The 57,550-nt window shown below is 63.6% G+C and carries 50 protein-coding genes and 2 pseudogenes (2 of these 52 only partly in view); 21 read left to right on the plus strand and 31 right to left on the minus strand.

All coding sequences use genetic code 11. The annotated features are described in order from the left end of the window. Together P6U23_RS29260 and P6U23_RS29265 are read left to right on the plus strand one after the other, a co-directional pair. Positions 1-9, plus strand: partial view of a c-type cytochrome gene (locus P6U23_RS29260; protein WP_407181623.1) — the end only. The gene continues 492 nt to the left of window position 1, outside the view; only the last 9 of its 501 coding nucleotides appear in the window; the start codon falls outside the window, past its left edge; it ends in the stop codon at positions 7-9. Positions 10-29: 20 nt separating this feature from the next. Continuing rightward, a complete protein-coding gene (locus P6U23_RS29265; protein ID WP_407175863.1) occupies positions 30-635 on the plus strand; it encodes a hypothetical protein in 606 nt (201 codons plus the stop codon). Between the two features lie 202 nt (positions 636-837). Here P6U23_RS29265 and P6U23_RS29270 read toward each other — a convergent pair whose 3' ends face one another. After that, positions 838-2,010 (minus strand): M20 aminoacylase family protein, encoded by a 1,173-nt coding sequence (locus P6U23_RS29270; RefSeq protein WP_407175864.1) that lies wholly within the window; start codon positions 2,008-2,010, stop codon positions 838-840. Positions 2,011-2,150: 140 nt separating this feature from the next. Between P6U23_RS29270 and P6U23_RS29275 the strand changes: the two genes are divergently transcribed. Next, on the plus strand, positions 2,151-3,767 hold the full coding sequence (locus tag P6U23_RS29275) for a GMC family oxidoreductase (protein ID WP_407175865.1): 1,617 nt from the start codon (positions 2,151-2,153) through the stop codon (positions 3,765-3,767). Between the two features lie 26 nt (positions 3,768-3,793). Further along, positions 3,794-4,834 carry an MBL fold metallo-hydrolase gene (locus tag P6U23_RS29280; protein WP_407175866.1) on the plus strand — a complete coding sequence of 347 codons (1,041 nt, stop codon included), beginning with the start codon at positions 3,794-3,796 and terminating at the stop codon, positions 4,832-4,834. Between the two features lie 21 nt (positions 4,835-4,855). Here P6U23_RS29280 and P6U23_RS29285 read toward each other — a convergent pair whose 3' ends face one another. The 6 genes and pseudogenes from P6U23_RS29285 to P6U23_RS29310 all read right to left on the minus strand — a co-directional run bounded on the left by P6U23_RS29285 (position 4,856) and on the right by P6U23_RS29310 (position 9,896). Next, complete coding sequence (locus tag P6U23_RS29285; protein ID WP_407175867.1) at positions 4,856-5,668, minus strand: c-type cytochrome; 813 nt, start codon at positions 5,666-5,668, stop codon at positions 4,856-4,858. Further along, the gene (locus P6U23_RS29290) at positions 5,665-7,290 is read right to left on the minus strand and encodes a b(o/a)3-type cytochrome-c oxidase subunit 1 (protein WP_407175868.1); all 1,626 of its coding nucleotides are present in this window, start codon (positions 7,288-7,290) and stop codon (positions 5,665-5,667) included. The genes P6U23_RS29285 and P6U23_RS29290 overlap by 4 nt, the downstream gene beginning before the upstream one ends. Next, positions 7,277-7,840 (minus strand): annotated as a pseudogene (locus P6U23_RS29295) (cytochrome C oxidase subunit II). The gene P6U23_RS29290 and the pseudogene P6U23_RS29295 overlap by 14 nt, the downstream one beginning before the upstream one ends. Continuing rightward, on the minus strand, positions 7,837-8,013 hold the full coding sequence (locus P6U23_RS29300) for a hypothetical protein (RefSeq protein ID WP_407175869.1): 177 nt from the start codon (positions 8,011-8,013) through the stop codon (positions 7,837-7,839). Before P6U23_RS29300 ends, P6U23_RS29295 begins: the two are co-directional and overlap by 4 nt. Positions 8,014-8,021: 8 nt before the next feature. Beyond that, on the minus strand, positions 8,022-9,272 hold the full coding sequence (locus P6U23_RS29305; RefSeq protein ID WP_407175870.1) for a c-type cytochrome: 1,251 nt from the start codon (positions 9,270-9,272) through the stop codon (positions 8,022-8,024). A gap of 12 nt (positions 9,273-9,284) precedes the next feature. Beyond that, positions 9,285-9,896: a c-type cytochrome gene (locus P6U23_RS29310; RefSeq protein ID WP_407181624.1), complete on the minus strand. Its 612-nt coding sequence runs from the start codon at positions 9,894-9,896 to the stop codon at positions 9,285-9,287. A gap of 234 nt (positions 9,897-10,130) precedes the next feature. Between P6U23_RS29310 and P6U23_RS29315 the strand changes: the two genes are divergently transcribed. From P6U23_RS29315 to P6U23_RS29345, 7 genes are all read left to right on the plus strand, one after another. Next, positions 10,131-10,439 carry an alcohol dehydrogenase catalytic domain-containing protein gene (locus tag P6U23_RS29315; RefSeq protein ID WP_407181625.1) on the plus strand — a complete coding sequence of 103 codons (309 nt, stop codon included), beginning with the start codon at positions 10,131-10,133 and terminating at the stop codon, positions 10,437-10,439. A gap of 90 nt (positions 10,440-10,529) precedes the next feature. Beyond that, positions 10,530-10,763, plus strand: coding sequence for a DUF6894 family protein (locus P6U23_RS29320; protein WP_407175871.1), 234 nt, complete (start codon positions 10,530-10,532; stop codon positions 10,761-10,763). 9 nt (positions 10,764-10,772) lie between these two features. Beyond that, complete coding sequence (locus tag P6U23_RS29325) at positions 10,773-10,955, plus strand: hypothetical protein (RefSeq protein WP_407175872.1); 183 nt, start codon at positions 10,773-10,775, stop codon at positions 10,953-10,955. A 146-nt stretch (positions 10,956-11,101) separates the two neighbouring features. Beyond that, a complete protein-coding gene (locus P6U23_RS29330; RefSeq protein WP_407175873.1) occupies positions 11,102-12,043 on the plus strand; it encodes a metallophosphoesterase family protein in 942 nt (313 codons plus the stop codon). 12 nt (positions 12,044-12,055) lie between these two features. After that, positions 12,056-12,403, plus strand: coding sequence for a cupredoxin family copper-binding protein (locus P6U23_RS29335; RefSeq protein ID WP_407175874.1), 348 nt, complete (start codon positions 12,056-12,058; stop codon positions 12,401-12,403). A 91-nt stretch (positions 12,404-12,494) separates the two neighbouring features. Beyond that, the gene (locus tag P6U23_RS29340; RefSeq protein WP_407175875.1) at positions 12,495-13,055 is read left to right on the plus strand and encodes a sigma-70 family RNA polymerase sigma factor; all 561 of its coding nucleotides are present in this window, start codon (positions 12,495-12,497) and stop codon (positions 13,053-13,055) included. After that, positions 13,052-13,819: an anti-sigma factor family protein gene (locus P6U23_RS29345; protein ID WP_407175876.1), complete on the plus strand. Its 768-nt coding sequence runs from the start codon at positions 13,052-13,054 to the stop codon at positions 13,817-13,819. The genes P6U23_RS29340 and P6U23_RS29345 overlap by 4 nt, the downstream gene beginning before the upstream one ends. A gap of 86 nt (positions 13,820-13,905) precedes the next feature. Here the strand turns inward: P6U23_RS29345 and hpnO are convergent, their stop codons facing one another. Beyond that, on the minus strand, positions 13,906-15,297 hold the full coding sequence (gene hpnO, locus P6U23_RS29350) for an aminobacteriohopanetriol synthase HpnO (RefSeq protein ID WP_407175877.1): 1,392 nt from the start codon (positions 15,295-15,297) through the stop codon (positions 13,906-13,908). A gap of 124 nt (positions 15,298-15,421) precedes the next feature. On the opposite strand from hpnO, the gene P6U23_RS29355 reads away from it, so the two are divergent. Beyond that, positions 15,422-16,027 carry a DUF2147 domain-containing protein gene (locus P6U23_RS29355; RefSeq protein ID WP_407175878.1) on the plus strand — a complete coding sequence of 202 codons (606 nt, stop codon included), beginning with the start codon at positions 15,422-15,424 and terminating at the stop codon, positions 16,025-16,027. Here the strand turns inward: P6U23_RS29355 and P6U23_RS29360 are convergent. Then, positions 15,995-18,583: an MMPL family transporter gene (locus P6U23_RS29360; protein WP_407175879.1), complete on the minus strand. Its 2,589-nt coding sequence runs from the start codon at positions 18,581-18,583 to the stop codon at positions 15,995-15,997. The two genes, P6U23_RS29355 and P6U23_RS29360, sit on opposite strands and share 33 nt — an antisense overlap. A 404-nt stretch (positions 18,584-18,987) precedes the next feature. Between P6U23_RS29360 and ispH the strand changes: the two genes are divergently transcribed. Together ispH and hpnH are read left to right on the plus strand one after the other, a co-directional pair. Then, on the plus strand, positions 18,988-19,944 hold the full coding sequence (ispH, locus tag P6U23_RS29365; RefSeq protein WP_407175880.1) for a 4-hydroxy-3-methylbut-2-enyl diphosphate reductase: 957 nt from the start codon (positions 18,988-18,990) through the stop codon (positions 19,942-19,944). Positions 19,945-19,980: 36 nt separating this feature from the next. Further along, positions 19,981-21,129 (plus strand): adenosyl-hopene transferase HpnH, encoded by a 1,149-nt coding sequence (gene hpnH, locus P6U23_RS29370; protein WP_407175881.1) that lies wholly within the window; start codon positions 19,981-19,983, stop codon positions 21,127-21,129. On the opposite strand, the gene P6U23_RS29375 is transcribed toward hpnH, so the two are convergent. The 5 genes from P6U23_RS29375 to P6U23_RS29395 form a co-directional block, all read right to left on the minus strand. Beyond that, positions 21,070-21,804 carry a phosphorylase gene (locus P6U23_RS29375; RefSeq protein WP_024508770.1) on the minus strand — a complete coding sequence of 245 codons (735 nt, stop codon included), beginning with the start codon at positions 21,802-21,804 and terminating at the stop codon, positions 21,070-21,072. The two genes, hpnH and P6U23_RS29375, sit on opposite strands and share 60 nt — an antisense overlap. 256 nt (positions 21,805-22,060) lie before the next feature. After that, positions 22,061-23,314 carry a hydroxysqualene dehydroxylase HpnE gene (gene hpnE / locus P6U23_RS29380; RefSeq protein ID WP_407175882.1) on the minus strand — a complete coding sequence of 418 codons (1,254 nt, stop codon included), beginning with the start codon at positions 23,312-23,314 and terminating at the stop codon, positions 22,061-22,063. Then, a complete protein-coding gene (gene hpnD, locus P6U23_RS29385) occupies positions 23,314-24,153 on the minus strand; it encodes a presqualene diphosphate synthase HpnD (RefSeq protein WP_407175883.1) in 840 nt (279 codons plus the stop codon). The genes hpnE and hpnD overlap by 1 nt, the downstream gene beginning before the upstream one ends. Further along, positions 24,150-25,028, minus strand: a complete 879-nt coding sequence (hpnC, locus tag P6U23_RS29390; protein WP_407175884.1) for a squalene synthase HpnC — start codon at positions 25,026-25,028, stop codon at positions 24,150-24,152. Before hpnC ends, hpnD begins: the two co-directional genes overlap by 4 nt. A gap of 211 nt (positions 25,029-25,239) precedes the next feature. After that, entirely contained in the window at positions 25,240-25,473 is a 234-nt protein-coding gene (locus P6U23_RS29395; RefSeq protein WP_407181626.1) for a cysteine rich repeat-containing protein, read from the minus strand. A gap of 452 nt (positions 25,474-25,925) precedes the next feature. On the opposite strand from P6U23_RS29395, the gene P6U23_RS29400 reads away from it, so the two are divergent. Further along, on the plus strand, positions 25,926-26,429 hold the full coding sequence (locus P6U23_RS29400; protein ID WP_024508765.1) for a hypothetical protein: 504 nt from the start codon (positions 25,926-25,928) through the stop codon (positions 26,427-26,429). A gap of 211 nt (positions 26,430-26,640) precedes the next feature. On the opposite strand, the gene P6U23_RS29405 is transcribed toward P6U23_RS29400, so the two are convergent. The 4 genes from P6U23_RS29405 to P6U23_RS29420 all read right to left on the minus strand — a co-directional run bounded on the left by P6U23_RS29405 (position 26,641) and on the right by P6U23_RS29420 (position 33,163). Next, complete coding sequence (locus P6U23_RS29405) at positions 26,641-29,007, minus strand: efflux RND transporter permease subunit (protein ID WP_407175885.1); 2,367 nt, start codon at positions 29,005-29,007, stop codon at positions 26,641-26,643. A 246-nt stretch (positions 29,008-29,253) separates the two neighbouring features. Continuing rightward, positions 29,254-30,033, minus strand: a complete 780-nt coding sequence (gene eutC, locus P6U23_RS29410) for an ethanolamine ammonia-lyase subunit EutC (RefSeq protein WP_407175886.1) — start codon at positions 30,031-30,033, stop codon at positions 29,254-29,256. Positions 30,034-30,037: 4 nt separating this feature from the next. Next, on the minus strand, positions 30,038-31,621 hold the full coding sequence (locus P6U23_RS29415) for a B12-binding domain-containing radical SAM protein (RefSeq protein ID WP_407175887.1): 1,584 nt from the start codon (positions 31,619-31,621) through the stop codon (positions 30,038-30,040). 141 nt (positions 31,622-31,762) lie between these two features. Next, positions 31,763-33,163: an ethanolamine ammonia-lyase subunit EutB gene (locus P6U23_RS29420; protein WP_407175888.1), complete on the minus strand. Its 1,401-nt coding sequence runs from the start codon at positions 33,161-33,163 to the stop codon at positions 31,763-31,765. A gap of 283 nt (positions 33,164-33,446) precedes the next feature. Here P6U23_RS29420 and P6U23_RS29425 point away from each other — a divergent pair, with 283 nt between their 5' ends. After that, on the plus strand, positions 33,447-35,153 hold the full coding sequence (locus P6U23_RS29425) for a methyl-accepting chemotaxis protein (protein WP_407175889.1): 1,707 nt from the start codon (positions 33,447-33,449) through the stop codon (positions 35,151-35,153). A gap of 78 nt (positions 35,154-35,231) precedes the next feature. Here P6U23_RS29425 and P6U23_RS29430 read toward each other — a convergent pair whose 3' ends face one another. From P6U23_RS29430 to P6U23_RS29445, 4 genes are all read right to left on the minus strand, one after another. Then, the gene (locus P6U23_RS29430; protein ID WP_407175890.1) at positions 35,232-35,618 is read right to left on the minus strand and encodes a hypothetical protein; all 387 of its coding nucleotides are present in this window, start codon (positions 35,616-35,618) and stop codon (positions 35,232-35,234) included. Positions 35,619-35,772: 154 nt separating this feature from the next. After that, positions 35,773-36,651: a transglutaminase N-terminal domain-containing protein gene (locus P6U23_RS29435; RefSeq protein WP_407175891.1), complete on the minus strand. Its 879-nt coding sequence runs from the start codon at positions 36,649-36,651 to the stop codon at positions 35,773-35,775. Next, the gene (locus P6U23_RS29440) at positions 36,648-39,194 is read right to left on the minus strand and encodes a circularly permuted type 2 ATP-grasp protein (RefSeq protein WP_407175892.1); all 2,547 of its coding nucleotides are present in this window, start codon (positions 39,192-39,194) and stop codon (positions 36,648-36,650) included. The genes P6U23_RS29435 and P6U23_RS29440 overlap by 4 nt, the downstream gene beginning before the upstream one ends. A 28-nt stretch (positions 39,195-39,222) precedes the next feature. After that, the gene (locus tag P6U23_RS29445; RefSeq protein WP_407175893.1) at positions 39,223-42,498 is read right to left on the minus strand and encodes a DUF2126 domain-containing protein; all 3,276 of its coding nucleotides are present in this window, start codon (positions 42,496-42,498) and stop codon (positions 39,223-39,225) included. 489 nt (positions 42,499-42,987) lie between these two features. Between P6U23_RS29445 and P6U23_RS29450 the strand changes: the two genes are divergently transcribed. After that, positions 42,988-43,428 (plus strand): hypothetical protein, encoded by a 441-nt coding sequence (locus P6U23_RS29450; protein WP_407175894.1) that lies wholly within the window; start codon positions 42,988-42,990, stop codon positions 43,426-43,428. On the opposite strand, the gene P6U23_RS29455 is transcribed toward P6U23_RS29450, so the two are convergent. The 9 genes from P6U23_RS29455 to hpaR form a co-directional block, all read right to left on the minus strand. Then, positions 43,391-44,173, minus strand: a complete 783-nt coding sequence (locus P6U23_RS29455; protein WP_407175895.1) for a CBS domain-containing protein — start codon at positions 44,171-44,173, stop codon at positions 43,391-43,393. The genes P6U23_RS29450 and P6U23_RS29455 overlap by 38 nt on opposite strands. 483 nt (positions 44,174-44,656) lie before the next feature. Continuing rightward, positions 44,657-46,180: a UxaA family hydrolase gene (locus tag P6U23_RS29460; RefSeq protein WP_407175896.1), complete on the minus strand. Its 1,524-nt coding sequence runs from the start codon at positions 46,178-46,180 to the stop codon at positions 44,657-44,659. 183 nt (positions 46,181-46,363) lie between these two features. Next, positions 46,364-47,143: an HpcH/HpaI aldolase family protein gene (locus tag P6U23_RS29465; RefSeq protein ID WP_407175897.1), complete on the minus strand. Its 780-nt coding sequence runs from the start codon at positions 47,141-47,143 to the stop codon at positions 46,364-46,366. Between the two features lie 156 nt (positions 47,144-47,299). Continuing rightward, positions 47,300-48,385, minus strand: coding sequence for a malate/lactate/ureidoglycolate dehydrogenase (locus P6U23_RS29470; RefSeq protein WP_407175898.1), 1,086 nt, complete (start codon positions 48,383-48,385; stop codon positions 47,300-47,302). Positions 48,386-48,460: 75 nt separating this feature from the next. Then, entirely contained in the window at positions 48,461-49,192 is a 732-nt protein-coding gene (locus tag P6U23_RS29475) for an ABC transporter ATP-binding protein (protein ID WP_407175899.1), read from the minus strand. Next, complete coding sequence (locus P6U23_RS29480) at positions 49,193-50,974, minus strand: ABC transporter permease subunit (RefSeq protein WP_407175900.1); 1,782 nt, start codon at positions 50,972-50,974, stop codon at positions 49,193-49,195. Further along, a complete protein-coding gene (locus P6U23_RS29485) occupies positions 50,971-51,846 on the minus strand; it encodes a branched-chain amino acid ABC transporter permease (protein ID WP_407175901.1) in 876 nt (291 codons plus the stop codon). Before P6U23_RS29485 ends, P6U23_RS29480 begins: the two co-directional genes overlap by 4 nt. A gap of 88 nt (positions 51,847-51,934) precedes the next feature. Continuing rightward, complete coding sequence (locus tag P6U23_RS29490; protein WP_407175902.1) at positions 51,935-53,083, minus strand: ABC transporter substrate-binding protein; 1,149 nt, start codon at positions 53,081-53,083, stop codon at positions 51,935-51,937. Positions 53,084-53,315: 232 nt separating this feature from the next. Beyond that, a complete protein-coding gene (gene hpaR, locus P6U23_RS29495; protein WP_407175903.1) occupies positions 53,316-53,852 on the minus strand; it encodes a homoprotocatechuate degradation operon regulator HpaR in 537 nt (178 codons plus the stop codon). 112 nt (positions 53,853-53,964) lie between these two features. Here hpaR and hpaH point away from each other — a divergent pair. The 4 genes and pseudogenes from hpaH to hpaD all read left to right on the plus strand — a co-directional run. Then, positions 53,965-54,767: pseudogene (gene hpaH, locus P6U23_RS29500) on the plus strand (2-oxo-hept-4-ene-1,7-dioate hydratase). A gap of 20 nt (positions 54,768-54,787) precedes the next feature. Further along, positions 54,788-55,186 (plus strand): 5-carboxymethyl-2-hydroxymuconate Delta-isomerase, encoded by a 399-nt coding sequence (locus P6U23_RS29505; RefSeq protein WP_407175904.1) that lies wholly within the window; start codon positions 54,788-54,790, stop codon positions 55,184-55,186. Next, on the plus strand, positions 55,179-56,717 hold the full coding sequence (gene hpaE / locus P6U23_RS29510) for a 5-carboxymethyl-2-hydroxymuconate semialdehyde dehydrogenase (protein ID WP_407175905.1): 1,539 nt from the start codon (positions 55,179-55,181) through the stop codon (positions 56,715-56,717). The genes P6U23_RS29505 and hpaE overlap by 8 nt, the downstream gene beginning before the upstream one ends. 106 nt (positions 56,718-56,823) lie before the next feature. Next, a protein-coding gene (gene hpaD / locus P6U23_RS29515) for a 3,4-dihydroxyphenylacetate 2,3-dioxygenase (protein WP_407175906.1) crosses the window boundary here: on the plus strand, positions 56,824-57,550 show its 5' portion. The gene runs 257 nt beyond the window's last position; 727 of the gene's 984 nt are visible here — the first part of the coding sequence; it begins with the start codon at positions 56,824-56,826; its stop codon lies off the right edge, out of view.

The following is a 57,550-nucleotide window of genomic DNA, read 5'->3' on the forward strand; positions in this document are numbered from 1 at the left end:
TCGAAATGAAGCCGTGGACCCCATTGGCGATGGCTGCCCTCGCTGTCGTGCTGACGTTGCGGCCAGCAACGGCCGAGGACTTCTCCGGCAACGATCTGCGCGACATCAGGATTGGAATGGCCGTCACCGATCTTCCGGATACTGGCTATACGGATTTTGCCTGCGCGACCGATGCCAGCCGCAAGCTTTCCGCCTGGTCCGACTGGCGTAGTTGTCCGGTCGGCACGGATCAATTGCGGGCGCTGCGCTTTGGCTACGACCCCGCGACCAGCAAGGACGGCACCGTCGTCGCCGGCCATCCGGCCATCCTGACGGCGCTGATCGACGAGGCCGGCACCGTTGCCGGCCTGAAGATCGAGACCGATCCAAAGGCACGGTTCTATCTGCGCAAGAAGGCCTTCCTGTTCGGTCCCCAGGTGAAGGCGCGCTATGGATCCGAGGGCTGGACCTGCACGCAGGCCCAGCCGGATCCCGGCGAACAACCGGTCGGCGGGGTCTACATCAAGGAGAAATGCACCAAAACGACTGATGAACGCGCGCTCGTGGTGGAGCGCAGTCTGTTCCGGCAAGCCGGTCAGGACGAGCGGAGCTTCGTCGACGAAACCCGGGTCACCATTCTCCGCGCGCACTCTTAGCGCGGGATGAATCCGAACGAGAATCCCAGGCGGCAACCTTATCGTGGCCCATCCTTCGAGACGCGGCCTTGTGGCCGCTCCTCAGGATGAAGTCGTCATGGTTGGCGCACTCTCGATCCTCATGGTGAGGAGCGCGGCAAAGCCGCGCGTCTCGAACCATGAGGCCCCGGATGAACGGGAATCACCTTTTCACGAGTGTCGCTCACGCTGCCAGCGAGTTCTCCACCAGCTTGATCCAATAGGAGGTGCCGTAGAGGATCGCCTCGTCGTTGAAATTATAGGCGGGATGGTGCAGGCCTGCGCTGTCGCCGTTGCCGCAGAAAATGAAGGCGCCCGGCCGTGCCTCCAGCATGTAAGCGAAATCCTCCGCGCCCATCAGCGGCGGCGTCTCGTGCACATTGCCCTCGCCTGCCACCTGCTTGGCGATGCTGATCGCCTGCTCGGTCTGCGCGGCGTGGTTGACGGTCACGGGATAGCCGCGCTCGTAAGTGAGGTCGATCCTGGCGCCGGTGATCTGGGCGACGCCCGCCACCACCTCGCGCACCCGCCGCTCCACGAGATCACGCACCTCCGGCGTCAGCGTACGCACGGTGCCGTGCAGCTCCGCGGTCTGCGGGATCACGTTGCGGGCATTGCCGGCGTGGAATTCGCACATCGAAATGACAGCCGATTCGAGCGGGTCGACATTGCGCGACACGATCTGCTGCAGGGCAGTCACGAGTTGTGCGCCGACCATCACGGAGTCGATGCATTTGTGCGGCCGTGCCGCATGCCCGCCATGGCCCTCGATCCTGATGTCGATGGCATCTGTGGCCGCCATGATCGGGCCGCTACGGATCGCAAAGGACCCGATCGGAATGCCCGGGCCGTTATGCATGCCGTAGACCTGCTCGATGCCGAAGCGCTCCATCAGGCCATCCTTGATCATCGCGGCCGCGCCGGCGCCGCCCTCCTCCGCCGGCTGGAAGATCACGACGGCGCTGCCGGCGAAATTCCGCGTCTCCGCGAGATAGCGCGCCGCGCCGAGCAGCATGGCGGTGTGGCCGTCATGGCCGCAGGCATGCATCATGCCCTTGGCCTTGGAGGCGTAGGGAAGATTGGTCTGCTCCTCGATCGGCAAGGCATCCATGTCGGCGCGCAGGCCGATCACCTTGAGCTGGCCATTCGTCGCCGCCTTCCTCCCCTTGATGACGCCGACGACTCCGGTCTTGCCAAGGCCGGTTGCGACCTCGTCGCAACCGAATTCGCGCAACCTGTCCGCCACGAAGGCCGCGGTGCGGTGGACGTCATAGAGCAGTTCCGGATGTTCATGGAGGTCGCGGCGCCAGGCCTGGATTTCGGGGTGCAGATCGGCGACGCGATTGACGATGGGCATGGAAAGTCTCGGTTGTTTGGTTCGGATGGCGGGTAGTCCTCTCTAGCATGCAAGCCGTGTTCCGCCCAGCGCCGCGGCGGTCTATACAGGTGTCACAAAGATGCGCGAGCGCTTAAAAATCCGAGGAAAGTGAGGGAGTTATGAGACGGCTTGAGGGCGAGTTCGACTATATCGTGGTCGGCGCGGGCACGGCCGGCTGCATCGTTGCCAACCGCCTGTCGGCCAATCCGAAGCACCGCGTGTTGATCCTGGAAGCCGGCGGCGACGACAACTGGATCTGGTTCCACATTCCGGTCGGCTATCTGTTCGCCATCGGCAACCCCCGCTCCGACTGGATGTTTCGCACCGACCCCGAGCCCGGCCTGAACGGACGCTCGCTGGCCTATCCTCGCGGCAAGGTGATCGGCGGCTGTTCCGCCATCAACGCCATGATCTCGATGCGCGGCCAAGGCGCCGACTATGACCATTGGCGCCAGCTCGGGCTCACCGGTTGGGGCCGCGACGACGTCTGGCCGCTGTTCAAGAAGCTCGAAGATCATTTCCTCGGCGAAAGCGAGCACCACGGCGCAGGTGGCGGCTGGCGCATCGAGGCGCCGCGGCTGTCCTGGGCCATTCTGGATGCAGTGGGCGAGGCAGCGGAGGAAATGGGGATCAAGAAAATCCCCGATTTCAACACCGGCGACAACGAAGGCGTCAGCTATTTCCACGTCAACCAGAAGCGCGGGCGGCGCTGGTCCAGCGCGCGCGGCTTTCTCAAGCCCGCACTAGGCCGCCCCAATTTGCGGCTGGAAAAGCACGTGCTGGTCGATCGCCTCGTCATCGAGGACGGCCGTGCGGTGGGCGTACGCTTCGCTCGGGATGGCGAGACGTTCGAGGCGCGTGCCAAAGGCGAGGTGATCCTGTGTGCCGGCGCGATCGGATCGGTGCAGGTGCTGCAGCGCAGCGGCATCGGGCCTGCGCATTGGCTCTCCCCGCTGGGCATCGAGGTCCTGCGCGACAAGCCTGGCGTCGGGCGCAATCTGCAGGATCATTTGCAGCAGCGCGCGATCTACAAGGTCAGCGGCGTGCGAACGCTGAACGAGACCTATTGGTCGCTGCCGCGGCGCGGCCTGATGGGGCTCGATTATGTCTTCCGTCGCCGCGGGCCGCTCACCATGGCGCCCTCGCAACTCGGCATCTTCACCCGCTCGGACGCGACGCGCGAGCGCGCCAACATCCAGTTCCATGTGCAACCTTTGTCGCTGGATAAGTTCGGCGACCCCCTGCACCGCTTCCCCGCCATCACCGTGAGCGCCTGCAATCTGCAGCCGACCTCACGCGGCGAGATACGCATCCGCTCAGCCGATCCGAATGAAAAGCCCTCGATCGCGCCGCACTATCTGTCGACCGACGACGACCGCCAGGTCGCCGCCGACGCCATCCGCACCACGCGCCGGCTGATGCGCCAGAAGGCCCTGGCGCGATTTTCCCCGTCCGAACTCCTGCCCGGCCCCAGCGTCGGGGATGACGACGCCGCACTCGCGAAGGCCGCGGGCGATATCGGCACCACCATCTTCCATCCCGTGGGCACTGCGAAGATGGGCACCGCGACCGATCCACTCGCCGTCGTCGACGAGCGGCTGCGGTTTTTCGGCATCGGCCAGCTTCGCGTGGTCGACGCCTCGATCATGCCGACGATCACTTCAGGCAACACCAATACACCGACCGCGATGATCGCCGAAAAAGGTGCCACAATGATCCTGGAAGATGCGCGCTAGCGCGCTCCAACAATGGGGAGGATAAAATGACGCTATTCCAGCGCCCGACGCCACCATCATTTCGTGCCGAAGATACGTCCTCCGAAGTCGGCACCAGCCGGCGTGGCTTCCTGAGGCTGGGATGCGCCTGCTGTGCCGTCCTGGCTGCACCTTTTGCCCATGCACAGACGCCTTCGCCCGACGTGGCGCGGCATCTCGCGGCGGCCAAGGAAGCCGCCGGCTCCGATCTCGGAGCCTATCTCACGCTTGGACAATCAGCCGATCCGAACTTCAAAGCGGAGGCACCTGACCTTGCGGCGCTCATGAGGATGCCGGCTCCGCCCCCCGGCAAAGCGTTCGACAATCTCTATTTCGTCGGCAGCAAATGGGTAAGTAGCTGGGCGATCACCACGTCCGGCGGCATCATCCTGATCGACGCCATGGACAATGAGGAAGAGGCGGCGCGGATCGTCGAGGGCGGGCTCAAGACGCTGGGGCTCGATCCTGCCGAGGTGAAAACGATCGTCGTCACACATGGCCATGGCGATCACTACGGCGGCGCCAACTATTTCGTGCGGAAATACGATTCGCGCGTCGTCGCAAGCGAAGCCGACTGGACGATGATGGAGACCAAGCTCGAGTTCGACAGCCCGCTCTGGGGCCGGCCGCCAAAGCGCGATGTCTCTGTCGGCGACGGCGCCAAGGTGACGCTCGGCGATACCACCATCGATATCCTGATCACGCCCGGTCACACCATGGGCACGATTTCTCCGCTGTTCGACGTCTGGTCGGGCTCGCAGAAGCATCGCGCGCTCTTGTGGGGCGGCACCGCCTTCAATTTCGGCAAAAAGCCCGAGCGGCTGCAGGCCTATATCGACGCCACCGCGCGCACGTTCAAGATCGCCAAGCTGCAGGGCGTGGATGTCTTCCTCTCCAACCACAATCTTTACGACGGCGCGGTGGAGAAGCTGGCCGCGAAGTCGGCGGAGGGACCCAATCCGTTCGTGCTCGGCGAAGCAACCGTGCAACGCGCGCTGACCGTGATGAACGAATGCGCGCAGGCGACGCTGGCGTTGTGGAATTCGTGATCGGGCACGTCGCGGGCCGCGTTACTCCACGACCTTGATGAATTCCGGCGGTTGCGAGGCGTAGTAGGATGCCGCTTCCTCGATCTCCTGCGGTGTCATCGCGCGCGCGATGTTGCGCATCTGCTGATTGATGTCGTTGCGGCGCTCGCCGGAGGCAAAAGCCTGCAGTTGCGTTTTCATATAGAGCGCGGACTGGCCCTCGAGCCAGGGGCTGCCCGTCTTATTGTCGAGGCTGCCATGGCAGGAGCCGCACGGCGCGATCCCGCGGAGCGGCGCCCCATAGACGACAATTCGGGTCGGTGCCAATTGTGGTTCAGGGTGAAAGGCCGGCAACCGCGGCAGATAAGCATAGTAGGCGGCGAGATCGGCAATGTCCTGATCGGAAAGATTCTGCGCAAATGGCGACATCACCGCGTTTGTGCGCGCGCCGGAGCGGAAGTCGAGCAGCTCCTTGTAGATCACACTGGCATATTGGCCGGCGAGATTTGGCGAATCCGCCTGGCTGATGCCGGTGGGTCCATGACAAATGGCACAGCGCTGCGCGAGCGTCGCGCCGCGGCCGATCGATTCCTGGCTGGCACGCGCGAGCGTTGTCGAGGTGAGCACGACCCGAGAGGTGTGTGCCGCAGGCTGCCCACCTTCAGCCGTCGACGCGCGCGGCAGACCAGCCGCGCCGCAGATCGTGTCCCAAAGGCCCGCAAACTTCAGTTGCGGCTGGGCATAGGGCAGCACAATGAAGCCGCCGAGCGCCGTCAACAGGAACAGTGCAACCGTAATGCCGACGCTCGCCGAGAAATAAGGATTGCGAAACGAGAATATCTCGCGCGCGCTCATCGCTGCGCTCCCACGTAGACTGCGGGCACCGACGTATCCTGGCGCGAGGCTAGGTTCGCAATCGGGAAGCCATAATTCGTGATGGTCAGGCCGATCATCAGCGCCACCCACAACGCGTAACTGTTGAGAGCGATCGGCACCCGTACCGGCGGATGCACCGCCAGGCTGAAGCGGTAAGGACCGGCCTCGGCGTGCGGCGCCATCTGACCGCGGGCGAGAATGAACAGGAACAGCAGACCTGAAGCGAGCAGGATGACGGCGCCGATCACCGACAACGTCACATACACCGCCTCCGGCGCCAGTGCCGGGCTGGTGAAATCGAAATAGGCCATCCGGCGCGGCATGCCGAGAATACCCACCCAGTGCCAAGGGAAGGTGGTGACGATCATGCCGATGAACCACAGCCAAAGCTGGGTGCGGATCAGCCTGACATCGCTGAAGGCGCGGCCTGTCAGATGAGGCCAGAGATCATAGGCGATTGCGAAATACATGATGACGATGGCGCCGCCGAAGATCAGATGAAAATGGCCGGTGATCCACTGCGTGTTGTGCACGGTGGCATCGAGCTGATAGCTCATGTTGATCAACCCGCCGGCACCGCCGAAACCGAGCATGACGAATGAAAACGCGACCGCAAGCATGATAGGGTTGTCCCAGGGCAGCGCGGCGATCCAGCCGAACAATCCCCGCCCGCCGCGCAGCCGGCCCGCGATTTCGACCGAGGCGCAGATCGTGAACACGGTGAGCAAGGTCGGCAGCGCCACCAGCGCGGTGAAGGCGGAGTGGATGAACTTGAATCCGGCGCCCACTTGCGGGTCCGCAAAGGTGTGGTGAATGCCGATCGGCATCGCCACCACCAGGAAGAGGATAAAGGCCATCCGCGCCATGGTATCGCTGTAGACCCGGCCGCCGATCGCGCGCGGCACGATGGCGTAATAGGCGATGTAGGTCGGGATCAGCCAGAAATAGACGATGGCATGCAATGTCCAGGAGAAGAACACGCGGGCGAGCCCGGCGTCGATCGTGCTCCTCAGTCCGAGCGCAACCGGAATGATCTGCAGCAGCAGCTCAAGCGCGGCGCCGACCGCCGTCCATGCCCAAAGATAGGAGCCCGCGACGTTGGCAAACATCGCAAGCGGCACCGGCGCATCCGGATGCGCGCGCCTCCAGACGTGCAGATTGATCGACATCAGCGCAACCCAGACCCAGGAGCCGACCACCACCAACACCACGCCGATGTAATAGAACGGACTGCCGATCAGCGGCGGATAGAAGGTGTAGAGCACCGAGGCGCGGCCGAGCGCCACCGGCACCATCGCGATGACCGCGCCGACCGCAATCAGCCAGAATCCGGTCCAGGCCCAGCGGACGCCAATCAGACGCTGCTCGAGCGCGGATTCGCTGATCGCATAGCCAAAGCCCATCGCCACCAGTGTCGGAAACACATAGCCCATCGCCGTGCCATGCGCGGTGAGCGAGCGGTAATACCATTCGGGATCGCTGAGCCAGGTGTGCAGCGGGCTGCGGACGAACATCTGCCAGGCGCCGAGCACCAGCGCGAGACCGAATACGGCAAAAGCCAGCCAGAAATGCGCGAGGATGAGCCTCTTATTCACCAACACAGCTCAGCCTCCCGCCATTTTTTGCCCGCGCGGCGAATTCCGCCTTGTCGATCACCCTCACCTTGCCCCACATGCCCTCGTGGCCAAAGCTGCAGAACTCCTGGCACGGCATCAGATAGTCGCCGGTCTTCTCGAAGCGCATGAATTGCTCCGAGATATAGCCGGGCACGAGCATGGTGTTGATGTTGGTCCCCTAGATCAGGATGCCATGGACCACGTCGGCGCTGGTGGCGCGTAACGCGATCGGCGTCTGTGCCGGCACCAGGATGCAGGCGGGCGTGAACGAATATTGCTGGCCGCTTGCGCGCACCGTCACCGAGCCATCCGGTTCGAGCACGCTGCCGAGATTGGACTCGACGAACTCGCCGGACAGATGCAGGCGCGACGGATCGACGGTCTCGACGCGCGCCTGCGGCATGGTCGCCCGGTGGATGCCGGCGATTGCAGCAAGCAGCGTCACCGTCACGACGATGATGATAGAGACGACCGCCCAGCGCCGCTCGACGCGTGCGGCGACCTCGGCGCCGTGAGGATTATCCTGCACGCTCATTGCAGCGCCCCGCGCGGCATGAACACGAAGAGATAGAAGACAAGCCACATCAAGACCACGATCACCGTCGCTATCCCTGCCAGCATCAGCGCGCCACGCGGTCCGGCGGCGACCACGCGGTCGACGGCCTGTTGATCGGCCGGGGCAAACTGGGGCGAATCCGAATTGAACATGGGCAGCCTCAGTTCAATGGCGCGGAGCGCAGCTCATTGGCTTCGCGGGCGCTGACCGCCGCGCCGCGATTGCCCCAGGAGGCGCGGATATAGGTGACGACGGCAGCGACCTCGTTGTCCGAGAGCAGTCCAGCGAATGGTGGCATGCCGTAGGGCCTGGGATTGCCCGCCGTGCCCGGCGGATAGCCGCCGTTCAGCACCATGCGGATCGGATTGACCGCGGATTCCATTCCTATCGACTGGTTGCCCGCAAGTGGCGGCCAGTGCGGCGGCTTGCCCTCGCCTTGCGCGCCGTGACAGCTCGCGCAGCGCGCGTCATAGACGGTCTTGCCGAGGCTCATCAGCAGGCTGCTCTCTGATCGCGGCAGCGCCGAGGCCGCCGCCGGAGGCGGTGGCGACGGTTCGGCGATGCTCTTCAGATACACCGCCATGGCACGCGTATCGTCGTCTGTGAGATATTGCAGGCTGTTGTGCACCACTTCGGCCATCGGCCCGTAGACCACGCCGCGCATCGAAACGCCTGTCTTCAGGAGATCGGTGATGTCCTTGATGCTCCAATCCCCAAGCCCCGCCTCGCGGTTCGACGTCAACGACGGCGCGTACCAGTTCTGCATCGGGATCAGGCCGCCCTTGAAGGCCTCCGATTGCGAGGTGCCGCCGAGCGCGTTGATTGGCGAATGGCACATGCCGCAATGGCCAAGTCCCTCGACCAGGTAAGCGCCGCGATTCCATTCCGCCGACTTGCCGGGGTCCGGCTTGTATTCGCCTTCGGTGAAGAACAGCGTCCGCCAGCCGAGGATCAACTGCCTGTTGTCGTAGGGAAAGCGCAAATCGTGCTCCCGATTCTTCTGGTTCACCGGCGGGACACTCTTCAGGTAAGCGAAGATCGCATCGCTGTCGGCACGTGTGACCTTGGTGTAGGACGCGAACGGCATCGCCGGATAGATCAGGCCGCCGTCGGGAAATCGGCCCCTGTGCATGGTCTGGTAGAAATCGTCGGCGGTCCATTTGCCGATCCCGGTGTCGCGGTCCGGCGTGATGTTGGAGCTGTAGAGCGTGCCGAACGGCGTCGGCATCGCGCGCCCGCCGGCGAAAATGCGCCCCTCCGGCGCGGTGTGACAGGCGATGCAATCGCCGGCGCGTGCAAGATACTCGCCTCGCGCGATGATGGCGTTGCTGTTGGCTCCATCCTTGTCCTGGGCCAGTGCGGCGCAGGCGAAGAGCGAGGCGAGAATAACGGGAAGGAATCGCGACCTCATCACCCGCGCTCCTCAATTCGGTTCGCTGCCGCAAGCGAAGGGCAGCACGTACGTCCCCTTCGGGGCAGGTGCCAGGCTCACGGGTGCTGTCCGCGACGCAAGCCAGGCTGCAACGGCCGTAACATCCGCTTCGGTCAACTTGGCGGCGACGGTCTGCATGCAATCGGGCGCCTTTGCCGTGCGGGTGCCATAGCGCCAGGCGCCGAGCTGCGCGCTGATGTAGTTTGCACGCAACCCAAGCAATCCCGGAATGCCGGGCTCCATGCCGGTGAGCGCCGGCCCATGGCAGCTCGCGCAGGCCGGAATCTGTCGCGACGCGTCTCCATGCGTCACCAGCGATTCCCCGCGCTGCAAAACCTCCTGGCTCACGTCACTGGCCGCAGGCGGCGGCAATGGTGGATGCAGGCTTGCGAAATAATCCGCCATGTCTTGCAGGTAGGGATCGGGCAGAAATTCAAGCAAATAGTTCATCGGCGGGTATTTGCGCCGGACGTTTCGGAACGCGAGGAGCTGATTGTAGAGATAGCCGGCAGGCTTTCCAGCAAGGCGCGGGAAATAAACATCATTCGTCCCCTGCCCCTGGTCGCCATGGCAGGGCGCGCAAGCCTCGACGCGCGCTGCCATCGTATCGGGCGGCTGATTAGGTGTTTCGGCGTTGGCGGGAAAGGCCTGGATGGAAAGTGCAAATCCAAGGCCGGCAATGAAAACGCGCAGCAACACGCGGCCTCCCCAAAGCAGCGTAACCAGCAAGTCTAAACGCTCGCCGGCATCGATTGTTCCTCGTTGCGGACAGCGTAGAGTCGCAGCGGATTCTTCCTGATGCGACTCTACTTGGCAAGCCTCGTCCGCGTTGTTGCGATGATCCAAATTAGGGCGAATTGTCGCTCGTTCGACATTATCTCAAATGGTGATGACCGCTCGCCAACCAGCGCTCTACTGACGAGGCGCATCCTTGGACAGGAAGGAAGCGGGGCGGTTGACGAGATCGGCGCCGCGGTGAGCGCATCCAAGCCCGGCGATCACGTCCTGACTTCCAGCATCTCGTCCTGCGGAAAATACGACTATTGCCGGCACGGCACGTACTCCCATGGCGCGAACGGCGGATGGATTCTCGGCAACAGGATCGACGGGACCCAGGCGGAGCGGCATAGGTCGCCGCATCCGTAGTTTTCCTGACCGGAATGCTCCGAATTTTCCGCCGGCGGCCCCGCTGGTATCTCTATGACGTGAACGTCGCCCTAATGCGGGATGCGAAAGATGACCCAGGTCTTTTTCCATTGTTCCAACAGACGAGGAGCGGTGCTTAAGGGATGCCCCGCCGAGGTGACTGACCTCGCTGAGGCGCGGGAATACGCGAACTGCGTCATCCGTTCCCTCATCATGGAGCCGACCGCGGAAGACTGGCGGGGCTGGGTCCTGCACGTCACCGACGACGATGGCGAGGAGCTCTTCACCCTGCCCTTCACCTCCATGCTCGGCAAGCCGCATTGAGAGGACGCCATGCCGATCCCGCAGCCGTCCTTGTCTCCGCTTCGACGCAGCCTGCATGTGATCGCCGCGGGGTGGCAATGGCTGATCAAAGCCGCCTGGGATCCCTATCGGCCCGAGCTGCACTACATGCGTGGGCCCGGCCCGAAATGGCGTGCGGCTCATCAGCAACGCGTCGAGCGTAACCTGCTGTAGTCAAGGCGAATCCCGCACCAGCTCACGGAAACGTCATTAACCCCTGCCGCAATGCCAGCGGCTCGCCGCGGATGCGGTGGGAATAAACTCCGAGCGCGCTCGATCAAAGCCGTGGAGCCCAATCATGGGTCCAAGGAGAGAGCGCGATGAGCCACAACCACAAACACGACGAGGAATCCGGCATCAGCCGCCGCAGAGTGCTTGAATGCATGACCTGGGCGGGCACCGGCGTGCTCTGGACCATTTCCGGCGGTGTGCCGCGCTCGCTCGGGCTGGTCGATGCCGCGAGCGCCGCCGAGCGAGGGCTGACATTCCTGCAAATCAGCGACAGCCATGTCGGTTTCGACAAGCCGGCCAACCCGAACGCCCTCGGCACGCTCGAAGAGGCGATCAACAAGGTAAAGGCGCTGCAGACCAAGCCCGCTTTCATGATTCATACCGGCGACATCTCGCACCTGTCGAAGGCCTCCGAGTTCGACGATGCGGACCGCATCATCTCCCAGGCCAAACTGGATGTGCATTACGTGCCGGGCGAGCACGACTTCCTCGATGAAGAGGTCAAGTTCTACAAGGAACGCTACGGCAAGGGCACCAAGGGCCCGGGCTATTATTCGTTCGACGCCAATGGCGTACACTTCGTCGGCCTCGTCAACGTCGTGGACCTGAAGGCCGGCGGCCTCGGCAATCTCGGCGCCGAGCAGCTCGAATGGCTCGAGGACGACCTCAAGGGAAAATCGAAATCCACCCCGATCGTGGTGTTCGCGCACATCCCGCTGTGGACCGTTTATCAGCAATGGGGCTGGGGCACCGAGGACGGCGCGCGTGCGCTCGAATATCTCAAGGGCTTCGGCTCGGTCACCGTACTCAACGGCCATATCCACCAGGTGATGCAGAAGGTCGAAGGCAATGTCACCTTCCACACCGCACGCTCCACGGCCTTCCCGCAGCCCGCACCCGGTACCGCTCCCTCGCCCGGACCAATGAAGGTCGAAGACAGCAGGCTGCGCAGCGTGCTCGGGATTGCCAGCGTAAACTTCAAGCAAGGCGATCAGCGCCTCGCCATCATCGACACGCCGCTGCAGGGCTAAGGGAATTCGCAAATGACGCTGACCTATTTCCGCGGCTTGGGTCGCCACCTCCTGCTTCGCCTCGCGCTCGCCGCGACCATTTCCCTCACGCTCGGCGCCCACAGCGCGCAGGCCCAGGAGTTGCAGGTGACGATCGACAACTTCACCTTCACACCGCCCGACCTGACGGTGAAGGTCGGTGACACCGTCACCTGGACCAATCACGATGACATCCCGCACACGGTGGTATCGGCAGGCAAATTCAGGTCGAAGACCATGGATACCGACAACAGCTTCTCCTTCACCTTCACCGCGGCCGGCGACTACAAATATTTTTGTTCGCTGCACCCGCATATGACGGGAATGATCAAGGTTGAGTAGTGCCGCAAACCAAGGCATCACAATGGTGCCCGGCCGGTGGCCTAAAGCCGGCCGGGCACCCGCGTCTTCTGCAACCGCCGGGCAAAAGGCGATGCCGGTCTTCAGTTTCGATCATGATCCCGACAGGGCGCGGCGCTTTCGCGAATTGACGCTGCCGCATCTGAACGACGCCTACACGCTCGCGCGCTATTTGCTGCGCGATGCAGCGGATGCCGAGGACGCGGTGCAGGAATGCTACCTGCGCGCGCTGAAGCATTTCGACACCTATCGCGGGCCGGCGATCAGGCCCTGGCTCTTCGCGATCCTGCGCAACATCTGCCGCGCCGAATATGCGCGCCGCGCCGCCGCGCCCGCCGCGACCATCGAGGACACGCCGGAAGCGGCGGAGCAAACCCCACTGTGGCATGAGAGCCAGGAGACGCCGGAGGCGCAGATCCTGCGCGAGCGCGATGCCGATGCCATCCGCCGGCTGATCGATACGCTCGCCGAACCATTCCGCGAGACCTTCGTGCTGCGCGAAATCAACAACCTGTCCTACCGCGAAATCGCCGAGACGGTCGGGGCGCCGGTTGGCACCGTGATGTCCCGTCTCGCCCGCGCCCGCGCCATGCTGCGCGCGGCATGGATCGCGGAACAGGAGGCAGCGAGATGACATGTGAGGAAGCCGAAATCCTGATCCACGCGCTGATCGACGGCGAGCTCGATGCGAGCCACGCGCGCGAGGTCGAGGCTCATGTCGCAGCGTGCACGCATTGCGCCGCCGCCCTCGCCGCCTATCGCCAGATGAGCCAGGCGATCGCGGGCGCCGCTCTGCGCTATACCGCGCCGGAGAGCCTGCGGCGCCGCGTCGATGCCGCGCTGCCAAAGGCGACAGCCGCAGCGCCGAGCCGCCGCCTGGTGCTGCGCGGTTTTGCGATGGGATCAGCGGTGTCGGCGCTTGCCGCAACCGGACTCGTCGCCATCGTACTGCGCGAGGACGACGAGCAGCGCATCATGTCCGAGATCGTCTCCGCGCATCTGCGCTCACTGCAGGCCGGCCATCTCACCGACGTGCTCTCGACCGACCAGCACACGGTCAAGCCATGGTTCAACGGCAGGATCGACGTCGCCCCGCCCGTGATCGATCTCACCGCGCAGGGCTTTACCCTGATCGGCGGCCGCCTTGACTATGTCGACGCCCGCCCGATCGGAGCCGTCGTCTACAAGCGGCGGGCGCATGTGATCAATCTGTTCGTCGCGCAGACCGCGAACACCGAGCATCGTGCGGCCCGAACCGAGACGCTGCAGGGCTACAACATCCGCACCTGGAGCGACCGCGGCCTGAATTTCTGGGCGATCAGCGATATCGGCGCGGATGAGCTCGCCGAGTTCAGCGAGAAATTCGAGGCGGCAACGCGCGCCAATAAGGAGGGATAGAGCGTAGCCCGGATGAGCGCAGCGATATCCGGGCGGCTAATCCCGCATGTCGCTGCGCTCACGCGGGCTACGGCTGACGCCCAGTCTTACGCCGACTTCCGCACCGCGTTGTCGACCAGCGTCTTGCCGAGCGACCAGATCGCGCCTGGGACCTTGTGGCTGGCGGCGATCACGCTGTCGAACGCGGTCGCGATCCAGTTGCAGTCCTCTTCGGTGATGTTGAGTGACGGCAGCAGCTTGATAGTGTGGCTGCCATGGCCGGCGACCTGGGTGAGAATCTTGTGATCCTTGAACAGCGGCACGGTGATGAGCTGACAGAATAGCCCCTTGCTCGCGGTCTCCAGCACGTTCCACGACGCCTTCAGCCGCAGCGATTTGGGCGGACCGAACTCGACGCCGATCATCAGGCCCTTGCCGCGAACCTCTTTCATCAGCTCGTAGCCCGGGACCATGCGGGTCAGCGCCAGCCGGAGCTCCGCCCCGCGCTTGGCGGCGGCCTCGATCAGCTTTTCCGACTCCAGCACTTCGAGCGTGGCGATCCCCGCCGCCATCGCAAGGTCGTTTTTCGCAAAGGTCGAGCCGTGTACGACCGCACGATCCATCTGGTTGAAGATCTTGTCGAAGATGCTCTTGCGCGTGAGCAGCGCGCCGACCGGGACATGGCCGCCGGACAGTGCCTTGGAGAGCAGCACCATGTCAGGCTCGACATTCCAATGCTCCACCGCGGTGAAGCGGCCGGTACGGCCCATGCCGGTCTGGATTTCATCGGCGATGAACAGCGTGCCATATTTTTTGCACAACGCCGCCGCCCCCGGCAGAAACTCGTCGGTCGGCATGTTGACGCCCTTGCCCTGGATCGGCTCGACGATGAAGCCGGCGATCTCGCGCGACGACAGGGCCTGCTCCAGCGCGGCCAGATCGTTGAACGGAATCGACGTGCAGCCGGGCAGCAGGGGCTCGAAACCCTTGCGGAAGTTCGGGTCGTCCGTCAGCGACAGCGCGCCGTAGGAAAGCCCGTGATAAGCGTGGCCGCAATAGACGATGCCGGGGCGGCCCGTCGCGCCACGCGCGAACTTGATCGCCGCTTCCACCGTCTCGGCGCCTGAATTGGCGAAAAATACTTTATCGAGATAAGGGACAAACTTGAGCAGGCGCTCGGCCAGGACGCCTGCGAGGGTCGAGACATCGAGTTGCACCAGATTGGGCAGGTCGCTGTCGAGCACGCTCTTCAAGGCCGCGCGCAAGGTGGGATGATTACGCCCGATGGCGAAGACGCCGAAACCGCTCAACAGATCGAGATAGCGCACGCCATCGCGATCGTAGAGATATTGGCCCTGCCCCTTCTGGAACCCGACATCGTACCCGATCGTTTTGAGTACCCGGACGAGCTGTTCATTGAGGTGGCGCGCATGCATGGCGCTGCGCTGCGCCTGACGCTCAACAAACATCTCGGAAACGTCTAGATTCGGACTTAGCATCAGCTACATACTTCGGTTGATGGCCATCTCGTCAACTGAAAACGCTCAATGCGGCGTTTTGCCCTCATTCACACCCTCAAAGCAAGCACAGGTTTGAGCCATGTTGCACTGCCCACGAAAGTTCATGCGTAAAGCCAGTATTTTTTCGGGGGCCTTTCTTCTCAGTAGCATCGTGCCTGCTTTGGCGCTTGACCCGACAGGAGACTGGCGGGTGGCCGATGGTGTCGCAAATGTCCGGGTAGCGCAATGCAATGGCGACATGTGGGGCGTGATCGCCTGGGAGAAAGAGCCGGGCGGTCGCGACACCAATAACCCCGATCCGTCAAAGCGGAATAGACCGACTTTGGGCATGCCAATTCTGCTCGATATGAAGAAAAAGCCCGGCACCGATCAGTGGGAGGGACAAGTCTACAACGCCAAGGACGGGCAGACCTATAGTTCTACCATCAAGCCCACCGACTCCAACCATCTCGAAATTCAGGGCTGCGTACTCGGCTTTCTCTGCGGCGGCGAGACCTGGACGCGCGTCGCGCCGCCGATTCCCTCGAACCCCGCCAACAGCATGGCCAAGGGCGGTCCTCCGAGGAGCAGCGCGCCTCAGACAGCGCCTAACCCGCCGCGGACCACCGGTGCCGCCACCTCCCCTGCTCAGAAGCATGCGTCCGGCCATCCGAACGATCCGGTCGGCGACATCTGCCTACTCCCTGATGTCGCGGGGCTTGCCCATTAGTGCAGGCTGAAACAGCAGCACGGCCGCCAGCGTGGTCAACAGCGAAAGCGCGAGCAGCTTGCCCATGCTGGATGTGCCGGGATGGCTCGACAGCCAGAGGCTGCCGAAAGCGGTTGCCGTGGTCATGGCGCTGAAAAAGATCGCCCGCGTCAGACTGGTCTGCAACAGATTCGTCCTCCCCGAACGCCACGCCGTGACATAATAAATCTTGAACGCAACGCCGACGCCGAGCAAGAGCGGCAGCGCGACGATATTGGCGAAATTGAGCGGCAGCCCGATCAGCACGCAGATTTCCAGCGTCACGGCACCCGCGACCAACAGCGGCACGAGCGTCATCAGCACGTCGGTGATCCGCCGCAGCGTGATCCAGAGCAACAGGCTTATCACCACAAGCGCGTAGATACCCGCATGGACAAAGGCGCTGACCACGGTGTCGCCCGATTTCAAGATCGAGACCGGCCCACCGATCGCGGTCGGCTCGGCGGCGAGCACGGCGCTGGCGAATTTGCGCAAATTATCGTTATCGTTGGGATCGCCGCGCGGTAGCGCCTCGACTCGCATCAGGCCGTCCTTGCTCTTCCATTCGCGCACCAGTCCCTGCGGCAGCGTCTCCAGGCTGACCGGTTGCGCCTGCAGCGCGCTCCTTAGCTGGTTGAATACGACATTCATCGGGGTGACGAAAATCGCCTGTGCCTTGTTGCGCGTGGCCTCAGTGGCGGCGGCGAGTTTTTCCAGGGCATCGGCCAGCCGTCGGCAGGCCATGGCACCCGGCCCCTTGTCATCGCCGGCCGTGCGCCGCAGGGCGGCGACCGAGCTCTTCAACGAATCGATGTTCTCCTGATCGGAGGGCGCGGGATCGACGGAATCAGGATTGAGCGCGGGGCCAAGCGTCTTCGCGGCCTGCGCGATCAGCTTCAGCTTCGGTCCCTGGTCCTCCGGCACGAAGCCATCCAGCGACATCACGCGCAGCACTTCCGGCAGCTTCTCGAGCTTCGCCTTGATCTGCTGGGCCTCGGCATCGGAGCGCGTCAGCACGTTGATGGCGCTGGCGCCGGTGTTTGGATCCTTGCGCAGGTCGAGATAGGTCGCGATCGACTCGGCATTCGGATTGCGCAGATGCATCGGGTTGAAGTCGAACCGCATCTGGTAGAGCAGCGGCAGACCGGCCACCGACACGGCCAGCGTGCCGACCACGATCGGGATACGGTGCTTCTCCAGAAAATGATCGACCGGCGCCAGGAAGGCATAGCCGACCGGCTCCTTCTCGCCGGGCGGGTTGAGCAGGGTCAACAATGCCGGCAGCACGGTGATGCTGGAGAGAAACGCAAACAGCATGCCGACGCCGGCAATCTCGCCGAGCTCGGAAATGCCCCTGTAGTCGGTCGGCATGAAGCAGAGAAAGCCTGCCGCCGTCGCCATCGCCGCCAGCGACAAGGGCACCGCGACGCGACGCGCCGCCTGGGCCAGTGCCTGCTTCAGATCGTTGTTCTTGAAGCGCTCCGAGCGGTAGCGGACGCTGAACTGAATGCCGAAATCCACGCCCAGGCCCACGAACAGCACCGCAAAGGCGACGGACAGGATGTTCAGCGACCCCACCAGCGCCAATCCCGCGGCCGTGGTGATCGCAAGCCCGATGAACAGGTTGACGAACACGGCCAGGATGATCTTCGCCGAGTGCAGCGCGAGCCACAGGATGACCAGCACCACGATCACGGTGCCGATCCCGTTGATGATGGCGCCCTCCTGCACGGTCGAATATTCTTCGTTGGCGATCGGCACCGGCCCGGTCAGGCGGACCCGCGCCTGATATTTGCCGGCAAAGTCGAGGTCGGCGGCCGCGGTCCGGATCGCATCGGTGGCCGCTCTGCCAGGCTCGAGCGCGTTGTAATCCAGGATCGGCTTGAACTCGATGAAGGCGCGCTTGTCGGAATCGGTGAGCGGTTGATCGCTGGTGAGCGCACGCCAGGAGAAGTTGGCGTTGCCCCTGTTGAGGACGTCCTCCACGGTCTGCGCGATCATGTTGAAAGGCCGCGCGGTGCTGTCGAGCTTGACCTCACCGCGCTTGACGCCGGAAAGCCCGGTCTCCAGCGCACCGGTGAGCCCGCGGATCGACGGATCGCCGGCCATGATCTCGACCAGGGGTGCGGCGGATTCGAATTGGCCCGTGATCTCGCGAACTTCCTCCGTCGGCAGGAATAGCAGGCCTTCCCTGTCAAAGAACTCGCCCCAGCCGAGCGGCTGCATCGACATGAAATGCGTCGTATCGCTCTTCAGCTTACCCAGGAGCGCGCTCGCTGCGGCGACGGTTTGTTCGGGCGTTGGCGCTTCCACCACGGCCAGAATCGTGCTGTCGCGATCGAAGGCCCGGTCGAACTGCTGGTCGCGCTGGCGCCAATCCAGCTTCTCCGAAATCAGCGTATTGATGTCGGTGTTGATGGAAAAATGCCGCGCCGTGTAATAGCCGGCCGCAACCGCCAGAGCGAATCCGACAAGTAAAGTCAGAACAGCAAATCGGGTACAGGCTCTGACGATCGAAACAACGATACTTGTCAGCACTTCTTTTCTTTCTAATGGTTCAGGGGTCGACGGAAACGTCCGGCTGTCTGGCGGCGTTTCCTAAGCCGGATTAACCTGGATTTGAACTTTCTTCCTCGTAAGGACTGCCTGAGCGTGGCAGGAAAACGACAGCGCTCCCGCGATGCGGCTGATATAACCGGGATTGCTGGGCGGTAAAGTGGCGAACACGTGAGGTAGTAAAGACTTCAGCTTCCGTAACTTAGCGCTGACTACTATAGTACCGCATCGGCTCGCGGCCCATTTCTGAGCCGATCTGCCTTTTCGCGCTGCTGAATTTTTGACACAAACCCCTGGTTCCCGCGCGTCTCGCGTGGACCGGGAACAGGAAACATCGTGGTGGTGCGGAGATTGCAGATATTCGCGGCACCCGGAGGTGACGAGGAATGAGTTTGGGTACGGATAACGAACATCCGAGACAGATCTATCTGGCGCAGCCGCGCGGATTTTGCGCCGGCGTGGTCCGCGCGATCGAGATCGTCGAGCGTGCGCTGGAGAAGTACGGACCGCCGGTCTATGTGCGCCACGAGATCGTGCACAACAAATACGTCGTCGAAAGCCTGAAAAACAAGGGCGCCATCTTCGTCGAGGATCTCTCGGAGGTGCCGCCGATGGCGGTGACCGTGTTCAGCGCCCATGGCGTGGCGCGCTCCGTCGAGGAGGAGGCCGCCGAGCGCGGCCTGCCGGTGCTCAATGCGACCTGCCCGCTCGTGACCAAGGTCCACAATCAGGGCAAGCGCTACATGTCGAAGGGCCGGACCGTGATCCTGATCGGACATGCCGGCCATCCCGAGGTCGAGGGCACCATGGGCCAGGTCCCCGGCCCCGTGCTCCTGGTGCAGAATGTCGAGGATGTGAAGGCCCTGACGCTGCCAGCGGATACGCCGGTGGCCTACATCACGCAGACCACCCTTTCGGTCGACGACACCAAGGACATCATCGCGGCGCTGCAGGCCAAATTTACAGATATTCAAGGACCGGATATCCGGGATATCTGCTATGCGACACAGAACCGGCAAACTGCGGTAAGGGATCTTAGCAAGCTGGTGGATGTCATCCTGGTGGTGGGGGCCGCCAATAGCTCCAATTCGAACAGATTGCGCGAAATCGGCACCGAGGCCGGCGTCGCGAGTTATCTGATTGCGGACGGGAGCGAGTTAAACCCCGACTGGCTGAAGGGCGCCAAGACCGTCGGCATCACCGCCGGTGCGTCGGCGCCGGAAGTGCTGGTCGACGACGTTATTGAGGCGCTCCGGCGCATCGGCCCGGTGAGGGTATCGGTGCTGCCGGGTCGGGAAGAAAATATTGAATTTCGCCTGCCCGCCGAATTGGCGGCAGGCTGAACGGCAACCGTTGAGACTCGAGAAAGAAAACCCGTAATGGCAATACCGTTCCTGAAGGAGCTGCGTATCGGCAGCTATCTGATCAAGCAGAAGTTGCTCGGCCGGAAACGCTATCCGCTGGTGCTGATGCTGGAGCCACTGTTTCGCTGCAACCTCGCTTGCGCCGGCTGCGGCAAGATCGATTATCCCGACGCCATCCTCAACCGCCGCATGAGCGTGCAGGACTGCCTGGACGCCGCCGACGAATGTGGCGCGCCGATGGTGGCAATTCCCGGCGGCGAGCCGCTGATCCACAAGGACATCGGCGAGATCGTCAAGGGTCTCGTTGCCCGCAAGAAGTTCGTCTCCTTGTGCACCAACGCGCTGCTGTTGGAGAAGAAGCTCGACCTGTTCGAGCCCTCGCCGTACCTGTTCTTCTCCGTGCATCTGGACGGCCTGCGCGATCACCACGACAAGTCGGTGTCGCAGAAGGGCGTGTTCGATCGCGCCGTCTCCGCGATCAAGGCGGCGAAGGCGCGCGGCTTTACCGTCAACGTCAACGCCACGATCTTCGACGGCCATCCGGCGGAAGAGATCGCCAAATTCCTCGACTTCTGCACCGAGCTCGGGGTCGGCGTATCGATGTCGCCGGGCTATGCCTATGAGCGCGCGCCCGACCAGGAGCACTTCCTCAACCGTACCAAGACCAAGCGGCTCTTCCGCGACGTCTTTGCGCTGGGCAAGGGCAAGAAGTGGAATTTCATGCATTCGGGCCTGTTCCTGGACTTCCTGGCCGGTAACCAGAACTTCGAATGCACGCCGTGGGGCATGCCCGCGCGCAACATCTTCGGCTGGCAAAAGCCCTGCTATCTGCTTGGCGAAGGTTACGCCAAGACCTTCAAGGAGCTGATGGAGACCACCGACTGGGATTCCTACGGCACGGGCAAGTACGAGAAGTGCGCCAACTGCATGGCGCATTGCGGTTACGAGCCGACCGCGGCGACGGCGGCGATCAACAACCCGCTCAAGGCGATGTGGGTGGCACTGCGCGGCATCCGCACCACCGGTCCAATGGCGCCGGAGATCGACCTCTCCAAGCAGCGCCCGGCGCAGTACATCTTCTCAGAGCAGGTCCAGAAGAAGCTCTCAGAGATCCGCCGCGAGGAGGCCCTCGCTGCCAAGCAGAAAGCCTCGACAGCCGCGTAAGGAGCGCAGCGCGCGGTTGAAATCGATCCCGGTCGAGACCAGCGCGCTGAGCGTCCGCGGATTGCGGACCACGCCGGAGAAGATCTTGCGCAGATCGACCTTGCCATCCGGCCTGATCGCCGATTTGGCAAGGGCCGGCAGCGAGCGGTGAGCCGAATCACTGATCACGCGCAGCGCCGCGAACGGCAGGCCGGCATCGGCTGCATAGGCCGCGGCGATGTGGCTTTCCATGTCGACCGCTTTGGCGCCCGTCTGCAGCCACAGGGCCGCCTTACGGGCCTGGGCGGCAACCACCTCCTCCGCCCCGGCAAGGCCGCCACGGATGATGCGCCGGCGCCTCAGCGCCACGCTCGCCACCACCTCTTCGTTCAAGGACAGCTCGGCGAGCCATCGGCCGTCGCCGGCGACGACCTCGGTCGCCAGCACGATATCGCCCGGTTTCAACGAGGGGTCGAGGCCGCCCGCCACGCCAAAGCTGATGACGCCGCGGATCGTCGTCGGATCAAACACGGTCAGCAGCGCACGCAACTGCTTCGGATCACTACTTGAGCAAATGACGACCATGCCGGGGCCGGCCGCAATGCGGGCCTCCTGCACCAGACCGGTCACAATCAGAACTGGCCGCGGATCGATCCCCTTATCCGCGGTCGCCTCGTCCTCCGCCCCCAAACTCACTTCTCGACCCCTGCCACCCTGCTGTTGGTGTTTTCAATTCCGATCCCGCGCCGGCACCCTCGGCGGGACGAATTCACAATACCCATGTAGCGCAGATAAAATACCCGTGGAAATCCGGTTGGTATCAAACGCCGCCGTTCCACAAGCCTTTTTCGGAATGTGTTGCAAGTGGGTACCGCCCCTGCGCGCCACGGCCAGATGGTCTATCCGGCCCGCAACCCTAACAAGCAAAGCCCGTGCCGTTCGTTCGCGGGCGCTACGAGCCGGCGGCCAGCACATGATCCGCGGCGCGGTCCCCTGACTGGACCGAGCCCTCGATCGTCGCCGGCAGTCCCGTAGCCGTCCAGTCCCCCGCGAGAAACAGGTTCCTGAAAGCCGTGACCGGCCCCGGACGCAGAGCATTTTGTGCAGGTGTCGCCTCGAAAGTCGCACGGCGCTCGCGCACGATCTGCCAGGGCGGCAACTCGCCGGCAACGCCTCCGGCCTTGCAGATGTCCTGCCAAATGGCCTGCGCGAGCTCCTCGCGCGGCTGATCGACAAGCCGGTCGCCATTGCTGATGGTGACCGAGAGCCGCTGTGGGAAGGCGAACAGCCATTCCACGAGCCCGCCGACGACGCCCAGGATCGGCGGCGCATCGCGGGGCGGGTCAAAGCGGAAATGCGCGTTCACGATGGCGCGGAATTTCGTCGGCGTCTTCAGGCCCGGCAGCAGCGAGGCCGCCGCCCGCGGCGGCACGGCCAGCACCACGGCATCCTCCGCGCCAAGCGCGATCGTGTCGTCGCCGCCGAATTTCAGCGCGCTGACGCGGTCCCCCGCCATCACGAGCTCGCGCAGCTCATGACCGATGCGGATGCTCGCCCCCCTTGCCTGGAGATGCTTGATCGCAGGCTCGATCAACACCGCGCTCAAGCCGTCGCGCGCGATCAGGGGCCGACAAGCCTGTCCACCGGCGAGCAGGGTTTCGCGCACGATCGCCCCGGCGAGGCCCGCCGAGCCTTCGGGCGGATCAAGATTGAGCGCTGCAAGCAGGAGTGGTTGCACCAGCCGATGATACAGCGTGCCCTCGCAGCGAATGGCCTCGTCGATCCGCTTGCTCTCCTTGGCCCAGATCAAGGGCGCCAGCGCAAGATAGTCGGCCAAGCTGGTATCGGGCACGCGGCGGCTTGGATCGAGCACCCAAAGCGGCAGCCGGCCATCACCAAGATCGAGCTGCCAGCGCCGCCCGGTCGCTAAATCGACAAAGGGAAACTGCGCTCGCGCCGGCCCGACCAGTCCCTTCTCGCTGCCGATGGCGCGCGCATAGGCCAGCGCATGATGATTGGCTGACAGCAGCAGGTGGTTGCCGTTGTCGATGGTGAGATTGGTCGCCGCGTCGAAATAGGAACGGCAGCGGCCGCCCGCCTGCTGCGTGGCCTCGTGCACATGCACTTGATGGTTCGCGTCCGCCAGCCGTACGGCCGCGGACAGGCCCGAAATTCCGGCGCCGATGATGTGGACGGTCTTTGGCATCAGATGAAGGCGTAGCGCAAGACGATGGCGAGGCGGGCGAATTTGCCGACGCGGACCGGTGCGCGCGGGGCCGCAAATCCCCGCGCGATCAGCAGTTGCAGGATCGCGTGATAATATTTCGACATGATCCGCGGCGCGCGCACGAGGCGGCGCGGATGGCGCGCCATGATTTTGTCTGCCTCGACAAAATGGGACCGCGCCCGTTCGACCAGCGCCGCGCAGACCTTCGGCAGCGCTTTCTCGGTCGCGACCCTGAGCGGGTCGGTCGAGGTGATACCGTTCTTTTCCAGCTCCTCGCGTGGCAGATAGAGCCGGCCGAGGCTCGCGTCCTCGTCGATGTCGCGCAGGATATTCGTCAACTGCAGCGCCCGGCCGAGATGATGAGCGAGCAGAATGCCGTCATCGCTGGGCAGCCCGAATACCCGCACCGACAGTCGTCCGACCGCGCTCGCCACACGATCGCAATAGAGATCAAGCGTCGCAAGGTCCGGCGCGCGGATCTCCTGCGGCACGTCCATCTCCATGCCGTCGATGATGGCGAGGAAATCCTCGCGCTGCAGGCCGAACTTCTTCACCGAGGCGACATAGTCGCGCAGGCGCGGCGGCGGATTGCCACGGTACAGCGCATCGATGTCCTCGCGCCACTGCTGCAGCGCGCTGAGCCGCTCCGGGCGCGGACCGTCGGAATCGGCGATGTCGTCGACCTGGCGGCAGAAGCTGTAGATCTGAAACATCGCGTCGCGCTGCTCGCGCGGCAGGATGCGCATGGCGGCATAGAACGAGCTGCCGGACGCAGTCGTGCCGTAATTGGTGTCAGGCGCGGCAGCTTGAACCGTCATCGGCCTGCCGCCGCTTTGGACACGGGCCGCCGGCCCACGACGCGTCGCACCGTCTCGGCCGCCATGCCGCCGAGACTGTGGAAGAGCAGCTCGAGCGGGCTCAGATGCACCCGCTCGCTCAGCGGATCGCGGACTTTGAGCAACCGCACGATCTTCTCGGCGAAGGCATAGATCACCGAGATTTCAAGCCCAAGCCGAAAATCCTTCACTTCGGCGCTGAACGATTTGCTGTCTTCGAGCAGGCGCTCGTTGCGCGCGGCGAGCGCCTGCAGACACTGCAGCAGCTCCGCCGGCGCCTTGTCGCTTCCAAGCATTTCGACCGACGCACCCGACGCCGCAAGCGCATCGCGCGGGAGGTAGACGCGATTGAGATTGCGAAAATCCTTGCCGCAATCCTGCAAATGGTTGTTGATCTGAAGCGCAGCGCAGAGTGCGTCATTGGCCGGCCAGGTCGAGGTACTCTCGCCATGGACGTCCAGCACGAAGCGGCCGACCGGCATCGCGGAATAGCGGCAATAATGGATGAGGTCGTCCCAGTTCTCGTAGCGCAGCTTGGTCACGTCCATCCGGAATGCAGCGAGCAGATCGAGCGCATGGCGCGGCGGCATGCCGCGCTCGGCGAGCGCCCGCCGCAAGAGAACCGCCTCTTTCTGGCTGTCGCCCTTGCCGAGCAACTCGGCCTCGAGCAGGTCGAGATAGGCGAGCTTGTCGCTTGCTGCGAGCGTTGCATGGTCGGCAATATCGTCGGCGGTCCTGACAAAGTTGTAGAAGGCGAGAATCGGCGCCCGATGCCGCGGGTGAATCAGAAACGAGGCGACCGGAAAATTCTCGTCGCGGTGCGTCTTTCCGGATCGCAATTCGCTCGCGGCGGTCATCGGGAACTGGCCACATCCGTTGGGGCGCGAAGGCCTGAAGGTCACCAAACGATCTTCGCGCGAAGCCGCGAAGCACGGCTCCCATATAGGGGAATATGCTTTCAAAACCAATGCTGTCTGGGTGTTCCGCCGGCCCCCGGCTCGGCTTTGCGGGGGCGCGGCGGCAATTGTTAGCGCGCCTGGCGCGCCGCTGACGCGCCTGGCTTGGCGATTATTGCCCGTGGGACTTCAGCACCAAGTCGCAGGCCGGGCTGATTTTGGCACGGTTTTCCTTGAGGCAGGCGAGAATCGTGAAGTCGCCTTGATCGATGACGGCGCGGCAGTGCTTCTCCACGTCACGGGTGCAAGCCTTCTGCTCCTCCGGCGTTCCACGCCCATTGTCAGCGAAGGAAGCGGTGGAAAAGACAAGCGGCAACAGCGCAAGGGCCAGAAGATATTTACGCATCATGTTCCTTCATTCTGAAGCAGAGTTTATCCGCCCCGCGCGAGGCATCGCCGGGAAGGTTTTTGGGATTAAAAGCGCCGCGAACCCCCGCGCGTCGCTTCGAGAAGCACAAGCGTGGACAAATGCGGCCAAATTTGCGGCGACCGCCTCCCCCTTTGTGGGCTTCCGGGATGTCGTTCATTGGCACAGATAAGCTTTTGATACTAGAACATTATTCTGCCGCGATTGCTTTTCGTACTTGGCTGTTGCAAGCATGCAATCCTGGCCGGGAGGCTAGGGCCGATCGGTTGAGGATTCCGCTATGCGAGAGGCTCACAAATCGGCTGATTCGCTTTACGGGCGCGCGGCCCTGTCATTTGAACCTAACACAGTGCAACAACACTAAACCTTCGATGCAGCGACGCGCGCACCATGAATGACAGGCGTCATTTTGGAGAGATGGGAAACGCGATATGAAACTGTTTGGCTCCAGTCCGTTTGCGCAGGCGATGAAAGCCGCAGGCGTCGGCGCCGCACTGATGATGTCCGTCTCGGCGGGGCACGCGCAGTCGGGCAGCCCGTTCGCCGGCTTCAACGGCGCCTGGTCCGGCACCGGAACGGTTGCGCTGTCTGACGGCACCGTTGAGCGCATTCGCTGCAAAGCGGACTACAAGGTCGATGGCACGGGGTTGGGTCTGCGGCAGACCCTGCGCTGCGCCAGCGACAGCTACAAGTTCGATCTCACCAGCGACGTCACCAGCAACGGCGACCGGCTTTCCGGCAATTGGAGCGAGGCCAGCCGCAACATCAATGGCAGCTTGCAGGGCACCGCCGGCGGCGGCCAGATTCAGGTCTTCGTCGAGGCCAACGGATTTGCCGCCAACCTGACGTTGCGCACCACCGGCAACAAGCAGACCGTGCAGATCAACTCCAAGGGTGAGATCCGGGGCGTCAACATCACGATGGTCAGGAGCTGAACGCCCTCGACGCTGTTTTACGCAAAGTTCGCCCCCGGCACTCTCTCAAGGCGGATCGAGAGCCGGGGGCTTTTTCATTTCATCGCGTAGGGTGGGCAAAGGCGCATTTGCGCCGTGCCCACCACAAAACTGCGCGGCGCCTGTTGGTGGGCACGCTTCGTTTTGCCCACCCTACAACCATGTATCGTATCGACAGCTCCGTGAGTTAGTCTCACACCGAGCGTTTCTCCGGCCCGTGGATGCGCTCGTGCAGATTGATCAGCCACATCGCGGTCGGCCGCAGGATGAAGAGGTCGGCGACTAGCGCGGCCACCATCGAAAACGCGCTGAGCCAGCCGAACAGCCGCAGCGACGGCAGGTCGGAGAAAATAGTAACGCCAAGGCCGCAGGCCAGCACCACCGTCGTCAGGATCAGTGCCGGGCCGACCAGCACCGTGGCGCGCTCCACCGCCACTGCCGAGGTGACGCCGGGCTTGGTCTGCAAGCGCAGGCGGTTCAGGAAATGAATCGTGGCGCTGAGCCCGAGGCCGAAGGACACCGTCAGCGCGACGACGCTGGCAAATTGCAGCCCCTCTCCCAGTAAGTAGAGCAGCGTGCCCGACATCACCACCGGGAAGATGCCCGGCAGGATGCAGGCCAACATCACCACCCAGGAGCGGAACGCGAGGCCAATGAAGATCGCGACGAAAGCGAATTCGATCGTGAGACCGCGGTTAAGCTTCTCGATCATGTTGGCCGAGTTGCGCGCGGCTATGGCGGCAAGCCCGGTGACGGCGATCTCATAGCCCGGGTGCTTCTTGCGCACCGCGTCCAGTTCATGGTCGAGCTTCTCGACCACAGGCAGAAGCTGGCTGGAATCCTTGTCAGGCACCCTGCCCGCCACCACCACCGCGTCCTGCTCCGGATCGATGAAGCGCTGCACCAGATATTTGGGAATGAGGTCGACATATTCCTTCAACGTTCCGACATCCGTGGTGCCGACCTTTTCGGCGAGCCAGCGGCGCAGCGTCTCCAGCGACCAGACATTGCCCACGCCGGCCGCGCGCTCGACCGTGGCGTGAACATCGGCGATCGTCTGCAAGGTCTCGGGCGAATAGAGCGACGCGCCCTTGGGGAATTCGATCAGCACGTTGATCGGATTGGCGCCGGTGAGCTTGGCGTCCAGCCGCTCGCTCGCGGCGACCGCCTGCCGCTTGTCCGGCACCTGGTCGGCAAGCCGGTAGCGCGGCTGCAGGTTGGCATAGACCAGCCCAAGGCTGCCTACGAACAACACCGCGATCAGGCTGAACAGGCCGGGACGGCTGACCATGCGTACCGCGATCCAGTAGCAAAAATTGCGCAGCATCTGCACGCCGGCATCGGCGCGCTGGAACTTGACCGCGAAGACATTCTCGTTGCGCACGAGCAGGACACCGAACACCGGCACCAGCGACAGCACGGCCAGCAGCGCAATAATGGTCGCGGCCAAGCCTGCCTCGCCGAACTTGCGGATCAGGTCGGAGTCGGAGAACTGCAGGGCAATGAAGGAAATGCCGGCGGTCGCGTGCGTCAGCACGCAGGCAGGTCCCACCACCAGCACGGCATTCTTGAACGCGGTAAACTTGTCCTGGCCCGCGATCAGCCGGTCGCGTGCAGCGAAAGTGAGCTGCATCGAGTCGGAGAAGCTGATCACCATGATGAGCGGTGTCATCACGTTCAGGAACATGTTGAGATTGAAATTGGCCCAGCCGAGCCCGCCGAGCGCCAGCAGGATCGCGATCATCGGCGGAAATGCCGCCACGACCATGAAGGAGATCTTGCGGAAGAAGATGATGGCGATGACGCAACCGGCAACGATGCCGAGGATATTATAGGTGAGCCCGTCGCGCTCCACCGCGTTGCGGATCTCGAGCTGCATGACCGGCACACCGGAGAGCTCGACGTTGAGCCCGGTATCGCCGAGGTCCTGCGAGACCAGCTTGCGGATATCGCCGACGGTCGTGGCGAGCTTATTCGAGGAGACGACGTCGGGCTCGAGCGATAGCACGATCAGCGCCAGCGTGCCGTCTTCTGAGAGCAGCTTCCCGCGAATGATTTCGTTGCTTTTGACCGTCTCGATGAACTTGCTATAGGCCTCGCCGGTCGGCAGTTCGTTCGGGAACAGCGCGGCCGGCAGCTTGCCTGGAGCCGGCGCCTGCCGGGCGGAGAACAGCGATACCAGCCCGCGCGTGCCGTCGACGAGCTGCAGGTCGGTGACGAAGTCGCGCAGCTTTTCCAGATTGTCGCGCGCCAGGAGGTCCTTGCCTTCGACGACGACGAGCACATCGAATTCCTCCGCCGGGAAGCGTTTGGTCACCTCCTCGTACTGGTGGAATTCCTTGGTGTCCGAGCGGAATAGCTGGGAGAGCGAATCGTCGATTTTGATGCGCTGGATGCCGAACACGGCGGCGATGACGAGGACGGCCAGAATGATGCAGGACAGGATCGGGGCCTTGACCGCAATCAGCCCAATCCGCTCCAGGCCGAAGGCGATGCTCCCCGTGGGGCGCTCTTCGACCTGCTCGACATGGACCTGACTGTCGTAATTCTTCTCGAGCATGCCCTGACCGGTTCTGGGATGGGAACAAATCTCTATAGCTTAACTTTCGCACGCGCGATTGTGCCAGGAGGCGGACGTCAAATCACTGCGCGCGGCCTTCATGGATCGGCACTAAGCCTTGATAATGTTTCGAAAAAATTACGGCTGGCGGTTTAGCAGGTCTGGCGCTCGCCTCGCAAGTTCCCCCCGCGAAAGCGTGAAAAATCGATCGCCCTTGATGCTTTTGCGCCGCGCGTGGCGAATATGTCACGCGGAGGGCGCTGGCGGCGCGATTCGCACCTGCGCGGCCTCCCCGCTTTCATCCTTTAGTGCAACGCCTGTGACGTTCCGCCTCAACCCCTCGCGAACCAACCAGGCGATCTTGTAGGCGGCTTCGTCGTAAGTCAGCCCGTTGCGATGGATGTTGGAAACGCAGTTGCGCTCGGCATCCGAACGGCCCAGCCGCGGCGCAAACGTGAGATAGGCCCCTAGACTGTCGGGTGCCGACAGCCCGGGTCGCTCGCCGATCAACATCACGGCCATGCGCGCGCCGAGCAGCGCGCCAATTTCGTCCCCGAGCGCGACCCTTGCTCCGGAGGCGACCAAAGTCCGGCCAACGTCGATATGGTCGGCGGCAAGGCGCGGCAAGAGCTGCCGCATCAGTTCGACCGCATGGCTGTGCACGGCTGTCGGCGACAGGCCATCTCCTACCACGATCGCGACATCGCACGTCGCGCCCTTGCGCTCCTGCAGCATCTCGATGCCCGCTTGATCGAGCCGGCGGCCGAGATCGGGACGCTTGAGATAATCCTGCCGGTTCGCCGCTTGGCTGTTGACGGCGCGGACATCGAGGCCAAGCGTGCCAAGCGCCGCCATCAAGCTACGCACATCGAACGCCGCGTGCACGGCGTCGCGAGCGCGCGCGTGATCCAGGGTGAAGTCAAGCAGAGCTTTCGTCGTCAGGCTCGCGCCGGCACGGCCCAGCGCCACGCGCGCCGGCGTGAGCTCACGCAAACGCGAGACTGATCGGCGGGTCGGTGTGGTCATACACTCATTCGGCGGGCACCGCCGCCTCGCGCAGCCTGATCGAATAGTTCGAGGCGTTCTGATTGCCCCTCGTGGCTTCCTGAGCGAACCTGACCAGGTGATGGCCGACCAGCGTTGCCGCTAGCAGGCCTTCGATATCACCCTTCCGCAGCCGCTTGAGCGCAAACTTCCAGAACACGCGTCGGTAATCGCCGAGCACGCCGACTTTCCAGAAGACATTGCGCAGGATGACGAGCGCGCGCTTGATGTTGGCCCAGGTCGCCTGCCCGCGGATGGGCGGCTTCACCCGGTTGGCATAGGTATATTCGCATTGATAGTTGTAACGATCAAAGAGCCTTTCCGGGCCATAGGCGATTTCCATGCACCGCCTCCATTCGCTGACCACGTGGTCGTAGGGCAACAGGAACTCGACATTGGAATCGCGGCCCTCGTCGTGAATGAGCCGGCCCTCGCGCTCCAGCCGATCCCATAGCGGCGTCTTTGGTAATGCCTGCAAGAGATTGATGGTCAGCATCGGAATTCTGGACTGGTCGATGAATTGCAGCAGCGCATCAGCCGTATCGGGTTTATCGGTGTCGAGCCCCATGATGATGCCCGAGACCACTTCCATCCCGTAGGAGTTGATGGTGCGCACGCCCTCCAGGATCGGGACCATCATATTGTGGTCCTTCTGCATCGCCTTCAGCGCGTCGGGATCGGGCGTCTCGATGCCGCAGAAGATGGTGATGAAGAACGCCTCCTGCATCTTCTCCAGAATTTCGGGCCTTTTCGCGATGTTGAGCGTCGCCTCGCAGGCGAGCCGCGTCGGATAGCCGTGCTTCTTCTGCCATTCGATCAGATGCGGCAGCAACTCCAGCGCCGCCTTGCGGTTGCCGATGAAATTGTCGTCCACGAAATAGACCGTGTTGGTTGATCCGCCTTCGCGCAGCTTGTCGAGCTCGGCGATGATCTGCTGCGGCGTCTTGACGCGCGGATTGCGGCCGTAGAGGCCGGGAATGTCGCAGAACTCACATTGATAGGGACAGCCGCTCGAGTACTGGATGTTGGCCAGGAAATATTTGTCCAGTTCGGCGAGCTCGTAGGCCGGCACCGGAAATTCGGTCATTGGCAGGCGATCGAGCGTCTTGAACACGACCTGTTGCGGCGGCCGCGAGACATCGCGCGCGAGCTGCGCGAGCAATGCATTGGTCGCGTCGCCCAACTCGCCGAGGTGCAGGTAGTCGAAGGCTGGATAATATTCCGGGCAAGCGCTCACCGAAGGCCCGCCGATGGCGACGGGCAGGTCATATTCGTGCGCGCGACGGCAAATGTCGTTCATCTGCTTGCGCTGGATGTGCATGCCGCTGACGAAGACCGCGTCGGCCCACTCGAAGTCTTGCTTCGCTGCCGGCTGGATGTTCTCATCGACGAAGCGCACCTGCCAGTTTTCCGGCAGATAGGCCGCGATCAGCAGCAGGCCCTGCGGGGGCATCAAGGCCCGAACGCCGTCCGTCAATGGATAGGCGTATTCCCAGGTCGCGAAAGCGGACGTATAGCGCGGGAACACACAAAGAATGCGACGCACCGTCTCACTGCTTGCAGCTCTCATCGACTCCCCTCCGCCATTGCGCACCGGTCCGGCAAATCATCAGTGCGTGCGACAAAGCTGGGCCTAAAAATGCTCAAGATTGTGACCGCCGCTCTCATCCCCCTCGAGATGCTCTAGAGACGCTCGTTTCCCGGCTCCGGCTCAAATGGCGGGGCTCTCCTGTTCGATCAAGCGCGAGGCAAATTCGGGTAACTGCCCTGCATCGCCGACAAGCCGGAAGCTGGAATCGGCGAGCCCGACCTGAAGTAGCCAGTCGTCGAATTCCGGCGCACGCTTCAGGCCGAAGAGGTCGCGGACATAAAGTGCATCGTGGAAGGAGGTGGACTGATAGTTCAGCATGACGTCGTCGGCCCCCGGTACCCCCATGATGTAGGTGACGCCGGCCGCGGCGAGCAGCGTCAAGAGATTGTCCATGTCGTCCTGATCAGCCTCGGCATGGCTAGTGTAGCAGACATCGACACCGAGCGGCAGGCCCAGCAGCTTGCCGCAGAAATGGTCCTCGAGGCCCGCGCGGATAATCTCCTTGCCGTCATAGAGGTACTCGGGCCCGATGAAGCCGACCACACTGTTGACCAGGAGCGGATTGAACGCGCGCCCCACCGCATAGGCGCGGGCTTCGCAGGTCTGCTGGTCGACGCCATGATGGGCATTAGCCGACAGCGCAGAGCCCTGCCCTGTCTCGAAATACATCAGATTTTCGCCGACCGTACCGCGCCGCAGCGAGCGGCCCGCCTCATACGCTTCCCGGAGCAACTTCAAGTCGACGCCAAAGCTGCGGTTGGCGGCTTCGGTCCCGGCGATGGACTGGAAGACGAGATCGAGCGGAAAACCCTGATTGATCAGGTCAAGGCTCGTGCTGACATGGGTCAGCACGCATCCTTGAGTCGGGATATTCAGCCGCGCGATCACCTCATCGAGGAGGTGGAGCAACCTGCCGATAGTGGCGGGATCGTCACTTGCGGGATTGATGCCGATACAGGCATCGCCCGACCCGAGCAGGAGGCCGTCGAGGATGGAGGCGGTGATGCCCCTGGCATCGTCGAAGGGGTGATTCGGCTGCAACCGCGCGCTCATGCGGCCCGGCAGGCCGATGGTGTCGCGAAAGGCCGTGGTCACCTGGCACTTTTTTGCGACCAGAATCAGGTCCTGGTTGCGCATCAGTTTCGATACCGCCGCCGCCATTTCCGGCGTGATGCCGCGCGAAAGCTTTTGCAATGCATCGGTCGTCGCCGCATCCGACAACAGAAAATCGCGGAACGCGCCGACCGTCATGGCGGCGACCGGCGCAAACGCCTGTTCGTCATGGGTGTCGATAATCAGGCGGGTGACCTCGTCGTCCTCGTAAGGGATCACGGCCTCGTTGAGGAATTGCCGCAGCGGAACGTCAGCCAGCGCCATGCGCGCAGCGATCATCTGTTCGGCGGTTTGGGCCGCGATCCCCGCCAGCCGATCGCCCGAGCGCGGCGGCGTCGCCTTGGCGAGGAGATCGCGCAGATCGTCGAACAGGTAAGCAGTGGCGGCGATGGTGTGGCGATAGGCCATGGTCACTGGCTCCCTGCGCGTCCTGTGCGTTGCAAAGGTAAACGGCGCCGACCGAGGTGTCCTGTATTATTACGGGATTCCTGCAAAGGCCGGCTTTGACGCCTCACCAGCCCCTGCAAAAACATGATTTCGATAAGCAATTCCTGTGCAAGTTGCAGCGCACAAGGGCTCGCGCATTAAGATTTTATCCATCGGAACCCTGCACAATCACGTATCGGCTGGCGCACTTGCCAGGTTCAGAGGGAGCCCGTCGGCCCAACATTTCAACAGCCGAAATTCCATCATGAGCCTGTTTTCGCGCCTCTCGCTTGCGGCGAGGCTGTATTCGATTTTCACGCTGTTCGCCGTGCTGACCGCAGCGATCGCAGTGCTGTCCGACTATAACAGCCGCCGCAATACCGAACTCACCGCTGCCATCGAGCGGGCCAACCTTGCTGCTCTCAATGTCGAGCGCGTCAATTCGCTGGTCTATGCGGTGGTCATGGAGTCCCGCGGCGTCTACATGTCGACCGATCCGGCGGCTGTGCGGAAGTTCGGTGACGGCATGCTCAAGTTCAACGACCAGATTCTCGGCATCGTCCAGAAATGGGAAGGTATCGTCCAGGCTGACGATGCCGCACAGTTTGCAACCTTTAAGAGGCGCATCGAGCAATTCGTCGATTTCCGCAAGGAGCTGGTGCGCCGCGCCAACGAGATCAGCCCCGCGGCGGGGCGTGAATGGGGCGACAATGATGCCAACCGCACGGTGCGCTCGGCACTGAACAAGGATCTCGAGGCGCTGTCAAAGGTCTATGCCGAGCGTGGCAGGCAGATCTCGGCGGAGACCGAACTCAACCGCGAGCTTTCCTTCGTGCTGACCTGCCTGGGCGGCGTTGCACTGGCACTCGTCGTGATCGGCGTGGTCATCATCGCGCGCTCGATCGCGCGGCCGCTGTCGGCGATCACGGCGACGATCGAGCGTGTCGCCGAAGGCGGCGACCATGTCCAGGTACCACACACCGAACGCAGCGACGAGATCGGTGCGCTGGCCCGGGCCATTCGCATTTTCCAGGAAGCGATGGAGCGCAACCGCAATCTCAACGCCCAGGTGTCGGCGGATTCCAGGGCGCGTGACGAGCGCAGCCGGCACATCGAAGCCGCAGTCGAAGAGTTCCGGCAGGCGATCGGCGCGGTGGTACGTGCCGTCGACGAGAATGCGACCGCGATGCGCGGAACGGCGGAGACCATCAACCGCGTGACCTCGGACGCCAATGCGCGCGCGGATGCCGCGGCCGGCCTGACCGCGCAAGCCTCCGGCAATGTCTCCGCGGTGGCGAGCGCCACCGAGGAGCTCTCCGCCTCCGTGCAGGAGATCGGCCGTCAGGTTCGGCAATCGGCGGCCGCCGTCGAGCAGACCGGCGCGCGCACTGAAAAATCGATCGCCGAAATCGAGAGTTTGGCCGCGGCCACGCAGCGGATCGATGGCGTGCTGACGCTGATCCAGGCGATCGCCGAGCAGACCAACCTCCTCGCGCTCAACGCCACCATCGAGGCGGCTCGCGCCGGCGATGCCGGCCGCGGCTTTGCGGTGGTCGCCCACGAGGTCAAGGCGCTGGCAGGACAGACCGCCAAGGCCACCGAAGAGATCGGCCAGAATGTCGCTCTGATCCAGAACTCGACCAAGAACGCGGTCGACGCCGTGCGCGAGATCGGTCATGCCGTCCGCGAGATCAACGACATCACATCGACGATCGCCGGCGCCGTTGGGCAGCAGGATGCTGCCACGCGCGAAATATCCGTCAACGCGCAATCGGCGGCGCAAGGCAACCACACGCTGGTCGCCAACATCGGCTCGCTGCGTGACGCGATCGGCGAAACCTCGGCCGCGGCGGCCTCGGTTCTGTCAGCCTCTGGCGGCCTTGCCTCGACCGCGGAGACGCTGTCGAACGAGGTTGAAAAGTTCTTCCGCAATTTGCGCGCAGGCCCGGCGGGGGGCCAGAAGGTGGCCTAATCAGTGAACCCTCACAATGCGTCGGGTGGGCGCGGCGCAAACGCGCCTGTGCCCACCCTGCGGTCGCGGTTTGGTTTGTCAGTACCGCCACTCCGCACGCGACCTACGCCACACAACCGGCGGAGGCGGCGGGCCGACATCACGCTGCCAGACGCGGCCATCGTCGAACTGGATCCGCATGCCGTCAGGCGAATAGACGGCGCCCTCGTCACGCGCATCGATCCAGATCCGGCTATAGGGTGCGTTCCAGTCGGGCCAGGCCTTGAACGAGTCGCCCGCTTCCGTCGTCAGCGTTACCGCCTCGCCATTCTGCGTGACGAAGGCGGGCGCACCGAACATGCCGTCCCGGCAATTCTGAATGCACCGATAAGTGCCGGTCAGGTTGACCGTTGCGGCCGAGGCGCCGGTGGCGGCGCATGCGGCCAAGAGGCCAAGGGCCAGCGATAATCGTCTCATCAGGATCACTCCATCGCTTGCATCACAAGATGAGCCCGACAAGGCGGGCTTCGGCGACGAACAATCCCCGACAGCAGGTCTTTGTTCCCGTTGTCTCCCGCAGTTCCAACACCGCTCCGTGATCTGGAACTCCTATCATTTATGATTTCAGCACGGAACATGTTCACTCCACGAGCAACACATCGACGGCGACATTCAGCTTCTGCTTGGGCGAGCCGACGATGATGCCGTCCACCGGCGACACGTCGGAAAAATCGCGCCCGATCGCAATCATGATGTGATCGTTCTCGACCAGCAGATCGTTGGTCGGGTCGAAGCCGATCCAGCCGAGCGCCTCGCCGCACCACAGCGAGACCCAAGCATGCGTCGCATCCGCACCCTCCAGGCGTGGCTGGCCTGGCGGCGGAATGGTGCGCAGGTAACCGCTGACATAGGCCGCCGGCAGGCCGAGGCCGCGGAGCCCTGCGATCATCACATGAGCAAAATCCTGGCAGACGCCGTGGCGGTTCTCGAACACTTCGTTGAGCGGCGTGGAGATCACGGTGGCCTTCGCATCGTATCTGAACTGGGTGCGAATGCGATGCATGAAATCCGCGGCGCCAGCGAGAATCCCGCCGCCCCGCGGAAAGCTCGCGGCGGCGTAAGCCGTGATCGGCGCAAGCACCGGTACCAGCGGGCTTGCGAAGACATAGCCGATGGGCGATGCGGGACCGAGACTGTTGGCCCCGAACGCGATATCGCGAATGCGCTCCCAAGCGGGGCTCTGCACGGCGCGGCCGGGCGCCTTGCGCGCGACCTCTACACGCGAGCGCGAGTCGATGCGCAAATGGCGATGCGGGGCTTCGATCACCACACTCTCGGTGAGCGTGCCGAAGAAGTCGCGCCGCATCGTGCGCTCGATCGGACGCGGCCGAATCTCGACGTGGTGCGACATCAATCGCTGCCCGTGCCCGCTCAGCGGCTCCAACCGCAGCGTGCAGCGGGCGAAGCTGACCGCGCCCTCATAAGCGTAGGTGGTGACGTGACGGATGTCGTAGATCACGCAAGGCCCGTCAGCTTCTCGGGCCGGCTGGCATTGGGCCCATGCGGGAAATAATGCGAGCCGATGGCATCGGCGAGATTGAGCAGGTCCTGCTCGAGCGCGAACAGCGTCTTGGTGTCAAGCGAAGCCGCTTCCGCGGTCGTGAGCGTGGATTGCAGCGCGACCGCAAGGCGTTGCGGCCGCTCGATCAGGCCGGTCTCCTTCAGCGCCGGCAGACTCGCGATATGCTCGTTCAGGGCCTGCACCTGGAATGCGACCGAACGCGGATTATAAGGATCGAGCACGGCAAGATCGCGCACCGGCGCCAACACCGGCGCGAGCAAATAGCGCGAGCGGTAGGTGATCTGGCAATCGACCAGGGTGAGCAGCGTATCGAGATCTTGATCGCTCGCCTCGTCATAGGCGAATTGGCGCGCGAAGCGGGTGGTGTTGATAGCGCGCTCGGCACGCCGACCCATTTCAAGGAAGCGCCAGCCGGCGGCGCGATTCATGTTCTCCTGGGCGAGGCCGGCGAAGCTCGCGAGCTCCTGCAGCGTGAGTTCAGCGGCGCTGATCACGCCGTCATCATCCTCGATCTCGTTGGCGAGCCGTTCAGCCATTTCGGTGATGACCTGCCAGGCATCCGGTGACAGGCGTTCGCGCAAGGACGTCGCGGTGCGCTGCGCCGCGCGCACCAAATTGAGACCCGAGCCGAACCGCTCCTCCGACTGCAGCGCTTCGGCCGCGACCTTCGCTGCTTGCATCCGCGCGCTCTGCGAGGCCGCGCCCCAGGCAACGAGCAGCCGCTGGATGCGTTCGGCCACCTGCAGCGCGCCGGGCGCGCCCTCGCCGGCATCGCGCTGGTGCGTGCCGAGCGCGCGCACGAGGCGCAAGGTCGCCTCGGCGCGTTCGAGATAGCGGCCAAGCCAGAACAGATTATCGGCGGCGCGGCTCGGCAGCACGCCGGCAATGCGCCGGATACGCACGGTGTCGGAGGCGGGCAAGAGCGTGCGGGTCGACACCTCCTTCTCGGAGACCACCCAGACATCGGCGGCGCGGGCGCCGTCGCCCATGGAGACGGCGCGCGCATCGAGCTGCTCGGCGATCCGGCAAAAGCCGCCGGGCATCATCACCCAGCCGTCTGGCGTCGCGGCCGCAAACACCCTGAGCACGAAGGGGCGCGGGGCGAGCCGGCCGTGGTCCCATACCGGCATCGTCGACAGCCGCACCAGCTCCTGGCCGGCGTAATCGATGCCACGGTCGCGGATGGCGGCTTTTAGCCGCTCGCGCTCGCTCGGCGACAGTTCGCTCGCCAGCACCGGGCCATAGTTGGCAAAGCCAGGGACGGCCCGGCTATAGGCGCCTTCGATCGCAAAATCGTCGAGTCGTGAGAGCACCTCCTCGCGCGCCGCCTTCTGGCCGCACCACCAGGTCGCGATGTGCGGCATCTTCAAATCCTCGCCCAACAGGCGCCGGCAAAGGCTTGGCAGAAAACCCAATAATGCGCGCGCCTCCAACACGCCCGATCCCGGCATGTTGGCGACCACGACGCCGCTCTTGCGCAGGACATCGATCAAGCCGGGCACGCCGAGATGCGAGGAGGCATCGAGCTCGAGCGGATCGAGCGAGTTGGAATCGACCCGCCGCAGCAGCACGTCGAGCCGCTTCAGGCCGGCAACGGTGCGGATATGGACGCGGTCGCCGGAGACGGCGAGGTCGTCGCCCTCGACCAGGAGAAATCCGAGATAGCGCGCCAGCGTCGCGTGCTCGAAATAGGTCTCGCTGAAGCTGCCCGGCGTAAGCACGCCGATACGCGGCTCGTCGCGATCGGCGCTGGCGCGAAGTGAGTCGCGGAAGGCCTCGAAGAATGGCGCAAGCCGCTCGACATTCATCGATTTGTAGAGCGAGGCAAAGGCGCGCGACAGCACCAGCCGGTTCTCCAGCGCGTAGCCAGCCCCCGACGGAGCCTGTGTGCGGTCGGAGAGCACCCACCAGCGGCCATCGGGGCCGCGCCCAACATCGGCGGCGTAGAGGCTCAAGTAGCGCCCGCCCGGCGGCTTGACGCCGCAGACAGGTCGCAAATATTCGGCGCTGCCGGCGACCGCTGCTGCGGGGATCGCGCCATCGGCGACGAGGCGGCCCTCGCCATAGAGGTCGCGCAGCACGAGCTCGATCAGCTCGGCGCGCTGCACGATGCCGGCGGAGAGTTGCAGCCAATCGGCCTCATCGATCAGAAGCGGCAGGTGACTGAGCGGCCACAGCCGCTCGGCGGCCTCGCCGGGCGCCCGGTAGGTGACGCCCGCTTCGCGCAAGTGCCGGTCGGCCGCGCCGAAGCGGCGCTCGATCTCGGCGGGCGACAGGGTAGCAAACGCATCGAAAAAACGGGTCCAGACCGCGCGCGGCCCGTCGCTGCCGATATATTCGTCGGGGATTCCGGGAAGCCGCGCATAGTCGCGCATCCACTGCGCCACGCGCCGCTGGCTGGGTCGCGGCCGCCCCGCCGCCTGCGCCTGGCCGGCCGCCTGCCCCGCACCTTGGCCCGCCTCATCGCTGGTGGCCGCCATCCCGACTCTCCTGCCAAAAACCTATCTTTCAATGCGGCGGCGGGGTTCTCAAGTCGAGAGTGAGCGGAAATTCGATCGAGCGCTCCTCGCGCGGCGGATCGATCCTGCCCGGGGTGTGGCCGTGATCCTGGAAGCGGGCGAGCCGGCGTGCCTCGGCCTCGTAGGAATTGACCGGCTTTGTTTCATAATTGCGACCGCCGGGATGGGTCACATGATAGACGCAGCCACCGAGAGAGCGGCCGTTCCAGCTATCGATGAGGTCAAAGGTCAGCGGCGCATGGACAGGCATTGTCGGATGCAGGCCGGAGGCCGGCTGCCAGGCCTTGAAGCGCACGCCGGCGACCGCTTCGCCAGCGCGCCCGGTCGCGGTCATCGGCAAGCGCCGGCCATTGCAGGTGATGATATGGCGCCCCTCGACAAAACCCTCGGCCTTGACCTGCAGCCGCTCGATCGATGAATCGACATAGCGCACGGTGCCGCCCGAAGACCCCTCCTCGCCCAGCACGTGCCAGGGTTCGAGCGCCTGCCGCAGCTCCAGCGAAACACCGCCATGATGGACCCGGCCGAACGCGGGAAAGCGGAATTCGAGCTGCGCGAGGTACCATTCCGGCGAGAATGGGTAGCCGGAGCGTTTGAGATCCTCGAGCACGTCCAGGAAGTCTTCCCAGAGGAAATGCGGCAGCATGAAGCGATCATGCAGGCCCGTTCCCCAGCGCACGAATTTGCCATCCTGCGGCTCGCGCCAGAGCTTTGCGAGCAGCGCCCGGATCAGAAGCTGCTGCGCCAGCGACATGCGCGGATCCGGCGGCATCTCAAGCGCGCGAAATTCGACCAGGCCGAGCCGGCCAGTCGCGCTGTCAGGCGAATAGAGCTTGTCGATGCAGATTTCGGCGCGGTGGGTGTTGCCGGTGATGTCGACCAGGATATGCCGGAACAGCCGATCGACCAGCCACAGCGGAATCTCGGCCCCCGGCGGCGGCACATTCGCGATCGCGATCTCGAGCTCATAGAGGCTGTCATGCCGCGCCTCGTCGATGCGCGGCGCCTGGCTGGTCGGGCCGATGAAGAGGCCGGAGAAGAAATAGGACAGCGAAGGATGGCGCTGCCAATACAGCACCAGGCTCTTCAGGAGATCCGGCCGGCGCAGGAAGGGCGAGTCCTGCGGCGTGGAGCCGCCCACCACGACGTGGTTGCCGCCTCCGGTGCCGGTATGACGGCCGTCGATCAGGAAACGATTGGCGCCGAGCCGGCACTTGGCGGCGTCCTCATACAGGCCGAAGGTGATGTCGACCGCCTCGCGCCAGCTTGCCGCCGGCTGCACATTGACCTCGATGACGCCGGGATCGGGCGTCACCTTGATCACTTCGATGCGCGGATCAAATGGCGGTGCATAGCCCTCGACATGAACCTGCATCTGCATGTCTTCGGCGGTCGCTTCAACGGCCGCGAGCAACTCCAGGTAATCCTCGAGTTTTTCCACGGGCGGCATGAAGGCGCAGAGCACGCCATCGCGGATCTCGATCGACATCGCCGTGCGCACGCCGCCCTCACCCGCGCGCTGCTGCAGCACAGGTTGTTGCGGCGCGCTGGGCGCCTGGCTTGCGAAGCCGAACACCGGCAGCGGCTCGCGCGGCTCAAGCGGGTCCTGCTCGACGATGTAAGGGTAATCCTTGGGCGGAATGTGCGGCAGCGATGAAATCGGCAATCGCAACCCGAGCGGGGAGTCGCCGGGCACCAGGAACAGATTGCCGCGCCGGAGCTGCCAGCGTTCGCTGCGCCAGCGCGGGGCTTGGGCGTTCCAGCGCTGGATCGGCAGCACGAAGCCCTTGGGGACGTTCAGCCCCTGCTCGAAGACGCGCGCCATTCGCGCGCGCTCCTCGGGATCGGCGAGCTTTGAATCGGTCGGGTCGACATTGACGGGCAGCGTGGCTTCGCGCTGCAGCCAATGGTTCGGATCCTCGAAGGCCGGAATGACGTAATCGGGCTCAAGCCCCAGCTTTCGCGCGGTACCTTGCGCGAACCGCTCGGCCTCGTCGATACCGGCCTTGCGCGGCCGGTCGATGTTCGCGATCAGGTCGGCGTTCTTCCAGATCGGCACGCCGTCCTTGCGCCAATAGAGGCCAAAGGCCCAGCGCGGCAGGCTCTCGCCCGGATACCATTTGCCCTGCCCGTAATGCAGCAGCCCGCCCGGTGCGAAGCGCGCGCGTAAGCGGCGGATCAGGTCATCTGCGAGGCCGCGCTTGGTCGGACCGACGGCGGCGACATTCCACTCCGGCGATTCCATATCGTCGATCGAGACGAAGGTCGGCTCGCCGCCCATGGTGAGCCGCATGTCCTGCGCCTTCAGATCGGCATCGACCTGCTCGCCCAATCTGTCGAGCGCGGCCCAAGCCTCATCCGAAAAAGGCTTCGTGATTCGAGGCGCTTCACGGATGCGCCTCACGCTCATCTCAAACGCGAAGTCGACATTGGCAAAGCCCGCACTGCCGGCGATCGGCGCCGCGGAGCGATAATGCGGCGTGGCAGCAACCGGGATATGCCCTTCGCCGGCCAGCATGCCCGAGGTGGCGTCAAAACCGATCCAGCCCGCGCCGGGCAGATAGACTTCGGCCCAGGCGTGCAGGTCGGTGAAATCCTTCTCGAGTTCAAGTGGCCCTTCAACTGGATCGATATCCGGGCGCAATTGAATGAGATAACCCGAGACGAAGCGGGCAGCGAGCCCGAGATGCCGCAACGTCTGGATCAAGAGCCAGGCGGAGTCGCGGCATGAGCCGGCGCCTCGGCCAAGCGTCTCCTCCGGCGTCTGAACGCCCGGCTCCATCCTGATGATGTAGCGAATCTTTCTCTGCAAGGCCGCATTGAGATCGACCAGAAAGCTGACGGTCGAGTCCGCCTCGCGCGGGATCGAGGCGAGATAGTCCTTGAACAACGGCCCGGGCTCGATCGTCTCGAGATAAGGCGCAAGCTCGGTCTTCAGATCCTTGCTGTAGTCGAACGGGAAGCTGTTGGCATAAGGCTCGACGAAGAAATCGAACGGATTGACCACGGTCATCTGCGCCGTGAAGTCGACCTCGACTTTCAGCTCCGTCGCCTTCTCGGGGAAGACATAGCGTGCAAGCCAATTGCCCTGCGGGTCCTGCTGCCAGTTCACGAAATGGTTCAGCGGCGTGACCTTGAGCGAATAGGACAGGATCGGCGTACGTGTGTGCGGCGCCGGCCGCAGGCGCACGATTTGGGGGCCGAGATCGATCGGACGGTCGTACTTGTAGTGCGTGACGTGATGCAGTGCGACGAAGATCGACACAGGTGACGCGCTCCAGCAGCTTTTTTGAGCAGAACATTGCCGTGGCGAAGGTTCAAGCATTAACAACGGGCAGCGGGTGCCTAGGAGGCGTGCGTCGCACGTCAGCGGTCCACCGTCATTCCGGGGCGCCTCGAAGAGCCGAACCCGGAAGCTCGAGATTCTCAGGTGCGCAATTGCGCACCATAGTTCGATGCGGAGCCTGTCGTCCGGCCGCGCTTTGCGCGGACCGGGTGGCATCGCCCCGGAATGACGGCGCCGCACACATCTTCGCGTTCTCGCGGCGCGACCCCGCCCGAGCTTTGCCAGTGACATCGCCCTTCGAGATGAGAGGGCGCAGGGAAGGCCGGGTGCCCGCCGCACCCGCGGCCCCGTGTGCAAAAAATGCGCGAAAAGCGCACACGGGAGCAACCACAGGTACAGACGGAGACACTCCGGCCTTCCCTGCGCGGTGGTTTACGGCTTACTTCGGGCTCTCCCCGGTGAACCAGCTTGATTGCCACCGTCGCCGGCGCGAGCGTTGAGCATCGTCGCCAACTTGGCGCCTGCATGGGCGCGCCAGGACCACACGACTTCGCCGTACGCAAGTGCGCCGCTCGTCCATCGGCCACTCACGTCCACCGCATTCCGCTCCACGTTCGTGACGATCGCGATACGCCCCTTGCCGGTGCGGAACGGACGCACTTAAGCACGATTTCTGAAAATACGAAACAGAAGAATTTTTGCGGAAAGGACTGGACAGCCCAAATCAGTTTGAAAGTTCAAGCGAAAATCGATTTTGCGCGCGACGTCTTGCAAAGCATTTCGGTCGAGCAGCAACGCGCCCGACGTCCGGCGTCATTGCCGGGCCTGGTTGAAGGCGCTTGTCAGGCTCTGAAACTTGATCGGCGATGCGCTAGTGCCGAGGCGCAGTCAACTCCGGATCGCGCGTGAGATGGTCGCTGACGGCGGTCACGCCGGGAATCGTTTCTGCCGCGATCGTAATGGCTTGGCGCTCCGTCTCGGATTGGACAAAGCCCCAGAGATCGACGGTGCCGTTCGTGACGGTCACATTCAGCTTGTGAAGGCGGGACCACGGCTGCCTTTTCAACTCGTCGAGCAGTTTCTCGCGGATCTGAGTGTCCGGCAGCGTGGTTTCGAGCTTGGGCCGGGCGCTTGCGACTGCCTGAATGATGTTGGCGCGGCTGACGATACCGACGAGGTCGCCGCCCTCGTCCAGAATCGGAACGCGGTTGATATGGTTCTCCTCGAACAGGTCGGCGATTTCGTAAAGGGGCGTTTCAGGCGAGGCGGTCTTGACGTTGCGCGTCATGATGTCCTTCACCTTCACCGCATGCGACTTCACGTAATCCGCTGCAAGCGCGCGATCGCCCAGGAGGAGCGACACCCACCAGGAAGACGGACGCTCAGTTCCGGCCTCCGGCCGGCGCATAAGGTCAGCTTCGGTGACAATTCCGACGAGCTTTCCGGCATCGTCAAGGATCGGAACTGCGCTGATCCGATTTTCGATCAGAAGCCGGGCCACCTCACGAACAGTCTCGTTCTCCCTCACGGTTATGACGGGAGAAACCATCACGTCGCGCGCCTGCATTCGAGCCTCCTGTTTGCAAATGGCTCGCAGCAGTTCAACTTCGTCACGAGGCGGCGGGTCCGAGATATCTGCGGTCGCCGCCACCACATTTGTCGTCGGTTCCGGCCGCCGCGGGTCTTGGTTCCGCAACAGCAGCATGCGCGCTCGAAGTTAAGTCTTGATACTTGCGCGCAAGCCGGCTGCGAATCCGATCGCCTCGCCCAGGTTGCGGTAGGGCTATCGCGCACGGCGCGGCCGGATTTTTGCGCTGATGTTTCCACATCGTCATGGCCGGGCTTGGCCCGCCTGCGGGGCCGAAGCCCCTACGGCAAGGCGAAGGCCCGGCCATTCACGTCTCTCTTCACGCGGAAAGCAAGACGTGGATGCCCGGCACAAGGCCGGGCATGACGGGTTTGTGGGCCAACCGACCAGATCGGGCGCACCGAACCTGCAGCGCGATCCGCATATGCGATGGCCCTGCCGCTTGCGGGGCGAGGCAGGTTAGCGATCGATGCCGTCACGGATAGATTCCGCGGTGTGGGCCTGACCTTCGCCAGGACGACGGCGAAATCGGCGACAGCTACGCCGACTCTACATCGTCGCCCCTAGCGTCCAGGGTGCGAATTCGGCGCCGCCGAAATCGAAGCTTTCGCTCTTGGTCGGCTTGCCGGACGCGGTCTTCAAGATCAAATCGAAGATACGCTCGCCGCATTGCTGCACGGTTTCCTCGCCGTCGAGGATGGTGCCGCAATTGACATCCATGTCGTCTTCCATGCGCTTGTACATGGGCGTGTTGGTGGCGAGCTTGATCGAGGGCGCAGGCTTGCAGCCGAACACGCTGCCGCGGCCGGTGGTGAAGCAGACGAGATTGGCGCCGCCCGCCACTTGGCCCGTGGCCGCGACCGGATCGTAGCCCGGCGTGTCCATGAAGACGAAGCCACGCTTGGTGACGGGCTCGGCATAATGCAGCACGTCGACGAGGTTGGTGCTGCCGGCCTTGGCCATCGCGCCCAGCGACTTCTCCAGAATGGTGGTGAGGCCGCCGGCCTTGTTGCCGGGGCTCGGATTGGCGTTCATCTCCGCGCCCTCACGCGCGGTATATTCCTCCCACCAGCGCATCAACGAGACCAGCTTTTCGCCGACCTCGCGGCTTACCGCGCGGCGCGTCAGGAGATGCTCGGCGCCGTAGGTCTCGGGCGTCTCCGAGAGGATCACGGTGCCGCCGTGACGCACGATGAGATCGCTCGCCGCCCCCAGCGCCGGATTGGCGGAAACACCGGAATAGCCGTCCGAGCCGCCGCATTGCAGCGCCACCGTGAGCTCGCTCGCCGGGACGGGCTCGCGCTTGACCTTGTTGGCGTCGGTGAGCGCTTCCTTCACGAAGGCGATGCCGGCCTCCACCGTCTTGCGCGTGCCGCCGACCTCCTGGATGTCCATCGCGCGCAGGCGGCCGGCGAGCTTCTGCTCCTGCATCAGCCCGCCGATCTGGTTGACCTCGCATCCCAAGCCCAGCACGACCACCGCGGCAAAATTCACGTGCCGCGCATAGCCGCCGAGCGTGCGGCGGAGCAGCGCGAGCGGCTCGTCCTGCGTCATGCCGCAGCCGGTCTTGTGGGTCAGCGCGACCACGCCGTCGACATTGGGAAAGTCGGCCAGCGGATTGTCGCCGGTGAAGGGATTTTTCTTGAAGACGTCGGCGACCAGCCCCGCGACATGGGCGCTGCAATTCACAGAGGTGAGGATGCCGATATAGTTGCGGGTGGCGACGCGGCCATCGGGCCGGCGGATGCCGTCGAAAGTAGCCGGCAAGTCGAAGTTCGGCGTCGGCTTCACATCGACGCCGAAAGCGTAATCCTTGGCGAAATCGCCCATGCCGCAATTTTGCGTGTGCACGTGCTGGCCCGGCGCGATCGGCTGCGTTGCAAAGCCGATGATCTGGCCGTAGCGGCGGATCGGCTCGCCGGTCGCGATCGGCTTGATCGCGACCTTATGGCCGGCAGGAATCCGGTCGGCCGTGGTGACGCCATCGGCGACAGCCATCCCCGGCGGCAGGCTCGCGCGCGCGATCAGGACGCTGTCGTCCGGGTGCAGGCGAATGACGGGTGCCGGGGTCATGATGGGGTCTCCCTTTACTTAGCTCGTCACCTCTCCCCGTCCTTCACGGGGAGAGGTCGGATTGCATCGCAGATGCAATTCGGGTGAGGGGCAAGGCAGGCGCTCAATTGCAGGCACCGCTTTCGCGGATAGAGGCCCCTCACCCCGACCCTCTCCCCGCGAAGAGCGGGGAGAGGGAGAAGGTCACGCCTTCCCGGCCGAATCCTTGCGGGTCTGGTTGACCTGCATCTTCGCATAGGTCGCCATCAGCCCGACTTCGTTCGACAAGGTCACCAGCTTGAAGCCCATGTTGATGGCACGCACCGCGCCCTCGGCGCCGCTGCAATGGATGCCGGGGTTGAGGTTGCGCTTGCCGCACTCCTTCACGATCTTCTCGTAGATCTTCAGGATCTCCGGCTCGTCGCGATCGAGTTTCGGCTCGAGGCCGTAGGAGAAACCAAGATCGGAGGGGCCGATATAGACGCCATCGATGCCTTCGACATCGAGGATCGCTTCCATGTTTTCGACCGCGGTCTTGGTCTCCATCATCGGCAGCAGCACGATCTCGTCGTTGGCGGTCTTCTGATAGGTGCCCGCGGTGCCGTACATGCCGGCGCGGATCGGCCCGTTGGAGCGGACGCCAACGGGAGGATACTTGGCGTAGGAGACGAGATTCCTGGCCTCCTGCGGCGTGTTGACCATCGGGCAGATCACGCCATAGGCGCCGCCGTCCAGCACCTTGCCGATGATGCCGGGCTCGTTCCAGGGCACGCGGACCATCGGCGTGATGGGATGGCCGCCCATCGCCTGGAAGCACTCCACCATCGAGATATAGTCCTGCACACCGTGCTGCATGTCGACGGTGACGCTGTCGAAGCCGCATTGCGCGATCACTTCGGCGGTGAAGCCGGAGGGAATCGCAAGCCAGGCGTTCACCACCGCTTTGCCCGAAGCCCAGATCTGCTTGACTTTATTGTTTGCCATGGATTGCGTTTCCTCTTTGCCGTTTCTCAACAATAGCAGGCTTAAATCATAGTGAGACCAAGTTCAGTTGGCTGCCGCGGTCGTTCACCTCTCCCCAGGGGGGAGAGGTGACCAGAAGCTGCGGCACGCACCGACTCAACCAAAACTCGTCTCGCTCTAGCTGGTAGCCCGCTGGATGCTTGCTTCGCTGACGCCGACCTCGCGCGCGGTGTTCACTATCGCCGCCCAGGTATCATCAGGCAAGGGGATGCCGTTCTTTGTCCGTTCGGCGCGGGTCTTCCGCTCGGGATCACCGGGGATCAGCACCTGATCGACACCGGCGACCGGCTTGGTCGCCCGGATGAAATCGGTATAGCGGGTGACTTCACCGTCGAAGAAGTTCTGGGGATCGACGACCTTGGGGTCGATGTAGAAGGCCAGCATGCCATTGGCGAAGCGGCGGTTCGCGGAAGTGGCGCCGGTGCCGGTCAGGGCGCCGCCGAGCAGTTCGCAGATGAAGGCGAGCCCGGAGCCCTTGTGCTCGCCGAACGCGCGGATCGCGCCGGTGCCCTTGGTGTGGTCACGCGGCCCGTCGGGCGTATAGGGACCGTAGAGCACATGGGGGTCCTCGCTCAACGTGCCATCGGAATCGATCAAGGCGCCGGTCGGCAGCTTCTTGCCGCCGCGGCTGGCGACCAGGCACTTGCCTTCGGCGACGATCGAGGTGGCGAAATCCAGCACGATGGGATCCTGGCCCTCGCGCGGGATGCCGACGCAATAGGGCGCGGTCGACAGCCGCTTCTCGACGCCGCCATAGGGCGCCACCAGGAGCGAGCCGGCGGCCGTCACGAAATGTATGGACACCAGGCCCTCGGCGGCCGCCATTTCGGCCCAGTCGCCGACGCGGCCGAGATGGCCCGAGTTGCGCAGGGCCAGCGCCGCAAGCCCAGCCTTCTTGCATTTTTCAATGCCGATCTTGACCGCCTGTGGCGTCACGGTCTGGCCATAGCCGAACTTGCCATCGACCACGACGAGCGAGGGCGTATCGACCACGACCTCCGCGGTCTGGTTCGGCACGATCGAGCCCATCTTCTTCCAGCGGATATAGACGGGCACGCGGATTACGCCGTGGCTGTCATGGCCGGTCAGGTTGGCCGTGGTCAGGTAGGTCGCGATGCGCCTTGCCTCCTCGGGCGAGGACTCCGCATGGGAAAAGACATCGGCGACAAAATCGATGAGGTTCTCAACCTTGATCGTGACCATGGATCGTTCGTTCTCTTTTTCATCTCGGCATGATCTTCGCGGAAAACCGCCAGCGGCCTTTCCGGATCATGCGTCTCACGCAGTCGCAACCTTAGCATGACCGCCGAGATAGGCGGCGCGGATGGCTTCGTTGCCCCACAATTCGTCAGGCTTGCCGCCGAGCACGATCCGGCCGGTTTCCAGCACATAGCCGTAATCGGCGACCGACAAGCCCATGCGCGCATTTTGCTCGACAAGCAAGACCGTCGTGGTTTGCCTGATCTGCGAAATGATCCGGAACACCGCCTGCACGATGACGGGTGCGAGCCCCAGCGAGGGCTCGTCGAGCAGGAGCAGGCGCGGCTTTGCCATCAGCCCGCGGGCCACCGCGACCATCTGCAATTGCCCGCCGGAGAGTGTCCAGCCTAGCGCATTGGCAAACGAGCGGATCTCCGGGAACAGGTCGAACATCGCATCCGCTTCGCGCGAGATCTCCTTGGCGGAGGCGCGGCGGTTGGATGCGCCGAGCATGATGTTTTCCTTCACCGACAGGCCGGGAAACACCCGCCGTCCCTCCGGAACGTGGGAAATGCCGAGCCGCACGATCGCCTCCGGCCCCTGACCTGCGATGGACTTGCCGTCGAACAGGATGTCGCCGGCGGCCGGTTTTTCCAGGCCCGAGATGGCGCGCAAGGTCGTCGACTTGCCGGCGCCGTTGGCGCCCAGCAGGGTGACGACCTTGCCCTGCTCGACGGTGAGCGAGATGCCGCGCAGCGCTTCGATCTCGCCGTAGCGAACCACCAGATCGCGGATTTCGAGCAGCGCCATTTATTCGCTTCCGAGATAGGCGGAGACAACGTCGGGATGGCGCAGCACCGCCATCGACTCGCCGTCCGCGATGCGGCGTCCGAAATTGAGCACGGTGATGTGCTGGGCCGCCTCCGAGACCAGCGTCATGTCATGATCGATGATCAGGATGGTCAGCCCCTGGGCTGCGATGCGCTTCAACAGCTCATGAAGCTCGAGCTTTTCGGTCGAGTTCAAGCCGGCCGCGGGCTCGTCGAGCAACAAGAGCGTCGGATTGCCTGCGAGCGCGCGGGCGATCTCGATCAGCCGCTGATGGCCGTAGGAGAAGCTCGTGATCAGCTCATTGGCGCGGTGGCCGAGCCCGACGAAGGTCAGCGCTTCCATCGCGCGCTCGGTGAGCGCGGCATCCCCACCCTGCCCGACCATGGTGTTGCCGGGCCGCTCGGCACCGATCTCGACATTTTCGAGCGCCGTCATCGATCGGAAGAGACGGATGTTCTGGAAGGTGCGGCCGAGCCCTGCGGCGGTGCGCTGATGCGGCGGCATGTTGGTGATATCGGTGCCGTCGAGCATGATGCTGCCCGAGGTCGCCTTGTAGAGGCCGGAGAGCACGTTCAGCGTCGTGGTCTTGCCCGAGCCGTTCGGCCCGATCAGCGCGTGCACGCCGCCGCGCCTGACCGCGATGTCGACGCCATCGACCGCCTTGAGGCCGCCGAAATGCTTCGAGAGGGCGCGCACTTCGAGCACGATGTCGCCACTAAGGCTCGCCGGCTTCAACTGCAGCGGCTTTACGGCGGGCGGCGCCTTGGTCTTGGCGCGCCAGCGCTCGAAGATGTTGGCGACGAAACCCCAGATGCCGTCAGGCATGAAGCGGATGATCAGGATGACGAACAGGCCGTAGATCGCGAGATAAAGGCCGGGCACGCTTTTCAAAAAGCGCAGCCATTCCGGAATCAGGATCAACAGCCCCGTGCCGATCGCCGAGCCGATTGGCGAGGCGACACCGCCGAGCAGCGACATCGTCAGGAAGACGATGGAATCGGCGAAAGAGAACTGGTCGGGGCTGATATAGGCGAAGCCGCCGGCAAAGAGACCGCCGGCAAGGCCGCCAAGCACCGCGCAGATCCCAAAGGCGTAGATCTTGGTGCGGAACACATCGATGCCGTTGACGCCCGCGGCAAGTTCATTGTCGCGCACCGCACGCATGGCGCGTCCGAGTTTCGTATCCGGCAGGTGCCAGACGACGTAGCCCACGATCGCCAGCACCGCGACGCAGAAGGCGAGATAGCCCTGCGACGTCGAGAACAGGGCCGGCCGGCCGATATTGGAGACGCCGTCGGGCCCGTGGGTGAGCCAGATCGCGTTGATCATGACGAGCGTGACGATCTGCTGAAACGAGATGGTCACCATGGCGAGATAGTGCCCGCCGAGCCGTAGCGTCGACATGCCGAGGAAGGCGCCCGCGACCAGCGCGGCGAGACACCCAGCGAGCAGGCACAGCCAGTAGCTCATATGCAGGTCGGCGGTGCCCAGGCCAACCGCATAGGCGCCGAAGCCGAAGAATGCCGCCTGCGCCAAATTGATCTGCCCGCACAGGCCCAGCACGACCGACAGCCCGAACACCGCGATCGAGAAGGTCGTCGCCTGCATCAAGATGTTGAGGACGTAGCCGTCGAACTGCATGATACCGGCAAGCGTCACCAGGATCGCGGCGGCGACGAAATACGGCAGATGCCGCACGATCAGCGGCTTGCTGCGGATGACGGGGGCCGGCGCCGCCATGTTCTCGCTTCCTGCGCTCATGCCTTCTCCGCCACGCGTTCGCCGAAGATGCCTTGCGGCCGGAAGATCAGGAAGGCGATCAGTACCAGGAAAGCAAAGCCGTCCTTGTAGGGGACCGAAACATAGGCCGCCCCGAACGTCTCGATCACGCCGATCGCGAGCCCGCCGATGATGGCGCCGGCGACGTCGCCGAAACCGCCGATGATGGTCGCGGCAAACGCCTTCAGCGCAATCGTCGAGCCCATCTGGATCGAGACGAACAGGACCGGCGCGACCAGGATCCCCGCCAACCCGCCGAGGACCGCGGAATAGATGAAGGTGATCATGATCATGGCGGAGACGGAGATGCCGAGCAGCGAGGCCATCTCCTTGTCCTGCGAGGTCGCCTGCAGCTTCTTGCCGAGCAGGGTATGTTCGAAGAACCAGTAGTTGAAGATCACGAGCGCGATCGTGACCGCGATGATCAAAAGATACTGCGCGTCGAGATAGACCGGGCCGAGCTGGATGCCGGGCGTGTCGAACCAGCCCTGCAGCACCTGCGGCTGCGGGCCGTAGATCGCGAGCACCGAATTGTCGAGCAGGATCGAGGCGCCGATGGTGGCGATGATGACCGGCAGGAACGTGCGGTGGCGCAGCGGATAATAGACGCCGAGATTGAAGATGACGCCAAGCAGCGCCATCCCGCCAAGCGCGATCAGGAACGACAGCCAATAAGGCCAGCCGAGATCGACCGCGAACACCACCATCAGATAGGCGGCGACCATGGAGAACTCGCCTTGCGCGAAGTTCACCACATTGGTGGCCCGGAAGATCAGCACGAAGCCGAGCGCGACCAGCGCATAGACGGCGCCGATCCCGATCCCGGTGAACAAGAGTTGCAGGACGAGATCCATGAGCGGTTTCGCTTGGCTTTAAGTCCGTTGGATGATGCGATGGGGAATATCGGCCCCCGCCGCTTCAGGCGGAGGCCGAAAGCAAGGCTCAATCGGTGAATTCGATGTGCTTGTCGAAGACGATGTTGCCCTTGTCGTTCTTCACGATGTTGTAGCCGTGAAGCCCGTCGCCGTTCTGGTCGAAATTATATTCGCCCTCGGCGCCCGGGAATTTCTTGGTGGCCAGGATCGCCTCCCGGATCTTGGCCGGATCGGTCGAACCGGCCTTGTTGATCGCGGCCGACAGCACGCTGATGGCATCGTAGGTCCAGGAGCTCTGGTTATCAGGAGCAACCTTGACGACATCGCGGTAGGCCTTGCCGAACGTCTTGGCCGTGTCGCTGGAGTCCTCGGCGTAATCGGCAACGCCGAAGGTGTTGTAAAGCGCGGGACCTGCGAGCTTCAGCGCGGTGATATTGACGATCGAGGGCGAGCCGACCCAGGGAATATTGACGCCGAGCTGACGGAGCTGACGGGCGAAGATGCCGAGATCGTTCTCGAACGTGAAATAGGAGCCGAGAATATCGGCGCCGGACTGCTTGATCGCCAGCACGACGGGCGTGAAGTCCTGGCTCTGGTTGGCGTAGCCCTGATCGAGCACGGCCGGACAGCCGAGCTTTTCCAGCGCCGCCGCCAGCGCCTTGCCGCCGGCGGTGCCGAACGCGTCGGTCGAATGCAGGATCGCCCACTTCTTCTTGCCCAGCGTGTTGACGCCGTATTCGGCAATCACGCGGCCGGAATAGCTGTCATTAGGGCGGAAACGGAACAGCCACTGATTGCCCATGTGGGTGAGATTCGGATCGGTGCCGCCGATCATCACGGGCTTACCGAGCTTGAGCACGTCGGGCGCCATGGCGTGCACCTGCGTGGAGCGGATCGAGCCGAGGAAGGCGACGATGTCCGGTTGCGCGGCGAGCTTGGAGAATGCGAGCACGATGCCGGGATTGGTGGTCTGATCGTCTTCGATGACCAGCTCCGCCTGCTTGCCCAGGATGCCACCGGCTTTGTTGACGGCTTCGAGCGCGATCTTGGCGCCCTGAATGGCGTAGCGACCGGATTCTGCGGCGGGACCCGTCACCGGCGCGCACATGCCGATCTTGATGGTCGCGGCGCCTTCCGCTCGCGCGCTCTTGATGATGTAAGGTGCTGCAACTCCCGCGGCGAGACCGGCCGCGAAATCGCGTCTCGTCAGTTTCATTCCTACCTCCCTGAGGCCGGGCATCCTTGTCGGCCCTTCTTGGTATTGGCGATCGCGCACGATCGCGAAAACCGGGTGCTCTTTAAGGGCTCTCGCGGCGAGAGTAAATTGTTATCGCAGCGATTTCGACTAACGGCGCAGAAAGCCCGTAAACAAGGGCGTTTCTGTGCTCAAAGCCTGTGCAGAAGTTACAGCTATGCGTCCCGCCGCAGATCATCATGCAAATTTGCATTTACTCCTGATCTGATGTCGCAGCCTCACTCGCCTCCTCCGTGTCGAGATCGCCGAGGCTCGCCTCCAGCGCGCCGAGCATCGCATGGAGCTCGGCGAGCTTGCGGACGCCATAGCGCCTGGTAATTGCGGCGTAGATCGCTTCCGACGACGGCGCGACCTCTTCCATCAGCTTGAGGCCCTTTTCGGAAATCGAGACCACGCCGCGACGCAGATCGGTTTCAGCGGTGCGTCGCTCGATCAGCCGGCGCGCTTCGAGATCGCGCAGGATCCGCGACAGGCTCGGCCCCAGCAGAAAAGCGGTACGCGCAAGCTCCGTCACCTCGCTCGCCTCAACCGCTGCAAGCGCGCGCAGGATTCGCCACTGCTGCTCGGTCAGCCCATGCCGCCGCAGCGACGGGCGGAATTGCCGCATCACAGCCTCGCGCGCCCGCAGCAGCGCCATCGGCAGCGAGCGCGAGAACTCGCGCATCGGCACCCGATGTCCCGGCAACGCAGGGCTCACGCCCGATCGACTCGATGATTTCGTCCGCCCCATCAGCCCTTCCGATCCGCAGTAAAATTTCGCAATGCAGCAAACATCAATTCGATTTGCCCGGATAAACTTAACATGTTAAATATCTCCCCGCAGCAGGTTTTCGCGAGCGCGTATGGCCCTTTCTCAGCAAGATATCCGCGTTGCGGCCGAGCGCCTGCATCAGGCGGAAAAGACCCGGCGGCAGATCCGGCAGTTGTCGCAGGACTTCCCTGCCATCACCATCGAGGATGCCTACGCGATTCAAAAGGCGTGGATCGAGATCAAGCGCGCCGAGGGACGCATCGTCAAAGGCCACAAGATCGGCCTCACCTCGAAGGCGATGCAGAGCGCGCTCGACATCGACGAGCCTGACTCCGGCGTGCTGCTCGACGACATGTTCTTTGCCGATGGCGGGCTCGTGCCCTCGGACCGCTTCATCGCCACGCGTGTGGAAGCGGAACTCGCCTTCATCATGGGCAAGCGCCTCTCGGGACCCGATTGCACGCTGTTCGACGTGCTCAATGCAACGGAGTTCGTGGTGCCCGCGTTGGAGATCCTCGACACGCGCATCCAGCGCGTCGATCCGGAAACCAAGGCGACGCGGAAGATCTTTGACACCATCGCGGACAATGCGGCCAATGCCGGCATCGTGCTCGGCGGCCGGCCGTTGCGGCCGCTGGACGCCGACCTGCGCTGGATCGGCACGCTCTGCTACCGCAACGGCCAATTGGAAGAGACGGGACTGGCGGCCGGCGTGCTCAACCATCCTGCCACCGCAGTGGCCTGGCTCGCCAACAAGATCGCGCCGCTGGACCTTGCGCTGGAGCCTGGCCAGGTGGTTCTCGCCGGGTCGTTCATTCGCCCGATCGAGACCCGCAAGGGCGACACGAGGCCGATTATGGCCCTTACGGAACCGTTAGTTGTTATTTCGCCTGATCTTGCGCGTGGAGTAGACAATGCCGCATTTCACGATCGAATACTCCGCCAACCTCGATGGGCGTCTCGATATGGCTGAGGTGGTCGAGGTCGTTCGCAGGGCCGCGGTGGAAACCGGCATCTTCCCGCTCGGCGGCATCCGCGTCCGCGCCATCCGCTGCGAACATTATGCCATTGCGGATGGCAAGAAGGACTACGGCTTTCTCGACATGGTGCTGCGGCTTGGCGAGGGCCGCGATCTCGCCACGCGCAAGAAGTCGGGCGAGCACGTCTTTCGCGCGCTCTCCGAGCACCTGGATCCCCTGTTCAAGACCAGCAAGTTCGCGCTGTCGTTCGACATGCAGATCAACGACAAGGAGACGAGCTTCAAGCGCAACAACATCCACGAAGCGCTCAAAGCGGAGGCTGTTCATGGATAAGGCGACGCCCAAAGCCGATCAGTTCAAGGCCAATCTCGACCGCGCCGCGCCGCTGCTTGCCAAGCTGAAAGCTGCCGGCATCGGGCACATGATCGACGGCAAGACCGTGCCGTCGATCTCGGGTGCGACCTTCGAAACCAGATCGCCCGTGGACGGCGCGGTCCTCGCGACCGTCGCCCGTGGCAATGCCGAGGATATCGACCGTGCCGCCACCGTCGCGGCGGAAGCCTTCCCTGCCTGGCGCGACATGTCCGCCGCGCTGCGCCGCAAGCTGCTGCATCGCGTGGCCGACGCCATCGAGGACCACGCCGAGGATATCGCCGTGCTCGAATGCATCGATACCGGCCAGGCCTATCGCTTCATGGCCAAGGCCGCGATCAGGGCGGCAGAAAACTTCCGCTTCTTCGCGGATAAATGCGCCGATGCCCGCGACGGCCTCAACATGCCGAGCGGTGAGCATTGGAATATCTCCACGCGCGTGCCGATCGGCCCGGTCGGCGTGATCACGCCCTGGAATACGCCGTTCATGCTGTCGACCTGGAAGATCGCGCCGGCGCTTGCCGCCGGCTGTACGGTCGTCCACAAGCCGGCGGAATGGTCGCCCGTCACCGCCGATCTCCTTGCAAAGATCGTCAAGGAAGCCGGCATTCCCGATGGCGTGCTCAACACCGTGCACGGCTTTGGTGAAGAGTCCGGCAAGGCGCTGACGGAGCACCCCGCGATCAAGGCGATCGGCTTTGTCGGCGAAAGCGCGACGGGATCGGCGATCATGGCGCAGGGCGCGCCGACCCTAAAGCGCGTGCATTTCGAGCTCGGCGGCAAGAATCCGGTGATCGTATTCGACGATGCCGATCTGGACCGCGCGCTCGATGCGGTGGTGTTCATGATCTACTCGCTCAATGGCGAGCGCTGCACCTCATCGAGCCGGCTGCTGATCCAGCAGAGCATCGCCGAGCCCTTCATCGAAAAGCTCGCCGCGCGGGTGAAGGCGCTCAAGGTCGGCCATCCCCTCGATCCCGCGACCGAGATCGGACCGCTGATTCACGAGCGGCATCTGGCAAAGGTCTGCTCCTATTTCGATGTCGCGCGGCAGGATGGCGCCGTGATCGCCGTCGGCGGCAAGCCTCATGATGGTCCGGGCGGCGGGCATTATGTGCAGCCGACGCTGGTCACCGGCGCACACGCAAAGATGCGGGTCGCGCAGGAGGAAGTGTTCGGTCCGTTCCTCACGGTCATTCCGTTTCGTGACGAGAAGGACGCCATCGCAATCGCCAATGACGTGAAATACGGCCTCACCGGCTATGTCTGGACCAACGATATGGGCCGCGCCTTGCGCGTTGCCGACGCGTTGGAAGCCGGCATGATCTGGCTCAATTCGGAAAATGTCCGCCACCTGCCGACGCCGTTCGGCGGCATGAAGGCGTCCGGAATCGGCCGCGACGGCGGCGACTATTCGTTCGACTTCTACATGGAAACCAAGCACGTCTCGCTGGCGCGAGGCACGCATAAAATTCAAAAACTGGGAATTTAACCAACACCGTCGTTCCGGGGCGCGCGAGAGCGCGAACCCGGAACCTCGAGATTCCGGGTTCGATGCTCAGCATCGCCCCGGAATGACCAAACCCGGGGGAAACCACATGCCCGTTCCACAACACGTCTTCGACCCGCCCTTCAACATCATCCGTTCAAGTCACGTCGTGCTTGACGTGACCGATCTTCAGCTCAGCCGCAGCTTCTACGAGACCACCGTCGGGCTACATGTCGAGGACGCCGACGACAACACCGTCTATTTGCGCGCCGCCGAAGAGCACCAGCATCACTCGCTGGTGCTGCGGAAAGCCGCGGCACCGGCCTGCAACCGATTGGGATTCAAGGTCGGCAACGAGGCCGATCTCGACAAGGCCGCCTCCTTCTTCACGGAGAACGGCATCGCCTGCGCCTTCGCCGACCAGCCGTTTCAGGGCCGGACCCTGCAGTTCACCGATCCCTTCGGCTTCCAGATCGAGCTTTATGCGTCGATGGAGAAGCGGCCGCATCTGCTGCGCCGCTACGATCTCTATAAAGGTTGTCATCCGCAACGGCTCGATCATTTCAACGTGTTTGCCGCCGAGGTGCAGGACACGGTCGACTTCTACGCCCGGCTCGGCTTCCGCCTCACCGAATATGCCGAGGAGGACGGGCCGAACGGCCGCATGGCGGCGGCCTGGCTGCATCGCAAGGGCAACGTACATGACTTTGCGCTGACCAACGGCAATGGTCCCCGCCTGCACCATTTCGCCTATTGGGTGCCGACGGCGATGAACGTCCTGCATCTCTGCGATGTCATGGCCTCCAGCGGATATCTGAAAAACCTTGAGCGCGGGC

The organism is Bradyrhizobium sp. STM 3562 (assembly GCF_045571435.1).
GTDB lineage: Bacteria > Pseudomonadota > Alphaproteobacteria > Rhizobiales > Xanthobacteraceae > Bradyrhizobium.

Bases quoted from the DNA above. Each gene is read 5' to 3' on its own strand.
- P6U23_RS29265 (WP_407175863.1), top strand. From the start codon at position 30: ATGGCTGCCCTCGCTGTCGTGCTGACGTTGCGGCCAGCAACGGCCGAG.
- P6U23_RS29270 (WP_407175864.1), bottom strand. From the start codon at position 2,010: ATGCCCATCGTCAATCGCGTCGCCGATCTGCACCCCGAAATCCAGGCC.
- P6U23_RS29275 (WP_407175865.1), top strand. From the start codon at position 2,151: ATGAGACGGCTTGAGGGCGAGTTCGACTATATCGTGGTCGGCGCGGGC.
- P6U23_RS29280 (WP_407175866.1), top strand. From the start codon at position 3,794: ATGACGCTATTCCAGCGCCCGACGCCACCATCATTTCGTGCCGAAGAT.
- P6U23_RS29285 (WP_407175867.1), bottom strand. From the start codon at position 5,668: ATGAGCGCGCGCGAGATATTCTCGTTTCGCAATCCTTATTTCTCGGCG.
- P6U23_RS29300 (WP_407175869.1), bottom strand. From the start codon at position 8,013: ATGTTCAATTCGGATTCGCCCCAGTTTGCCCCGGCCGATCAACAGGCC.
- P6U23_RS29305 (WP_407175870.1), bottom strand. From the start codon at position 9,272: ATGAGGTCGCGATTCCTTCCCGTTATTCTCGCCTCGCTCTTCGCCTGC.
- P6U23_RS29310 (WP_407181624.1), bottom strand. From the start codon at position 9,896: ATGGCAGCGCGCGTCGAGGCTTGCGCGCCCTGCCATGGCGACCAGGGG.
- P6U23_RS29315 (WP_407181625.1), top strand. From the start codon at position 10,131: ATGATCCAAATTAGGGCGAATTGTCGCTCGTTCGACATTATCTCAAAT.
- P6U23_RS29320 (WP_407175871.1), top strand. From the start codon at position 10,530: ATGACCCAGGTCTTTTTCCATTGTTCCAACAGACGAGGAGCGGTGCTT.
- P6U23_RS29325 (WP_407175872.1), top strand. From the start codon at position 10,773: ATGCCGATCCCGCAGCCGTCCTTGTCTCCGCTTCGACGCAGCCTGCAT.
- P6U23_RS29330 (WP_407175873.1), top strand. From the start codon at position 11,102: ATGAGCCACAACCACAAACACGACGAGGAATCCGGCATCAGCCGCCGC.
- P6U23_RS29335 (WP_407175874.1), top strand. From the start codon at position 12,056: ATGACGCTGACCTATTTCCGCGGCTTGGGTCGCCACCTCCTGCTTCGC.
- P6U23_RS29340 (WP_407175875.1), top strand. From the start codon at position 12,495: ATGCCGGTCTTCAGTTTCGATCATGATCCCGACAGGGCGCGGCGCTTT.
- P6U23_RS29345 (WP_407175876.1), top strand. From the start codon at position 13,052: ATGACATGTGAGGAAGCCGAAATCCTGATCCACGCGCTGATCGACGGC.
- hpnO (WP_407175877.1), bottom strand. From the start codon at position 15,297: ATGCTAAGTCCGAATCTAGACGTTTCCGAGATGTTTGTTGAGCGTCAG.
- P6U23_RS29355 (WP_407175878.1), top strand. From the start codon at position 15,422: ATGCGTAAAGCCAGTATTTTTTCGGGGGCCTTTCTTCTCAGTAGCATC.
- ispH (WP_407175880.1), top strand. From the start codon at position 18,988: ATGAGTTTGGGTACGGATAACGAACATCCGAGACAGATCTATCTGGCG.
- hpnH (WP_407175881.1), top strand. From the start codon at position 19,981: ATGGCAATACCGTTCCTGAAGGAGCTGCGTATCGGCAGCTATCTGATC.
- hpnE (WP_407175882.1), bottom strand. From the start codon at position 23,314: ATGCCAAAGACCGTCCACATCATCGGCGCCGGAATTTCGGGCCTGTCC.
- hpnD (WP_407175883.1), bottom strand. From the start codon at position 24,153: ATGACGGTTCAAGCTGCCGCGCCTGACACCAATTACGGCACGACTGCG.
- hpnC (WP_407175884.1), bottom strand. From the start codon at position 25,028: ATGACCGCCGCGAGCGAATTGCGATCCGGAAAGACGCACCGCGACGAG.
- P6U23_RS29395 (WP_407181626.1), bottom strand. From the start codon at position 25,473: ATGCGTAAATATCTTCTGGCCCTTGCGCTGTTGCCGCTTGTCTTTTCC.
- P6U23_RS29400 (WP_024508765.1), top strand. From the start codon at position 25,926: ATGAAACTGTTTGGCTCCAGTCCGTTTGCGCAGGCGATGAAAGCCGCA.
- P6U23_RS29405 (WP_407175885.1), bottom strand. From the start codon at position 29,007: ATGCTCGAGAAGAATTACGACAGTCAGGTCCATGTCGAGCAGGTCGAA.
- eutC (WP_407175886.1), bottom strand. From the start codon at position 30,033: ATGACCACACCGACCCGCCGATCAGTCTCGCGTTTGCGTGAGCTCACG.
- P6U23_RS29415 (WP_407175887.1), bottom strand. From the start codon at position 31,621: ATGAGAGCTGCAAGCAGTGAGACGGTGCGTCGCATTCTTTGTGTGTTC.
- P6U23_RS29420 (WP_407175888.1), bottom strand. From the start codon at position 33,163: ATGGCCTATCGCCACACCATCGCCGCCACTGCTTACCTGTTCGACGAT.
- P6U23_RS29425 (WP_407175889.1), top strand. From the start codon at position 33,447: ATGAGCCTGTTTTCGCGCCTCTCGCTTGCGGCGAGGCTGTATTCGATT.
- P6U23_RS29440 (WP_407175892.1), bottom strand. From the start codon at position 39,194: ATGGCGGCCACCAGCGATGAGGCGGGCCAAGGTGCGGGGCAGGCGGCC.
- P6U23_RS29460 (WP_407175896.1), bottom strand. From the start codon at position 46,180: ATGACCCCGGCACCCGTCATTCGCCTGCACCCGGACGACAGCGTCCTG.
- P6U23_RS29465 (WP_407175897.1), bottom strand. From the start codon at position 47,143: ATGGCAAACAATAAAGTCAAGCAGATCTGGGCTTCGGGCAAAGCGGTG.
- P6U23_RS29470 (WP_407175898.1), bottom strand. From the start codon at position 48,385: ATGGTCACGATCAAGGTTGAGAACCTCATCGATTTTGTCGCCGATGTC.
- P6U23_RS29475 (WP_407175899.1), bottom strand. From the start codon at position 49,192: ATGGCGCTGCTCGAAATCCGCGATCTGGTGGTTCGCTACGGCGAGATC.
- P6U23_RS29480 (WP_407175900.1), bottom strand. From the start codon at position 50,974: ATGAGCGCAGGAAGCGAGAACATGGCGGCGCCGGCCCCCGTCATCCGC.
- P6U23_RS29485 (WP_407175901.1), bottom strand. From the start codon at position 51,846: ATGGATCTCGTCCTGCAACTCTTGTTCACCGGGATCGGGATCGGCGCC.
- P6U23_RS29490 (WP_407175902.1), bottom strand. From the start codon at position 53,083: ATGAAACTGACGAGACGCGATTTCGCGGCCGGTCTCGCCGCGGGAGTT.
- hpaR (WP_407175903.1), bottom strand. From the start codon at position 53,852: ATGGGGCGGACGAAATCATCGAGTCGATCGGGCGTGAGCCCTGCGTTG.
- P6U23_RS29505 (WP_407175904.1), top strand. From the start codon at position 54,788: ATGCCGCATTTCACGATCGAATACTCCGCCAACCTCGATGGGCGTCTC.
- hpaE (WP_407175905.1), top strand. From the start codon at position 55,179: ATGGATAAGGCGACGCCCAAAGCCGATCAGTTCAAGGCCAATCTCGAC.